The organism is Kushneria sinocarnis (assembly GCF_003633775.1).
In the GTDB taxonomy this organism is placed as follows: domain Bacteria; phylum Pseudomonadota; class Gammaproteobacteria; order Pseudomonadales; family Halomonadaceae; genus Kushneria; species Kushneria sinocarnis.
In genome coordinates, this window is record NZ_RBIN01000004.1 from 57,394 (window position 1) to 115,064 (window position 57,671).

The 57,671-nt window shown below is 58.6% G+C and carries 49 protein-coding genes and 1 pseudogene (2 of these 50 only partly in view); 11 read left to right on the forward strand and 39 right to left on the reverse strand.

The window, feature by feature from the left end; translation table 11 throughout:
- Positions 1-474 carry the 5' portion of a transcriptional regulator NrdR gene (nrdR, locus tag C7446_RS07110; protein WP_121172411.1) on the reverse strand. 30 nt of this gene lie to the left of the window's left edge, so 474 of the gene's 504 nt are visible here — the first part of the coding sequence; the start codon lies at positions 472-474; the stop codon falls past the left edge of the window.
- Between the two features lie 276 nt (positions 475-750).
- On the opposite strand from nrdR, the gene C7446_RS07115 reads away from it, so the two are divergent.
- The 4 genes from C7446_RS07115 (at position 751) to C7446_RS07130 (ending at position 3,766) form a co-directional block, all read left to right on the forward strand.
- On the forward strand, positions 751-1,023 hold the full coding sequence (locus tag C7446_RS07115; RefSeq protein WP_121172412.1) for a GlsB/YeaQ/YmgE family stress response membrane protein: 273 nt from the start codon (positions 751-753) through the stop codon (positions 1,021-1,023).
- Between the two features lie 129 nt (positions 1,024-1,152).
- Positions 1,153-1,401: a GlsB/YeaQ/YmgE family stress response membrane protein gene (locus C7446_RS07120; RefSeq protein ID WP_121172413.1), complete on the forward strand. Its 249-nt coding sequence runs from the start codon at positions 1,153-1,155 to the stop codon at positions 1,399-1,401.
- Between the two features lie 291 nt (positions 1,402-1,692).
- Positions 1,693-2,637: an ABC transporter substrate-binding protein gene (locus C7446_RS07125; RefSeq protein ID WP_121172414.1), complete on the forward strand. Its 945-nt coding sequence runs from the start codon at positions 1,693-1,695 to the stop codon at positions 2,635-2,637.
- 139 nt (positions 2,638-2,776) lie between these two features.
- A complete protein-coding gene (locus tag C7446_RS07130) occupies positions 2,777-3,766 on the forward strand; it encodes a GlxA family transcriptional regulator (protein WP_121172415.1) in 990 nt (329 codons plus the stop codon).
- Positions 3,767-3,795: 29 nt separating this feature from the next.
- Here the strand turns inward: C7446_RS07130 and C7446_RS07135 are convergent, their stop codons facing one another.
- Genes C7446_RS07135 through C7446_RS07145 form a run of 3 tightly spaced genes read right to left on the reverse strand, consistent with a single transcriptional unit; the run spans position 3,796 to position 6,139 of the window.
- Complete coding sequence (locus C7446_RS07135; protein WP_121172416.1) at positions 3,796-4,257, reverse strand: thioesterase family protein; 462 nt, start codon at positions 4,255-4,257, stop codon at positions 3,796-3,798.
- Positions 4,257-5,210, reverse strand: coding sequence for an L-carnitine dehydrogenase (locus C7446_RS07140; RefSeq protein WP_121172692.1), 954 nt, complete (start codon positions 5,208-5,210; stop codon positions 4,257-4,259). The genes C7446_RS07135 and C7446_RS07140 overlap by 1 nt, the downstream gene beginning before the upstream one ends.
- A gap of 23 nt (positions 5,211-5,233) precedes the next feature.
- The gene (locus C7446_RS07145; protein WP_121172417.1) at positions 5,234-6,139 is read right to left on the reverse strand and encodes a beta-keto acid cleavage family enzyme; all 906 of its coding nucleotides are present in this window, start codon (positions 6,137-6,139) and stop codon (positions 5,234-5,236) included.
- Between the two features lie 127 nt (positions 6,140-6,266).
- On the opposite strand from C7446_RS07145, the gene C7446_RS16900 reads away from it, so the two are divergent.
- Positions 6,267-6,566 (forward strand): hypothetical protein, encoded by a 300-nt coding sequence (locus C7446_RS16900; protein WP_425454108.1) that lies wholly within the window; start codon positions 6,267-6,269, stop codon positions 6,564-6,566.
- A 30-nt stretch (positions 6,567-6,596) separates the two neighbouring features.
- Here the strand turns inward: C7446_RS16900 and C7446_RS07155 are convergent, their stop codons facing one another.
- Positions 6,597-7,595 (reverse strand): TerC family protein, encoded by a 999-nt coding sequence (locus C7446_RS07155; RefSeq protein ID WP_121172418.1) that lies wholly within the window; start codon positions 7,593-7,595, stop codon positions 6,597-6,599.
- A gap of 369 nt (positions 7,596-7,964) precedes the next feature.
- Here C7446_RS07155 and C7446_RS07160 point away from each other — a divergent pair, with 369 nt between their 5' ends.
- Positions 7,965-9,710 (forward strand): sugar phosphorylase, encoded by a 1,746-nt coding sequence (locus C7446_RS07160; RefSeq protein WP_121172419.1) that lies wholly within the window; start codon positions 7,965-7,967, stop codon positions 9,708-9,710.
- A gap of 794 nt (positions 9,711-10,504) precedes the next feature.
- Here the strand turns inward: C7446_RS07160 and C7446_RS07165 are convergent.
- The 23 genes and pseudogenes from C7446_RS07165 to C7446_RS07270 all read right to left on the reverse strand — a co-directional run.
- The gene (locus C7446_RS07165) at positions 10,505-10,969 is read right to left on the reverse strand and encodes an REP-associated tyrosine transposase (RefSeq protein ID WP_121172420.1); all 465 of its coding nucleotides are present in this window, start codon (positions 10,967-10,969) and stop codon (positions 10,505-10,507) included.
- A 226-nt stretch (positions 10,970-11,195) separates the two neighbouring features.
- On the reverse strand, positions 11,196-12,416 hold the full coding sequence (locus tag C7446_RS07170; RefSeq protein ID WP_121172421.1) for a glycosyltransferase family protein: 1,221 nt from the start codon (positions 12,414-12,416) through the stop codon (positions 11,196-11,198).
- 825 nt (positions 12,417-13,241) lie between these two features.
- Positions 13,242-14,063: an HAD-IIB family hydrolase gene (locus C7446_RS07175; protein ID WP_121172422.1), complete on the reverse strand. Its 822-nt coding sequence runs from the start codon at positions 14,061-14,063 to the stop codon at positions 13,242-13,244.
- Positions 14,064-15,262: 1,199 nt separating this feature from the next.
- Complete coding sequence (locus tag C7446_RS16765) at positions 15,263-15,385, reverse strand: hypothetical protein (RefSeq protein ID WP_281272344.1); 123 nt, start codon at positions 15,383-15,385, stop codon at positions 15,263-15,265.
- A gap of 300 nt (positions 15,386-15,685) precedes the next feature.
- Complete coding sequence (locus tag C7446_RS07180; protein ID WP_121172423.1) at positions 15,686-16,774, reverse strand: mannosyltransferase family protein; 1,089 nt, start codon at positions 16,772-16,774, stop codon at positions 15,686-15,688.
- A 6-nt stretch (positions 16,775-16,780) separates the two neighbouring features.
- Entirely contained in the window at positions 16,781-18,268 is a 1,488-nt protein-coding gene (locus C7446_RS07185; protein ID WP_121172424.1) for a mannose-1-phosphate guanylyltransferase/mannose-6-phosphate isomerase, read from the reverse strand.
- A gap of 85 nt (positions 18,269-18,353) precedes the next feature.
- Positions 18,354-19,745, reverse strand: a complete 1,392-nt coding sequence (locus C7446_RS07190) for an undecaprenyl-phosphate glucose phosphotransferase (RefSeq protein ID WP_121172425.1) — start codon at positions 19,743-19,745, stop codon at positions 18,354-18,356.
- Positions 19,742-21,007 (reverse strand): capsular polysaccharide export protein, LipB/KpsS family, encoded by a 1,266-nt coding sequence (locus C7446_RS07195; RefSeq protein ID WP_121172426.1) that lies wholly within the window; start codon positions 21,005-21,007, stop codon positions 19,742-19,744. Before C7446_RS07195 ends, C7446_RS07190 begins: the two co-directional genes overlap by 4 nt.
- The gene (locus tag C7446_RS07200; RefSeq protein ID WP_121172427.1) at positions 21,004-21,822 is read right to left on the reverse strand and encodes a hypothetical protein; all 819 of its coding nucleotides are present in this window, start codon (positions 21,820-21,822) and stop codon (positions 21,004-21,006) included. Before C7446_RS07200 ends, C7446_RS07195 begins: the two co-directional genes overlap by 4 nt.
- 4 nt (positions 21,823-21,826) lie before the next feature.
- On the reverse strand, positions 21,827-23,749 hold the full coding sequence (locus C7446_RS07205; protein WP_121172428.1) for a capsular polysaccharide export protein, LipB/KpsS family: 1,923 nt from the start codon (positions 23,747-23,749) through the stop codon (positions 21,827-21,829).
- Positions 23,746-25,026, reverse strand: coding sequence for a 3-deoxy-manno-octulosonate cytidylyltransferase (kdsB, locus tag C7446_RS07210; RefSeq protein ID WP_121172429.1), 1,281 nt, complete (start codon positions 25,024-25,026; stop codon positions 23,746-23,748). Before kdsB ends, C7446_RS07205 begins: the two co-directional genes overlap by 4 nt.
- A 14-nt stretch (positions 25,027-25,040) precedes the next feature.
- Positions 25,041-25,883, reverse strand: a complete 843-nt coding sequence (gene kdsA, locus C7446_RS07215; protein WP_121172430.1) for a 3-deoxy-8-phosphooctulonate synthase — start codon at positions 25,881-25,883, stop codon at positions 25,041-25,043.
- Between the two features lies 1 nt (position 25,884).
- Positions 25,885-26,796, reverse strand: coding sequence for a polysaccharide pyruvyl transferase family protein (locus tag C7446_RS07220; RefSeq protein ID WP_121172431.1), 912 nt, complete (start codon positions 26,794-26,796; stop codon positions 25,885-25,887).
- Between the two features lie 33 nt (positions 26,797-26,829).
- Positions 26,830-30,444: an HAD-IA family hydrolase gene (locus tag C7446_RS07225; protein ID WP_121172694.1), complete on the reverse strand. Its 3,615-nt coding sequence runs from the start codon at positions 30,442-30,444 to the stop codon at positions 26,830-26,832.
- Positions 30,444-31,505, reverse strand: coding sequence for a capsular polysaccharide export protein, LipB/KpsS family (locus C7446_RS07230; RefSeq protein ID WP_121172432.1), 1,062 nt, complete (start codon positions 31,503-31,505; stop codon positions 30,444-30,446). The genes C7446_RS07225 and C7446_RS07230 overlap by 1 nt, the downstream gene beginning before the upstream one ends.
- Positions 31,506-31,518: 13 nt before the next feature.
- Positions 31,519-32,463, reverse strand: coding sequence for a KpsF/GutQ family sugar-phosphate isomerase (locus tag C7446_RS07235; protein ID WP_245977750.1), 945 nt, complete (start codon positions 32,461-32,463; stop codon positions 31,519-31,521).
- 26 nt (positions 32,464-32,489) lie between these two features.
- On the reverse strand, positions 32,490-32,774 hold the full coding sequence (locus tag C7446_RS07240; protein WP_147408739.1) for an LbetaH domain-containing protein: 285 nt from the start codon (positions 32,772-32,774) through the stop codon (positions 32,490-32,492).
- Positions 32,775-33,740: 966 nt separating this feature from the next.
- Positions 33,741-34,850, reverse strand: a complete 1,110-nt coding sequence (locus tag C7446_RS07245) for a glycosyltransferase family 4 protein (RefSeq protein ID WP_170150021.1) — start codon at positions 34,848-34,850, stop codon at positions 33,741-33,743.
- Positions 34,851-35,286: 436 nt separating this feature from the next.
- A complete protein-coding gene (glyA, locus tag C7446_RS07250) occupies positions 35,287-36,549 on the reverse strand; it encodes a serine hydroxymethyltransferase (protein WP_121172435.1) in 1,263 nt (420 codons plus the stop codon).
- A 616-nt stretch (positions 36,550-37,165) separates the two neighbouring features.
- Positions 37,166-37,900, reverse strand: a complete 735-nt coding sequence (locus C7446_RS07255) for a hypothetical protein (protein WP_121172436.1) — start codon at positions 37,898-37,900, stop codon at positions 37,166-37,168.
- 496 nt (positions 37,901-38,396) lie between these two features.
- Positions 38,397-39,872 carry a sodium:proton antiporter NhaD gene (gene nhaD, locus C7446_RS07260; protein ID WP_211327891.1) on the reverse strand — a complete coding sequence of 492 codons (1,476 nt, stop codon included), beginning with the start codon at positions 39,870-39,872 and terminating at the stop codon, positions 38,397-38,399.
- 149 nt (positions 39,873-40,021) lie between these two features.
- Positions 40,022-42,505 (reverse strand): ABC transporter permease, encoded by a 2,484-nt coding sequence (locus tag C7446_RS07265; protein WP_121172437.1) that lies wholly within the window; start codon positions 42,503-42,505, stop codon positions 40,022-40,024.
- A pseudogene (locus C7446_RS07270) lies at positions 42,502-42,843 on the reverse strand (ATP-binding cassette domain-containing protein); the annotation flags it as partial. The pseudogene C7446_RS07270 and the gene C7446_RS07265, both read right to left, overlap by 4 nt.
- On the opposite strand from C7446_RS07270, the gene C7446_RS07275 reads away from it, so the two are divergent.
- Together C7446_RS07275 and C7446_RS07280 are read left to right on the forward strand one after the other, a co-directional pair.
- A complete protein-coding gene (locus C7446_RS07275) occupies positions 42,799-43,380 on the forward strand; it encodes an arylesterase (RefSeq protein WP_425454109.1) in 582 nt (193 codons plus the stop codon). The pseudogene C7446_RS07270 and the gene C7446_RS07275 sit on opposite strands and share 45 nt — an antisense overlap.
- 660 nt (positions 43,381-44,040) lie before the next feature.
- Positions 44,041-45,012, forward strand: coding sequence for a zinc transporter ZntB (locus C7446_RS07280; protein ID WP_121172439.1), 972 nt, complete (start codon positions 44,041-44,043; stop codon positions 45,010-45,012).
- A gap of 13 nt (positions 45,013-45,025) precedes the next feature.
- On the opposite strand, the gene C7446_RS07285 is transcribed toward C7446_RS07280, so the two are convergent.
- Positions 45,026-45,295 carry an Rdx family protein gene (locus tag C7446_RS07285; protein ID WP_121172440.1) on the reverse strand — a complete coding sequence of 90 codons (270 nt, stop codon included), beginning with the start codon at positions 45,293-45,295 and terminating at the stop codon, positions 45,026-45,028.
- Positions 45,296-45,327: 32 nt separating this feature from the next.
- A complete protein-coding gene (locus tag C7446_RS16445; RefSeq protein ID WP_170150022.1) occupies positions 45,328-45,501 on the reverse strand; it encodes a hypothetical protein in 174 nt (57 codons plus the stop codon).
- On the opposite strand from C7446_RS16445, the gene C7446_RS07290 reads away from it, so the two are divergent.
- The 3 genes from C7446_RS07290 (at position 45,500) to ettA (ending at position 48,528) form a co-directional block, all read left to right on the forward strand.
- Positions 45,500-45,937: a PAS domain S-box protein gene (locus tag C7446_RS07290; RefSeq protein WP_121172441.1), complete on the forward strand. Its 438-nt coding sequence runs from the start codon at positions 45,500-45,502 to the stop codon at positions 45,935-45,937. The genes C7446_RS16445 and C7446_RS07290 overlap by 2 nt on opposite strands.
- Positions 45,938-46,538: 601 nt before the next feature.
- Entirely contained in the window at positions 46,539-46,715 is a 177-nt protein-coding gene (locus C7446_RS16450; RefSeq protein WP_170150023.1) for a PA3496 family putative envelope integrity protein, read from the forward strand.
- Between the two features lie 151 nt (positions 46,716-46,866).
- Positions 46,867-48,528: an energy-dependent translational throttle protein EttA gene (gene ettA, locus C7446_RS07295; protein ID WP_121172442.1), complete on the forward strand. Its 1,662-nt coding sequence runs from the start codon at positions 46,867-46,869 to the stop codon at positions 48,526-48,528.
- 248 nt (positions 48,529-48,776) lie between these two features.
- Here ettA and lpxL read toward each other — a convergent pair whose 3' ends face one another.
- From lpxL to truD, 9 genes are all read right to left on the reverse strand, one after another.
- The gene (gene lpxL / locus C7446_RS07300; protein WP_121172443.1) at positions 48,777-49,697 is read right to left on the reverse strand and encodes an LpxL/LpxP family Kdo(2)-lipid IV(A) lauroyl/palmitoleoyl acyltransferase; all 921 of its coding nucleotides are present in this window, start codon (positions 49,695-49,697) and stop codon (positions 48,777-48,779) included.
- A gap of 67 nt (positions 49,698-49,764) precedes the next feature.
- Entirely contained in the window at positions 49,765-50,871 is a 1,107-nt protein-coding gene (gene alr, locus C7446_RS07305; RefSeq protein WP_121172444.1) for an alanine racemase, read from the reverse strand.
- Between the two features lie 11 nt (positions 50,872-50,882).
- Positions 50,883-52,427, reverse strand: a complete 1,545-nt coding sequence (locus C7446_RS07310; RefSeq protein ID WP_121172445.1) for a TolC family outer membrane protein — start codon at positions 52,425-52,427, stop codon at positions 50,883-50,885.
- A gap of 304 nt (positions 52,428-52,731) precedes the next feature.
- A complete protein-coding gene (rpoS, locus tag C7446_RS07315) occupies positions 52,732-53,712 on the reverse strand; it encodes an RNA polymerase sigma factor RpoS (RefSeq protein WP_121172446.1) in 981 nt (326 codons plus the stop codon).
- 107 nt (positions 53,713-53,819) lie between these two features.
- Entirely contained in the window at positions 53,820-54,983 is a 1,164-nt protein-coding gene (locus C7446_RS07320; protein WP_245977753.1) for a peptidoglycan DD-metalloendopeptidase family protein, read from the reverse strand.
- Positions 54,976-55,941 carry a DUF368 domain-containing protein gene (locus tag C7446_RS07325; protein ID WP_121172447.1) on the reverse strand — a complete coding sequence of 322 codons (966 nt, stop codon included), beginning with the start codon at positions 55,939-55,941 and terminating at the stop codon, positions 54,976-54,978. Before C7446_RS07325 ends, C7446_RS07320 begins: the two co-directional genes overlap by 8 nt.
- Positions 55,938-56,570: a protein-L-isoaspartate(D-aspartate) O-methyltransferase gene (locus C7446_RS07330; RefSeq protein WP_121172448.1), complete on the reverse strand. Its 633-nt coding sequence runs from the start codon at positions 56,568-56,570 to the stop codon at positions 55,938-55,940. Before C7446_RS07330 ends, C7446_RS07325 begins: the two co-directional genes overlap by 4 nt.
- 33 nt (positions 56,571-56,603) lie before the next feature.
- Positions 56,604-57,359, reverse strand: a complete 756-nt coding sequence (gene surE / locus C7446_RS07335; protein ID WP_121172449.1) for a 5'/3'-nucleotidase SurE — start codon at positions 57,357-57,359, stop codon at positions 56,604-56,606.
- A gap of 52 nt (positions 57,360-57,411) precedes the next feature.
- Positions 57,412-57,671, reverse strand: the 3' portion of a protein-coding gene (gene truD / locus C7446_RS07340) for a tRNA pseudouridine(13) synthase TruD (RefSeq protein WP_121172450.1). It continues 790 nt past the right edge of the window; 260 of the gene's 1,050 nt are visible here — the last part of the coding sequence; its start codon lies beyond the right edge, outside the window; the stop codon is at positions 57,412-57,414.

A 57,671-nucleotide genomic window follows, 5' to 3' on the forward strand; every position in this document is an offset into this window, starting at 1 on the left:
ATCGTCCACGCTCGGGGTGGCGGGCTCCCGGGTCAGCCGATCGATCTCGGCGCGGAATTCGTCGAGGTCCTGAAAGCGGCGATAGACCGAAGCGAAGCGGATATAGGCGACCTGATCGAGCCGCTGAAGCTGGGCCATGACCTCTTCACCGATCAGGCGGGCGTTGATCTCGCGCTCCCCGCGCGCCCGCAGCCGCTGGCGAATCCGCTCGAGTGCGCCCTCGATGCGCTCGCTGGAGACCGGGCGCTTTTCCAATGAGCGCAGCATGCCCGCCCGCAGCTTGGCCGCATCGAAGCTTTCCCGCGAACCGTCGGCCTTGACGACCCGCGGCATGATCAGCTCGGCGGTTTCATAGGTCGTGAAGCGTTCGCCACAATGACCACACTGACGGCGCCGTCTGACCTGATCGCCTTCGGCGACCAGCCGCGAATCCGTGACCCGGGTTTCCTGTGCGCCACAAAATGGACACTGCATGATAGTGATCGCCGCTGCCGGTTGAAGGATGCCCGCCATGCGCGGGCATCTTCGCTACAGTGTAACGCCCGCCGCCGGTAGCCGAAAATGCAGGACGAGGCGTGCCTTGCGAATCCCGGTGACGCCGGGTGCGCGCATTTGTCGCACGGCACGGGTTGCCCTGCCGGGTCGCGTGGCACGGATAATGGGGCATGGACACGCTCGTCCCGGCTGCCCGCGGTGCACCCGCCGGGCACGGGGGGCGACCGGTTTACCCGTCTTCAAGGGAGGGCTTGCATGAATCTCATTTCCTGGCTGTTCGCCAGCCTGCTGGTCGGCGTCATTCTCAGCTTCCTGACGCCCTCACGCTACAACGCCGGAGCGCTGGGTTCGATGGGCATCTGCGCCATGGGCGGCGTGACGTTCGGCTTCATCTCGACCCTGTTCGGGCTGGCCGCCGAGCTGCACTTCGACCTTCGCAGTCTGGTGGCCGCACTCATCGGCGCGGTCCTGGCCTGGGCGGCGCTGGTGGCCTATATCGTCATCGCGCAGCCGCGCCTGCATGACTGATTCGAGCGGATTTTCTGCCGGGGCGGGCGGCCCGCTTGCCCCGTTCCCGATCGGCGTCTAGTTTCACATCAGGAGGGCGTGTTTCAACGCTCAAACCAGGTGTTACAACGTACGATCAGGGAGGATTACATGGGTATCATTGCGTGGATCATCTTCGGGCTGATAGCCGGGGCCATTGCCAAGTTCCTGATGCCCGGCAAGGATCCGGGCGGCATCATCGTCACCATCATCATCGGCATCGTCGGTGCCCTGCTTGGCGGCTGGATCGGTACGGCGCTGGGCTTTGGCGGAGTGTCGGGCTTCAACTTCGGCAGCTTCGTCATCGCGATTCTCGGGGCGATCATCCTGCTGTTCCTCTATCGGGTCGTGCGTCGCTGACGCCGATTCCGCGTGTCATGATGACCCGGCAGTCCGGCTGCCGGGTTTTTCATGTCCGGCACATGGCTGCCTCCGGCACCCGCCCCGGCGATAAGGCCGTGTTCTGATCCTGCCCTTCTTTCATCACTTCCCATCATCGTTCAGACGCACAATGTCGCCCCGGGTCATGAAAACGTCGCCTCACGCCAACCGAGAGCCCGGCGATCACGCAAGCTGAAAAGGGCCGTGCGCGCATCTCCGTCCGCCGTCGCCTTTTGATAACACCTTTCATAATAAAGCCAGGGGATTTTCATGACGCTCTCCCGACCGTTGCTGTCTGCCGCGACGCTTGCCACCCTGCTGACCGGACCTCTGCTTTCGCTGCCCGCCCACGCCGCGCTGGATCAGGTGCGCTTCGGGGTGCCGCCCTGGCCGGGCGTGACCGTCAAGACCGAGGTGGCCAGTCAGCTGCTCGGCGAGCTGGGCTACCGGCCGCAGGCACAGGAGCTGGCCGTGAGCGTGGTGATCAACGGGCTGGCCAGCGGCAACCTCGACGCCTACCTGGCCGGCTGGTATCCCACCGAGCAGCCGCTGATCGAGCCACTGGTCGAAGAGGGCCGGCTCGAGAAGGTGGTGGCCAACGTCAGCGATGCGGTCAACGGCCTTGCCGTGCCGGATCATGTCTGGAACGCCGGCGTGCACACGATCAGCGACCTCGACCGCCATGCCGACCGCTTCAACTCGACCATCTACGGCATTGAAGCCGGTGCGTCGATGAGCGAGGTGATCGACAACCAGATCAAAGACGATTACGCCGGGCTGGGCGACTGGACCCAGAAAAACAGCAGCACCGCCGCAATGCTGGCCCAGGTGGGCCAGGAGATCGACAACGACCAGTGGGTGGTGTTCAACGCCTGGAAGCCGCACTGGATGAACCTGACCTACAAGCTGCACTATCTCACCGATGACCGGCCGGACTCGCCCATCGCCAACGTCAGCTCGACGGTATGGACCGTGGTCCCGTCAGGGCTGAAGCAGGACGACCCCAACCTTTACCGCTTCTTCCACCAGTTCGTGGTCGACAGCCGCATTCAGAGCCAGTGGATCTACGACTACAGCCATGAAAGGAACGATCCCGAACAGGTCGCCCATGACTGGATCGCGGCCAACCTGGAGACCGTGCAGGAATGGCTGGACGGCGTGAAGACGAAGGACGGCCGGGATGCCTTCGAGGTCGTCAGCGCCGACTTCCGCTAGCCACCGGCCCGGCGCCTGACAGGGCCTGCCCGGCGCAGGCCCCTGCGGACAGGACCTGGACGTCATCGGCCTCGGGCGCCATGCTGGAGTGTGCCAGACGACTGCCCTGCCTTCACGGCCATCCTGACCCGGCGATTTCATGCGACTCGACTACCACGGCCCCGAACCGGAACCGATCGGCTATCTGCTGATCGATCAGTTCTCGATGATGGCGTTCTTTTCCGCTACCGAGCCGCTGCGCATTGCCAACCGGATTGCCGGGCGGGAGCTGTTCCGCTGGCTGCTGATCAGCGAGGACGGGGAAGCCGTGACGGCCTCCAACGGCATGCGGCTGATGGTCGATCATGCCATCGGCGAACTCCATCACCTGCCCAGTCTGGCCATCTGCAGCGGCTTCGGGACCGTGCGCGGCAGCAACCGCGCGCTGCTCGCCTGGCTGCACCGGCTCGCCCAGAGCGGCTGCGCGCTGGGAGGCATCGACACCGGCTGCTTCGTGCTGGCCGAGGCCGGGCTTTTGGCCGACGACCGGGTCACCCTGCACTGGGAGAGCCTGCCGGCCTTTCGCGAACGCTTTCCCGATGTGGCCACCACGGAGTCGCTGTTCGAACTCGGCCGCCGGCGCTTCTCCTGTGCCGGCGGTACCGCCGCCATGGACATGACGCTGGAAATGATCGCCCACCGCCATGGCGACGGGCTGGCCCATGCGGTGGCCGAGCAGCTGATTCATGCCCGCATGCGCTCGCGCGACGACCATCAGCGCCAGTCGCTGGCCCACCGCCTCAACGTGCATCACCGGCCACTGCTGAAGGCGATCGCGCTGATGGAGACGCATCTGGAAGCCCCGCTGTCGCCCGGCGAGCTGGCGGCCCAGGTGGGCCTGTCGGCCCGTCAGCTGCAGCGGCTGTTTGCCCGCCAGCTCGAGACCACCCCGGCGCAGTGGTATCTGGAGCTGCGCCTGGCGCGCGCCCGCTCTTTGCTGCAGGAGACCGACATGACGGTCATCGCCGTGGCGCTGGGCTGCGGGTTCAGCTCCAGTTCGAGCTTTTCCCGCGCCTATCGCCGCCACTTCGGCCATCCCCCGCGGCAGGAGCGCCTGCCCCGCGACAGCCGCCAGCAGCCCCTGCTGTAGCCCCGCCACGGGCGGCGCAGCGCCCGCACTCAGTGCCGCCGGATACCGATCCGCCGCCCGGCCTGTTCCGGCCACTGCTCCGGGACGGTCTGCCCGAAGCCCTCCAGTGTCGCGTTCACGCCCGCCGGCAGTGCGGTCGGCCGGCCGCCGCCGAGTGCCATTGCCATCAGCATCTGCTCGCTGGTCGCCAGCAGCTGGCCGTGCTCATCGCGCAGCCGGAAGAAGACGTGCAGCCGCTTGCTGTCGCGATCCAGCACCTCCAGCGTCACCGAGAGCTCCTGCCCTTCGTAGGCCTGGCCGAGATAGCACAGGTGCGTCTCCAGGGTATACACGGTCACCCCATTCTCGCGACGCCCGACCTCGTCCAGGCCGACATGATCGAGCAGCGCCTCGACCGCCAGCGAAAACAGGCGGGCGTATTCGGCATCGTTCAGATGGCCGTTGTAATCGACCCACTCCGGCAGCACCCGGGTCTTCATCAGCGCCTTCATCAGATGCGCCCCTCCAGCCCTTCGGCCTCGGGCCAGTAGCGCTCGACCACTTCCAGAAGCTCGGTCAGGAAGGCGTCGCGGCGCGACTCCAACTCGGTGATCGAACGGCCAGCGGCCTGATGCTCGCTGCCCTCGACCACGCGATCGATCAGCTCATCGGTCAGTTCCGGCGCCTCGAGCTTCGTCCACGGCAGCTTCAGCGCCGGGCCGAACTGTTCGAGCATGTGACGCATGCCGGCCTCGCCTCCGGCGAGATGGAAGGTCAGGAAGGTGCCCATCAGCGACCAGCGCAGCCCCGCGCCGTAGACCACGGCAGCATCGATCTCCTCGGTGGTGGCCACGCCGTCGTTGACCAGATGCAGCGCCTCGCGCCACAGCGCCTCCATCAGCCGGTCGGCGATATGGCCCTCGATCTCGCGGCGCACCACCAGCGGCCGCATGGCCAGCTGTCGGTACGCCTGCTGCCCCTGTTCGAGCCGCGCCGGAGGGGTCGCCTCGCCCCCCACCAGCTCGACCAGCGGCAGCAGATAGACCGGATTGAAGGGATGCGCGACGATCACGCGTCCCGGCGCCCTGGTGCAGCGGGCCTGCAGCTCGGTCGGCTTGATGCCCGAGGTCGAGGAGCCGATGATGACGTGCTCCGGAGCCAGCGCATCGAGCTGCGCCAGCACATTCTGCTTGAGCTCGGTACGCTCGGGGGCGTTCTCCTGGATCAGCTCGGCGCCGTCGACCGCGGTCGCCACATCGGTGGTGAACTGCCAGCGATCACGCCGCGCGCCGGGTGCCAGCCCGCGCTTCTCCAGCGCAGGCCAGGCGGTGTCGATCGCCGCCTTCAGGCGGGCCTCGGCCGCCGGATCGGGATCACAGGCGATCACCTCACAGCCGCTCGCCAGTGCCCGGGCGGCCCAGCCGTTGCCGATCACGCCGCAACCGATGACGGCGACCGTGCGCATGGTCTGTCGGGTCATGTCGGTCATTACTGGCCTCCCGGAGTACGCAGATTGAGCTGTTCGCGGGTTTCGGCGGGCGACATCACCCGTGCCCCCAGCGCCTCGATAATGCCCGCGGCCTTTTCCACCAGGCCGGCGTTGTCGGCCTTCACGCCCTTCGACAGATAGAGGTTGTCCTCCAGCCCGACGCGCACATGGCCGCCCAGCAGCACTGCCTGCGCCACCATCGGCATCTGCATCCGGCCGATGCCGAACGCCGCCCACTGCGCATTGGCCGGCAGCCGATCGCGCATGGTCAGCATCGTCCGGGTCTCCGCTTCCGCCCCCCAGGGAATCCCCAGACAGAGCTGGAACAGCGGGTCGCCGTCGATCAGCCCCTCCTCGATCAGCTGCCGGGCAAACCAGACATGGCCCAGATCGAAGCACTCCAGCTCCGGCTTGACCCCGGCCTCGCGGACCAGCCGGGCATGCTCGCGCAACCAGTCGGCGCTGTTGAGATAGACCATGTCACCGAAATTGAGACTGCCGCAGTCGAGTGTGCAGATCTCCGGCAGCAGCTCACCGATCGGGGCATGGCGCTCCGACGGCGTCTGCAGGTCAGAGCCGGCGGCGGCACGGATCTGGCGCGCCTCGCCCTCGGCGCCGGTGAGCTCCGGAAACAGATCGCCCCCGCCACCGGCGGTGAAGTTGAGCACCACGTCGGTGTCCGAGTCGCGCACCCGATCGACGATCTCGCGGAAATACTCGGTCCTGTGGCTGTGCGCGGCGGTTTCGGGATCACGCACATGGACATGGGCGATCGAGGCCCCGGCCTTCGCGGCGGCAATGGCCGATTCGGCAATGGCCTGCGGCGTCACCGGCACATTGGGGTTCTTCGCGGTGGTATCCCCCGCGCCGGTAACGGCACAGGTGAGCATGACGTTGCGGTTCATGGCTGAACTCCTCGCTGAACAGTCACCTGATTGTCGCCGCCGCCCTGCCGCGATATTTGACGCCGCGCGCCGGCACCTTGACCACAGCCGACGGATCATTGCGTCAGCCGCCATCCGCTACTGCTGGATGCGTTTCGAACCTGCCGATGAAGGCAAGGAAGATCTGGAGTTCATTAGCGCAGTGGCCGGAGGGGTCATATCGAAGGAGTCTCTGCCGACCATCCACCGGGGCATCGAAGAAGAGATGACCAATGGCGAAGTATTCGACTATTCCACCCGGGGCGCGCCAGCTACCTGGAACCGGCACGCTACAGCGAGGTGCCGCCCGCCCTGGCGCGCGAGATCATCGCCCGCACCCGCCGCTGAACGGTGTCACTCGCTTCCGGGCGAAATCGGGGTCCGGAACAGAAAGGGCCCGCGCCGGTAGCGCGGGCCCTTCGTCGCAGGCGAGCCCCCTTCAGTGCTCGGACGCCCGGCGAGTGTGGCGGCTTTTGAGAAGGCTGGCCACGGTGGTCACGAACAGCACGCCGATGATGACCGACAGCGACAGCACCGTGGAGATGTGCGGCACCCAGGCGATGGGCTCGCCGCCGTTGAGAAACGGCAGGGTGTTCTCCGACATCGCATGGAAGACCAGCTTGACCCCGATGAAGGCCAGCACCACCGACAGCCCGATGCCCAGATAGACCAGCCGATCCAGCAGCCCGCCCAGCAGGAAGTAGAGCTGCAACAGCCCCAGCAGCGCAAAGGCGTTGGTGGTGAACACGATATAGGGCTCCTGGGTCAGCCCGTAGATGGCCGGGATCGAGTCCAGCGCGAACAGCAGATCGGTCACGCCCAGCGCGATGATCACGATCATCATCGGCGTCACCACGCGTTTGCCATTCTCGACGGCCAGCAGCTTCTGAGCATGGAAGTTTTCCGTTGCCGGCAGATGGCGCTGGGCAAACTTCACCAGCGCATTGGGCTCGAACTCATCGTCGTTCTGCTGACCGTGCGACATGCTTTCGATCGCCAGCTTGACCGCGGTGTAGAGCAGGAACACGCCGAAGATGTAGAACACCCAGCTGAACTGATTGATCGCCGCGGCGCCCACCGCAATGAAGATGCCGCGCATGATCAGCGCCATGAGGATGCCGATCAGCAGCGCCTTCTGCTGAAACTCCCGGGGCACGGCGAATTTCGCCATGATGATGACGAACACGAACAGGTTATCGACCGACAGGCTCTTCTCGGTGATGAAACCGGCGAAGAACTCCACGCCGTGCTGGTGCCCCCAGACCCACCAGAGGCCGGCACCGAAGATGACCGCCAGCACGACATAGAAGGTCGACCACAGCGCGGCTTCCTTCATCGAAGGCGCATGGGGCTGGCGAACATGGGCGAAGAAATCGAAGACAAACAGGGCTGCGATGACGGCGAGGGTCGCCGCCCAGATCCACAGTGGGACATGCATGAGACAGACTCCGGCTCGTTGCGAGTAACCGGAGGTCTCTTCCGTCACGGGTCAGACCCGTGACCGACAGCACCGGATGCGGACAGCGCCGAACCGTGATGACGATGCTGTCATCGGTGATGCGCAGGGCATCACCGGGGAATACTCCCCTCCATTGACCACCGCGCAAGTCTCCATGAAAGTCGCGCGCACTGCAATCCTTCATGAGCCACACCGCCCCGGCTTCAAGGCCGGGTTCAGCCGCGACCGCCGGCGCGTTCACGGCGGCTCGCGATCCGGACAAAGCGGGTGACATCGTGCATCAGGCTGACCAGGATAAGAGAGGCATGGCCGGTCACGCCGGTGCGTACACAACAAAAGGAGCCATCGATGTCTGACGCCACTGCCACGGTAACGCCGCTCTCCGAAGCCGAATTCATCGAATGGGCGCAGTGCGAGCTGGCCTTCGTTTACGGAGAGCGCAGCGAGGAGATCCTCAGACGTCTGCGCCAGCTTGTAAGCCATCGGGAAGAGGAGATCGACACGCCGGCAAGACCGCTGTGGACCGAACGCAGCCAGCTTTTGATCACCTACGGCGACAGCATCCTCGAGGAGCGCGACACCCTGCCGCTGGCGGCACTGGAGCGCTTTCTGCAGGAGCGCCTGCCGGAGACCTTCAGCTCGGTCCACATCCTGCCCTTCTTTCCGTGGAGTTCGGATGACGGCTTCGCCGTGATCCACTACGGCGAGGTCGATCCCAAACTGGGCGACTGGCCGCAGATTCGCCGCGTGGCAGAAGACCACAACCTGATGGTCGATCTGGTCATCAACCATGTCTCCCGCGAATCACTGTGGTTCGCCGACTACATTGCCGGCTCGCGGCCCGGACGCGACTACTTCATCGAGCTGGACCCGAACACCGATGTCTCCGGCGTGACCCGCCCCCGCAACACGCCGCTGCTGGTACCGGTCTCGACCCGGCGCGGCACCCGCCATGTCTGGGCGACCTTCTCCGAGGATCAGATCGACCTCAACTACGCCAATCCGGACGTGCTGCTCGAAATGATTGGGGTGATGCTGCACTACCTCAGTCAGGGCGCCCGCCTGATCCGGCTTGATGCCATCGCCTATCTCTGGAAGGAGCTCGGCACCCGCTGCATTCACCTGCCGCAGACGCATGCCATCGTGCGGCTGCTGCGCGCCATCATGGAGTACGTGGCCCCCGGTGCCCTGCTGATCACCGAAACCAACGTGCCCCACCACGAGAACCTGAGCTACTTCGGCGACGGCGACGAGGCGCATGTCATCTACCAGTTCACCCTGCCGCCGCTGCTGCTGCACACGCTCACCTCGGGCAGCGCCGAGACGCTGACCGAATGGGCCGCCACCCTGCCCCCGCTGGCATCGGGCTGCACCTATCTCAACTTCACCGCCAGCCATGACGGCGTCGGCGTGCGGGCGCTGGAGGGGCTGCTGCCCGAGCACGAGATCGGCGCCCTGCTGGAGCTGATGCAGCGCTTCGGCGGTTTCGTCAGCATGAAGACCGACGCCGACGGCAACGACTCGCCCTACGAGATCAACATCTCCTGGTTCGATGCGCTCAAGGGCACCCGGCGCGGTGCCGACCCCTGGCAGATCGCCCGCTTCATCTGCTCGCAGACCATCATGCTGGGGCTGCAGGGCATCCCGGCGGTCTACATCCACAGCCTGCTGGCCACGCTCAACGACCACGAAGGCGTGACCCGCACCGGCCATCTGCGCGCCATCAACCGCAAGCGCTGGCAGCGCGCCAACCTGGAGCAGCTGCTGGACTCCTACAGCACGCCCACCCGGATCGTCTTCGATGCCCTGGTCGGCCGGCTGCGCATCCGCCGCGAGGAGCCCTGCTTCCACCCGGAGGCCCCCCAGAAGATCCTCCACCTGGGGCCGCAGTTCTTCGCCTTCGTGCGCGGGCCGCTGGCCGATGGCCGGCGACTGCTGGCACTGCACAACGTCACCGACCAGCCCCAGCCGGTCCACCTGCCGGAAGCCTTCAGGGAGGAAAAATGGCGCGACATCATCGGCAACACCTCGCTCGACGTGGAGACGGTGGTGCTGGCGCCCTACCGCAGCGCCTGGCTGGTCAATGACGGGTAAGCGCCCGGCCGGGTGGTAAAGGTACGGATTTCGCGACTGAAGTCGCTCCTACAAAACCCACCGGGTTGCCGAGTGCAGCAGCAATGTCAGTCGCGGCCGGCCAGGCCACCACGGCCGGCAACAGGCTCCCTGTAGGAGCGACTTCGGTCGCGATTGGCCAGGATCACCACGGCCGGCAACCTGCACCCTGTAGGAGCGACTTCAGTCGCGATTGGCCAGGCCACTATGGCCGGCAACCTGCACCTGTAGGAGCGACTTTAGTCGCGATCGGTCAGGCCACCACGGCCGGCAACAGGCTCCCTGCAGGAGCGACTTCAGGCGCGATTGGCCAGGCCACCATGGCCGGCAACACGCTCCCTGCAGGCGCGACTTCAGGCGCGATCGGCCAGGCACACCACGGCCGGCAACCTGCTCCCTGTAGGAGCGACTTCAGTCGCGATTGGCCAGGCCACCACGGCCGGCAACATGCTCTCTTGTAGGAGCGACTTCAGGCGCGATCGGCCAGGCCCGCCACGGCCGGCAACACGCTCCCTGCAGGAGCGACTTCAGGCGCGATCGACCAGGCCCACCACGGCCGGCAACCTGCTCCCTGTAGGAGCGACTTCAGTCGCGATTGGCCAGGCAACCATGGCCGGCAACCTGCACCTGTAGGAGCGACTTCAGTCGCGATTGGCCAGGATCACCACGGCCGGCAACCTGCTCCCTGCAGGAGCGACTTCAGTCGCGATTGGCCAGGCCACCACGGCCGGCAACACGCTCCCTGCAGGAGCGACTTCAGTCGCGAAGAAGTTTGCTCACAGCCATATGGCATCCCAGTGAGGGTACTGCCCGATCTCTTGCACCAGCCCTGCCCGCAGGGGGTTGGCCACAATATAACGTGCTGTCTGCTTCAGATCCCGTTCTCCGCGAATGGCCCTGTCATGATAGCCCGGCTGCCAGATGGTGCCGTGATGGCCAAGACTTTCATTCAGACTTCGGGCACTGCGCCCCTTGAATCTTCGAACAACCCCGGCCAGCTCATCCCCTTCACGAAGCTGAATCAGCCAGTGCAGATGATCGGGCATAACCACAAAACTCAGGGAAGTGACACACCTTTCTTCGTGCAGGTGCCTCATGGCATGGATGACCTGCCGAGCCTGAACCCACTCCCGCAAAAGCGGCTGCCGATCATGGATACAGGTCGTGATCAGATAATATCCGCCAGCCAACGAAGACCGGCCGCGCCGCAGCGCCTGTTGTCCTGCATCGATTCGTTTCATGTTGATTTTATCGACGACAGGACATCGCGACTGAAGTCGCTCCTACAAAACCCGCCGGGTTGCCGAGTACAGTGGCAATTTCAGGCGCGATCGGCCAGGCCACCATGGCCGGCAACAGGCTCCCTGCAGGCGCGACTTCAGTCGCGATCGGCCAGGATCACCACGGCCGGCAACACGCTCTCTTGTAGGAGCGACTTCAGTCGCGAAGGTTTTTTCGGCCAAGGCCTCACACTTCGCCGCGATTATCGGCTTCCACTGCCTCGTACATGCGTTCGAGCATATCCGGAAAGGCCGACTGCACCCGCCCCCAGCTGGGGATGAAGGGCTTGTCGCGCGGGCTTTCGAGAAAGGCCGTGCCCGCTTCCATGATCGTCTGCGCGAACAGCTCGACGGCCTGCTCCTCACTGTGCCGATCCACCTCGAGGCCGTTCATCATGGCGTCGTGATAGTAATTCTCGATCATGTCGAGCGCGGTGCGGTAGTAGGTGGCCTTGAGCGTACGAAAGGTCTCCTCGGAAAGCGTCACGCCCAGGGTCGCCAGCTTGCGATAGAGCGCCTTGGCGATATCGAGACTCATGCGGTAGAGCCCCGTGGAAGCATCCTCCGGCGACAGCGGCTGATGCTTGTGGTCGTAGTGATCGGCGATATCGACCTGGCAGAGCTGCTTGAAGGAGTGGTTGCGATACACCTCGGAGAGCACGCCGATCTCCAGCCCCCAGTCGTTGGGAATGCGGATGCCGTTCAGCACATCGGTGCGCATCGCGAACTCGCCGGAGAGCGGGTAGCGATAGCTGTCGAGGTAGTTGAGGTAATCCAGCGGCCCGCAGATCTTCTTCAGCGCCCGCAGCATCGGCGTCACCATCAATCGACCGACCCGGCCGTTGAGCCGCCCCTCCGCGATCCGGGCGTAATAGCCCTTGCAGAACTGGTAGCTGAAGTGGGGATTGGCCACCGGATAGAGCAGGCGCGCCAGCAGGGTGCGGTTGTAGGTGGTGATGTCGCAGTCATGCAGCGCCACCGCCTCGGTACGCCCCGAGGCCAGCACGTAGCCCGAACAGAACCAGACATTGCGCCCCTTGCCGGCATCCTGGGGGGCCAGCCCCTCGGCCGCCAGTTCGGCATCGAGCGCCTGCAGGCGCGGGCCATCGTTCCAGAGGATGCGGTGCCGCTGCGGCAGGCGGGAGAAGAAGTCACGGGCCCGCAGGAACTGGTCGCGATCGGCCTGATCGAGCCCGATGACCACTTCCGTGAGGTAATCGACCTGTGAGAGATGATCGACGATCTTCGTCAGCGCGGGCCCATCCAGCTCGGAATACAGCGACGGCAGCACCAGTCCCATGGGGCGCCGCCGGCTGAAGCTCTTCAGATCCTGCTCCAGCGCCTCGCAGGGGCGGTCGGTCAGATTGTGAAAGTTGGTGATGATGCCGTTCTGGTAGAAATCGCTCATACCTGCTCTCCCTGAGCGGCCCCACGCCGCCCCGCAGCGGGCCTGGCGCGGGTGCCGGGTTGGGATGATGACTCGATCATCCGGTGGTTTGTCGCCTTTTCTTGTTGTCTGCAACAGACATGGCAACCCAACACGCCGGGGCCCGCGGCCGCCTCGAGACGCCAATCGGCGCAGACGTTTCCACAGGCCCCTGGACCTTTGTAGGGTTTATACAGCAGAACGGCAAGCAGGAATCCGCTGGCCGGACAGGGTCAGGCCCGCCACGGCAAGGGAGAGCACCCTGATAGGAGCGACTTCAGTCGCGATCGGCCAGGCCCGCCACGGCAGGAAAAAGCACACTGTAGGAGCGACTTCAGTCGCGATTGGACAAGCCCGCCATGGCAAACGGGAATACACCTGCAGCGGCAAATTCCATCGTATCTGCTTTTTCGCGGCTGAAGCCGCTCCTACAAAAAACCGCTGGATTACCGGATGCCAGAGGACATCACCTGCAACCCAACGGATTTCAGCCGCGATCAGGCAGACCCGCCACGACAGGAAAAAGCGCCCTGTAGGAGCGACTTCAGTCGCGATTGGACAAGCCCGCCATGGCAAACGGGAATACACCTGCAGCGGCAAATCCCGTTGCACTTGCTTTTTTCGCGGCTGAAGCCGCTCCTACAAAAAACCGCTGGATTACCGGATGCCAGAGGACATCACCTGCAACCCAGCGGATTTCAGCCGCGATCGGACAAGCCCGCCATGGCAAGAAAAAGCACCCTGTAGGAGCGACTTCAGTCGCGATGGTGTCTTACTGACCCGCCCCATCGCCAGTGCACCTTCTCATCACTCGTCATCAAGCCAGTGCGCCAGCCCTTCGGCCCAGCCCTGCGGCCCCTCTGCACGGGTCCGATAGGCCCGCGACTCATCGCGCACCTCGATGGGCTGCTCATGGCGGCCACGAATGATCACGGCGGCATCCACCGTATCGAACATGGGAATATCATTGGGGCCATCGCCCAGCCCGATACTGGCCACTCCGGCCCCGTGAAGCTGCTCGAAGCGGCTGATCAGCCAGCCGCAGGCGCGCCCCTTGTTGCAGGTCTCCCCCATCACATGATGAAAGCGCCCGCCGCGGGTCAGCTCCAGCCCGGCCCCGATCAGCTCCAGCCGGAAATGCTCCAGCGCCGATGCGCTGTCCTTCCAGACCAGCGGCTCGGAGGCCTCGCGCTGGCGCGCCCGTTCGGCTCCCGCTGCATCCAGCCCGGTCAGGCTAATGATCTCCTCGACCGTCATGTCGGCAAAGCCGCGAAAGCGCAGCGACTCGGTTTCACGCACGGCTTCCAGTACCGTCAGGATACGCTGGCGCGAGGCGCCCAGTACCACGCGTGCCCAGCCGTCATCATCGGCAGGCTCATCCCCCGCCCAGTCCGGCGGCAGATGCACACAGCCGCCATTCTCGGCAATGAACGGCGCCGTCAGCCCCAGCTCGCGATACAGTGGCCATACTTCGGCAGCGGTCTTGCTGGTATTGAAGATGACCGGCACCCTGGCGGTGGCGAGGCGTTCCAGCCACTCCCGGGCGGGCTTGTGATCATAGGTATCATGATCGAGTAACGAGCCATCCAGATCGGTAAAGATCAACAACGGTTGAGCAAGCGAAAACATACCGAATTCCCGGAGAGCATGGTGATGAGATTGTCATCGGCCGCGTATTGAAAAACCATAGGCCGGGAGGGTAAATAATATAGCCAAAAGTATTAAATGAGTTTTAGCTAAAAAATACTATTACGGATATCAGCCGTCAGCCGAATCCACCACGACAACTCGACCGTCATCCTGCAGGAGCGGCTTCAGTCGCGATCGCCCGAAATCCGCCACGACAACCCGAACGTCATCCTGCAGGAGCGGCTTCAATCGCCATCGCCCGAAATCCGCCACGACAACTCGACCGTTACCCTGCAGGAGCGACTTCAGTCGCGATCGCCCGAAATTCGCCACGACAAACCGACCGTTACCCTGTAGGAGCGACTTCAGTCGCGATCGGGTGTTTTTCTCGCGGCCTGCCTTACACTCAGCCCGGCTCGCACATGGCGGGACTGGAAGAAGAATGATCGGAATCGTGATCGCCATCGGCAATGACAGCGACACCACCCCCAATCAAGAGATAAATCAGTACAGTAAGTCCGATTCTGGCCATGATGATCCCTGCAATACGTTAAGACGTTGCTTGTTACGAACGATTGCAGAGTCATGCATAAAAGCCTTTCAGGTTGTGCCACTTTGATGAATCATCGCCAGAAACATGAAAACCTATCAGTGCCAGGCAGATTAAATGACTTCGCGATCAGCACTGAAAAGGGATATTTCATGAAATGAAAAAGTATCTCCATAGCAAACTTCAAAATGACTTGCTGCACGGCGCAATCGGCATATATCGGACGGCCATAACGTTACAGGGCATGTCATGCCGTGTTTGACCCCGGGCATGAAATCCTCCCCATAAGCCATCAGCCGGACTGACATCCTTTATGGCGGGTTCTGCATAACACGGCTGCCTGCAATACCTGATGACTGACAGCCCAACTTGCGCAGAGCGGGCGCTGAGGAAAACCGCGCCATGGCTATTTCAGCACGATTCATTCATCCCGCATCACTGCATGGCGAGGCCCTGCAGCATGCTCATGATGCTGTGGGCAGCACCGGGCAGAGAGGGATCAGGTATCAGTCAGCAGGTGGGGAAACGAAGCCATCGCTGAACTCACGAAAGCCAGCCAGGCCATATCGAGGGAGAGCGAGTAACCAATAAAAAACGGCACCCGCGAGGGGTGCCGTTATATCGAGCTGATGGTAAAGCCGGAAGTCTGTCAGACGGGCTGGCAGATCTCCGTGCTGTCCGAGTCAAAATCGAAGGCATCACCATCCGTGGCTGCTGCAACGCCTCCTCCGGTCAGAAGAAGCACCAGCGCGCCAATTCCAATCCTGTACATGAAATCTCCCTGCGTTGCGTCTCGTCTTGATCGAACGCTTACAGGGTCTTACAAAAATTAAACGTCCACTATGCAATTTTGATCAGCAATCACAAAAATGGTCAAAATGAAGCATGATCGTTTTAAGTGATGGTGCTTTTGACCATTCTTTGAAACGAGCTGTTTTAAGATATCAAAAACCTGACGTTTTAATTATTCATTACTGACCCAATGCCATCTCTTTCAAACAATGAAAGCAGCCTCATTGGCACGGACCAGCACAGTTTTCTGATCGTATCTCACCCGCCTCTGTCATCCCGGCTACTTGAGCCAGCCGGCCCCGGCTGTCCAGCCTGGCAGCAACAGCAGCAGATTCAGCGCTACCAGCCCCCCGGCGGCGCCCCAGCGATAGCAGCCCGGAAGGCGCATCAGCCCATCGTGCACCGCCAGCAGCATGAACGGGATGCCCACCAGATAGCGCGGCAGCGACTCCAGCCCGGTCGCCATGGGAATCAGCAGCATCACCCCGGCCGCCATGCCCTCACCGATGTGCCCGCGCAGCAGCAGTGACAGGGCAAGGCCCAGTCCGAGTGCTCCGGCCAGCACCTCGTAGAGGGCGATTTCGCCGCTGTGCTGCCAGGGCGTAGCCAGCCAGAAGTGCACCCCGCTGGCCAGCGTTTCGATCGGCCACTGCAGGGTACGCCCCCAGGCCGCCTGCACATGCATGAAGGCCAGCGGATCGCCGACATGCCCCCAGAGGTAGAGCATGTACGCCACCAGCCCCAGCGGGCAGAGCAGCAGCGCCCCCAGCACCGGGAAGCGCCAGATCGAACGATGCTGATGGCGACACTGCCACAGCCACTGCGCCAGCAGCCCCGCCCCCCAGGCAACACCGACGATACGCGTGGCGGAGAGCAGCAGCCCCAGCCCGCCGGCGGTGAAATGCCGTTCACGGCGCCAGGCCAGGGCACTGCCCAGCAACAGCAGCGCGAACAGCGCCTCGGAATAGCCCGATGCCAGATAGAAGCTATAGGGGCCGAGGCAGAACAGCACCGCCACCAGCCAGGGCGAGACCCGCGAGCGGGTCAGGCGCAGATAGTGCAGCAGCAGCAGTAGCGCTCCCAGCGCCGCCGCATTGGCCACCAGCCACAGCGAGTGGAAGGCGGAAAGGCCGGTCAGCATACTCAGGCCGTGGGCCAGCAGCGGATAGAGCGGAAAGTACGCCCAGTTGCTGCGGCCATCGGCGAGCACCTCATCCGGGGTGAAATACCCCTGCCGGACGATGCCGATATACCAGCGGCAGTCCCACTGGCAGAACGCGCTTGCGGGATCGCCCTGCCACCACCCGCTCAGCAGGGCGAACAGAACACGGGAGAAGACAAAAAGCAGCAGTACGGCAGTTACAGGCACCGACCATTACCCCTGGCGCTGATAGCGATCCTCGAAGCGCACGATATCCGCTTCATCCAGGTGGCGGCCGGTCTGAACCTCGATCAGCCGCAGCGGAATGCGCCCCGGGTTCTCCAGCCGGTGCACCGTCGCCAGCGGAATATAGGTCGATTCATCCTCGGTGATCAGCCGGGTTTCCAGATGCTGCGTATCACCGCGCTGCTCGCCCTGGGTAATCTGCGCGGTGCCCTGCACCACCACCCAGTGCTCGGCCCGGTGATGATGCATCTGCAGCGACAGCGCCGCGCCGGGATGCACCATGATCTCCTTCACCTGAAAGCCCGGCTCGCACACCATGGTGCGGTAGTACCCCCAGGGGCGATAGACCCGGCGGTGAGCGCGCAGCTCACTGCGCCCCTGGGACCCGAGCCGCTCGACCAGTGCGCCGAGCTCCTGCATGCGATGCCGATTCGCCAGCAGCACGGCATCCTCGGTTTCAACCGCGATGATGTCGGAAAGCCCCAGGGTGGCCACCAACCGCGAATGGCTGGCGATGAAGCTGTTGCGGGTCTCGTGCAGCAGCACATCGCCCTGGACGACGTTACCGGCCTCATCCTGCTGCCCGGCCTGCGCCTCGAAGACCGCATCCCAGGCGCCGATATCGCTCCAGCCGGCCTCCAGCGCCACCATCACCGCCCGATTGGTCCGCTCCATCACGGCATAATCAATGGAGATGTTCGGCGCCGCCTCGAAGGCCGGGCACGCCACCCGGGTAAAGTCCAGATCCGCCCGGCGCTCGGCCCAGGCGGACTCGGCGGCGGCCAGCACCTCCGGGGCATGGCGAGCAAGCTCCTCGATCAGGGTACGCGCCCGCATCAGGAACATGCCGCTGTTCCAGTAGTAGTCTCCGGCGGCCAGATACTGCTCGGCCGTGGCCTGATCGGGCTTTTCGGTAAAGGTCTCGACCCGATACCCCGAACCCGCCGCCTCGCCGGCGCGGATATAGCCATAGCCGGTATGCGCGCGCGTGGGCACCACCCCGAAGGTGACCAGCCGGCCCTGCCCGGCCAGCGCCCTGCCCTCTTCGACGGCGACCCGAAAGGCCGCCGTATCCTCCAGCTGATGATCGGCCGGCATGATCAGCAGCATGGCCTCTTCTTCCCCCTCCAGCGCGCTCAGTGCCGCCAGGGCCAGCGCCGGGGCGGTATTGCGCGCAGCAGGCTCGAGCACGATGGCGCCGGGCGTGATGCCCTGATCGCGCAGCTGCTCGGCGACCAGAAAGCGGTGCGCCTCGTTACAGATCATCAGTGGCGCCCCGATGCCGGGCACGCCCTCAAGGCGCGACAGGGTCTGCTGCAGCAGCGAAAGGTGAGGATCGAGCAGCGGCAGGAACTGCTTGGGATACGACTGGCGCGACAGCGGCCAGAGGCGGGTACCGGCGCCGCCGGAGAGGATGACGGGGGTCAGCGGGGGAGAAACATCAGCAGCATCATGCGGTGCCTGAAGGGGGGCCATGCGTTCTCTCCCTGAACTCGAAGATGGAGTGACATCAGCTTACAAGGCTGAACGAACAGGACAAACAGCAATGGTTCATGTGCAGCTAGCAGGCATTACGGTGCACGAATCCCTTCCAGAAGGTCAGAAAGAAGATTTTCATGTCGAGCCAGAAGGACCAGTTCTCGATATACCAGAGATCCATCTCGATCCGCTTGGAGAGCGAGGTATCTCCACGCCAGCCATGCACCTGCGCCCAGCCGGTCATGCCGGCCTTGACCATGTGCTTTTGCATGTACCCCGGAATCTCGTGCTTGAAGCGCTCGACGAACTGTACCCGCTCGGGGCGCGGCCCCACCAGCGACATATCACCCCTGAGAACGTTAATCAGCTGAGGCAGCTCATCAAGGCTTGTGGCACGCAGAAAGCGCCCGATCGGTGTCATGCGCTTGGTGGCAGCACTGCCCCAGATCACTCCGGCCTTCTCGGCATCCGGTGGCATGGTCCGGAATTTGAGCATATTAAAGGCGTGACCGTTCCATCCCATCCGCTGCTGTTTGTAAAGAACCGGCCCTTTCGAGGTCAGCTTGATCAGCAGAGCCAACAGCAACATGACAGGCAGCGCAGGCAATAGCAGTAACAGGGTTAAAGCCTTGTCCTCGATTTCCTTGATCAGTCTGGCCGTCCCACTCATCGGGCTGCATGACATGTCCAGCAGATACATGCCAGCGACAGTGGAAACATCATGATTGATCAGCAGGAACTCGCGCAGATCCGGCATGTACCTGATATTAGCAAAAGAGGTTTTAAAAGCATTCAGAACATCTTCTATTTGTTTTCCATGACTCAATGGCAAGCAAACCCATACTTCGTCGACAGCTGCCATACTATCGCGTTCCGGATCAAAAATATCACAATCTATTTTCTTGAAATAATTGCTTTGCTTTTCATCAAGAACACGAACAGCAACAACATCCAAACCAACTGAGCCGACTTTTTTCAACCGAGCAACTGCTGGTAAACAGGATTCAGCGTGACCAACCAGCATGACCTTTTTACGATTGGCTCCATGTTTTCTTATTTTATTAAGAAAAGGATAGGCAATTGTCCTGGACCCCACGCAAAATAAAAAAGAAAATGCCAACCAATATCCCAGCCACAACCTGGAAAAATCCTCACCAGTCTGAGTAAAAAACAGGTAGGCAGCAATAACAGCTACCAACATCAGGTAAGCACGGGCAAACAAAGTCACCAGCATTACTCGAACCGAACCGCGCCATGAGCGATAAATACCATTAGATGAAAAAATAATACTACCCAGCAAGGCACCAGAAAGCATCATCCACTGGTATCGCTCAGTCATATCATGAACAGACCCAAAACGCACAATGTAAGCAAGAAAACCGGCCAACAGAATGCAAAGCAGATCCGTCATACGAGCAAAAGCATTTGCATACCCATCAAACCCGGATATGTTATTAACAGTATCTCTTTTCATCTCGATGGGTTACCGCAAATATTAAGTATTTTAGCAGCACACATATCAATATCTAAAGAATCGTATCTATACATGGAGCCAGAAACTTGATAGTGAACCAGTACATTAGCCATAACACTATCACCGCTTACCTTACTGCCGTAAAGCATAGCTTTATTTATAGCAGAAGAAACAGCATCTACTGTCATTGAAAATGGCTTATACACATACTCGCCTTTAGTGTAAAAACTTTCACCCAAACACACAACAGGAATATTTTCGACGAGAGACTCAAAGCCAACCGTCGAATTGTAATTCAGCACCACAGAAGAGTTTTTTATCAAACTCAGGGAGCTCTTGTGATGCAGTTCAATACACCCGTGAAAGTCATAAGCATCTATATCATAAGGGTGTTGTTTGAAAACAATATCAACTTCAGGCATTACCTTGCGAACGCTCTCGACGACCAGGTCGATAAATTCTTGCATTCCGGGAAAATCATTAGAAAACGTCAGCTGTGTATCCCCGGGTCTTTGTAACGGTACAAAAACGTATTTTTTAGGCAATTTTTTTTCTTCGGAACTCTTACTTGAAAAAGATGGAAAAACTTTTTTATTCAAAAACCCCAAGGAAACTCTTGCGTATTCAAGTATGGAAAATTTTTTGTGTTGGAGATAGCGCTTGCCAGGAAATAAAAAATTCTCAAAAGTAATAATCAACAGAAAAAAGCCGAAGCGGGTATAAATTGCCTTCTCAGCTGATCTTTTGAAATCTAAGCGATATTGCTTTTTCAGAGGTTCAATCTGTATTTTTGGATCGTGCTCAATTTGACGAAACCTAGCGTTGGCATTAGTACCTTGAAGATCGCAAGTAGTAGTAAATGGTCTAAAAGCCCCTCTCTCTAAAACCACATAAGGAATCTGATATTCCTCACAAAGCTCAATCGCCAAAGTGCACAGTAAAAATTTTTCGTTATGAAAGATGCACAATTCGGGGTGTTGGCCTTTGAACACAGCCTTAAGCCAGCCGAAATAGCTGGCTCGATATTTACTCACCACATCTTTACCCCAGACAATATCACTAGATGTTAAATTATCTGTTTTTGGCTCCCCCTTCCATTGAATACGCGAATAGTAAACATGACACTTCAGATCATAACAATAAACTCTGTATGCATTTGAAGACAGCACGGCTTCACATGATGTCTTTTTTAATTTGGCGAGTCGCTTACCTAGCTTGATCATATAACGACTATATGCCGGGTCAAAAACGAGTATACTCATACTTTAACAACCTCATCCAGCATCAGCACTCTGCCCACACGCTCTTTCATCAACATTAAACGTATAATTCTTTTAAAAAACTTTTCAGATGCCATTGTTAACCGTCGCCCTAGCACAAGACTGATAATTGCAGAAAGTGCATCTATTGGCGAAAAATACATATAATCAAAAATCATAAAAATGAATACAATGAAAAAGGACATCGAGAACATGACATGGATGATAATAGGGTACTTTTTCTGAAGAATTTCAGCATGCTTGACCCGATCCAAAGACTCAAAGAAACACAGAATCAGGAAGAATGTCACCACCGCAGCCAAAAAAACAAAAGCCACTTTTTGATTAAAAAAAGCCAAAGCTGTCAGGCATAAAAACAGGAGGGCAAAATCAGCCAGAGATTCACAGGACGTCTTATACAAATTTGTTATCTCTCGGCTTTTCTTGACATTCCATTTTTTTTCTTTTTCCTGCCTCATACTTTTTATGGCATCGGCTCCATACTTTGTATTCTTTCGAAAAATAAAAGCACAACCAACTGATAAGAGATACGTCACGACGGTCATTCCTGCCAGAAACAATATCCATTCGTTCAATGTACCCACCACCATATATGCCGTCAGCTTGTCCGGAATACTGCTGGCAGAAAGCAATAAAATAATTTTAATGGGGATTATAAAGGACAGAATTTTTAAAATCTCGGAGAGCAGGTTAAATATCACTGCCATGGACGTACATTTTTTTACTGTCCAAAAAAGCCTTGTCATAAACACAAAGTATACCGACAGGCTTGAAGAGTACCGTTTGATCAGTTGCATGCGGCTACCGTTTTAAGTAATCCAGTATTTTCCTTCTGGCTTTGACCATTATCCTTTGAAGAGTACTCGGGTTATAGGTGCCATTTTTTTTCCAATCCAGCAGTTGCTCCAGTCCATCCTCTGCGGTCATGTAAAACCCTGTCCCAAGGCTTACATAGGTGGGGTAATGAAGCAGTGTGCCGGCCACCAGCTCATCCAGCGAAAGCCTGCGCTCACGTCTTGGCAGTGGGGCGTGATCAATTGTTAGCCCCCAGGAGGCGTAAAAGGGTTGTCCGTAGGTAACGACTTTTTTACCTCTTAACAGGCCTTCAAACCCTGCCAGCGATGTCATGACGTGCACCTCATCTACCACATCAAGCAGCTCTGCCATCGGTGCGTCGGTCACCAGTTCATCACAATGATGAATGGCCGCTTCTTCGTCCATGCCCTGCGCTCTTAACTGGGCCAGTACGTCGGGATGAGGCTTATAGAGAATATAACCCTGCGGATGGGCAGCTCTGACGCTTTTCAGTAGATCCATATTACGGCTGATCGTCTGCGCCCCAAAACGTATGGAAGCATCCGACTCAACCTGACCCGGCACCAGAATAATGGGGGACACACGGTCGGGGGCACGCCATACACGGGAGCCCACATTGTACTTGGTAATATTGGTTTCAATCAGACGCTGACGCAGCTGCGCCGCTCTGCGGATATCGGATTCACTGAAAACATGATGCTGAAGAATATTCTCAAGCGCCGAAGGCGTTCTCGCATCGTAGTAAAGCCCCTTTTCATCCAGCACCCACGATATGGGCCTGATCAGATGGGCCCCAAGGCCCACCGATCTGATGAAGGCATCTTCCAGCCTGACAATCTGATAGCTGTTCTTTTGATGCAGTTTCTCAGCGCCCGGATAGTCATCAAGTGCCCGGCTTCCCCAGACCACCAGACAAGCGTCATCCGGGACAGTATCGATATCCGTGATCCGATGAATCTGACTGCCCTGAAAATAGTCCTTGAGTACAGGGAGTTTCCATCGGGAAAAGCCCAGCGCATAAAGCGTTGCGGGAAAACGATCCAGATGACACCGCTGCAGGGCAAGCCACTCAAGCAGTGCTTCAGGCGTGGTCGGGCAATCATGCTCGGGGTGTCTTAATAATGTGCGCTCAAAAAGCAGCGTGTGCAGCAGAACCGTCAGCGATGGCTGATCATGGTAAGGCGGACGACCGGCAACGTGTACCTGAAGTAAGCGCATGCGGGCATCAAGGCCGACCCATGAATTCACCACGTGGGTCTGCTCAGCCGCTATCAGAAGATCATGTACGTGACAGGGCGTATTGATGATGATGACACGGCGCCGCTGACGCAATGGAGCCACTTCCTGCTCAATGCAGCGTGTTTCCATGATGGCGTTACAGCTGACCACCACATCGACCTCATCATCACCATGTTCAGCAATGCTTTCCATCAGCTGATGCAGAGCTTCCCTGCCCTGAGCTTTACCGGCGGATACATCATCGTGATCCAGCCAACCAAGAATAAAACGCTCGGGTAGCTTTTGCTGACACCGGGGATGCCCATTGCGCCATGACACCCGGCTGGCACGCCACTGTTCAATGAAGCGCTCGATGCGCTGATGTTGATCACTGGAGGGCTCGCACCAGTCGCTGTCATCAATACCGGCTTTCACTTTAAAAAAAGAAAGGGGCGTTTCATGCTTTTGAGAAAGCGTTTGATAGGGCGCAAAAGGCCCCTCCTTCAAAAACCAGCATTGTTCCGGCCATTGCGCCATGACCTTTCGATAGGCTCGACTCCCCTGCTCTTCGACCGAAAAAAATACCGCCTGAACGGTGCCGATAGCCTGGGTAGAGACAACCGTGTCATTCTCAAAAAAGCCGGTAATACCCTGAATACGGCTCAATGCGGGACTAATCGCAACCGTCATTGTGCCTTGTTGCCTGCCAGCTGTTCATAGCCACGGGCCGTAGCAACGGCGTCTTCGTTACCCTGTGCCTTGAGAATTATGTCCGCAAGCTCACGGAAAGCACCCTCACCTCCCTTGCAGGTCAACACAATACTCGAAGCCTTCCTGATGTAATCCGCGGCATCTGCCGGACAGGCTGACAGTGCGCACTCTTCAAAGGCAGGCAGATCCAGCGTGTCATCGCCGATAAAAAGAGTTTCTTCGGGGGAGACGCCAGCTGCCTCAATCAACACCTGACATGCCTGACGCTTTTCCTTTTTGCCCAGCTGGAAAAGCGTGATATGCAGATCATCCAGCCGCTTGCGCAGCACTTTGGAATCTCTGCCAGACAGACCAGCGACCTGTACGCCACAGTTTTGAAGGATACTGGTCCCCAGGCCATCGCGCGCATTGAACATTTTTAGCGCCTCGCCGTTTTCGCCATAGGCCAGCTGGCCAGTGGTTAGTACCCCATCAACATCGGTAATCACCAGACGAATGTTGGCAAGGGAGGGCCCGGCTACAGGCTTCTCCCCTCTGAAAATGGCACGTACCCTTTCCAAACATTCCGGCGTGTCGACACCGGCCGGAGCTTCAATCGCCTCGATTGCCCGAATACGATAGCCCTCATGCAACAGGCGCAGCTGTTCAAGCTTTTCACTGCGCTCCAGCATCGGCTGTGAAAGATCGCTGTAGTGTTCAAGCACGCGCTTTCGATAAGCGTAGATGCCAATGTGCTTTTTATATGTCGCGATATTTTCTCCATCACGATCATACGGAATGGGGGAACGGCTGAAATACAGCGCGTCCCCCAGAGCATTGGTGGCAACCTTGACCGAATTGGGGTTACCAGCCTCGGTGGCATCAATGGCGTGATACAGCGTGGCCACATCAATACTTTCATCAGCCACAATGGCGTCAATGAGCCTTGACACATCCTCGATATGAAACAAGGGTTCATCCCCTTGCACGTTGACGAAGATATCGGCCGGCCAGTGGCGTGATACCTCAACGATTCGATCCGTGCCGGACTCATGATCAGATGAGGTCATGGCAGCCTTGCCACCGAAAGCTTCGACGGCCGCCATGACCCGCTCATCGTCCGTTGCCACAACCACCCCGGATGCTCCTCGTATGCTCAAGGCGCGCTCATAGACATGCTGGATCATAGGCTTACCTGCAATATCCAGCAGGGGCTTGCCCGGTAAACGGCTGGATCCAAAACGCGCCGGGATGACGATCTTGACATCTGCACTCATTGACACATGCTCTATTAGGCTGAGGTATCAACTTCCGGGAAGGATTTTACCAGATCATCCAGCGCCTTGATCTGCGCCAGGAAAGGTTCCAGCTTTGAAAGCGGCAGTGCACTCGGGCCATCACACATGGCGTTGTCTGGATCAGGGTGTGCTTCCAGGAAAAGCCCAGCCAGCCCGGTAGCCATACCCGCTTTTGCCAGTGACAGGACCTGCTTACGGCGACCGCCGGAAGCAGCGCCAAACGGATCTCGACACTGCAGTGAGTGCGTAACATCAAAAATGATGGGCGTATTGTTGGTCGCTTCTTTCATGACATCAAAGCCCAGCATATCCACGACAAGATTGTCATAGCCGAAATTAGCACCGCGCTCGCAGATAATCACCTGATCGTTGCCACCCTCCCGAAACTTATCGATAACGTTTTTCATTTGCCCTGGGCTGACAAACTGCGGTTTTTTAACATTGATCGGTTTGCCAGTGGCGGCTAGAGCCATAACCAGATCAGTTTGGCGGGCGAGAAAGGCAGGTAGCTGCAGTACATCCAGCACTTCTGCTGCGGGTTTGACCTGCGCGATCTCATGAACATCGGAAATGACCGGCACATCAAACTGCTCTTTGACCTCTTGTAGTATACGCAATCCTTCTTCCAAACCTGGCCCACGAAAGGAATGCACTGAAGAACGATTGGCCTTGTCAAAAGATGCCTTAAAAATATAAGGGATATTGAGCCTCTGCGTTACTTCGCAGTATTCCTCACAAGCAGACATGACAAAATCGCGATTCTCTATGACGTTCACACCGCCAAATAGAACAAATTTTTCCCAATTATCAACTGAAACAGCTTTGTTTAAAATCATATCAACTCACAGATAAATCATGTATATTTTTCCCCAATTCTCTAAATTGGAAAAAGGCTCTTTTCTTATAGCTGATAATGCACTCATTCTCATGCTTATCAAAAGCTGGCAGCGCATCAATAGCTATCCCTATAACATCCACCTCATTCAAGACTCTTTTTTTGAGATATTTATCGCCAAAGACATCCTTCATCAAAAAAGATATTTTTGGCGTATTAGATTCTAAAAAGGCAAACGGTACACCTATATTAAGACAAAAACAAACAGCATGAAACCTTCCTGTTATAACTACACTTGCGTCAGCAAGAGTAGAAATATAAGATTCTAAACTTAAGCCTGAATTTGTCATAGGAAACCAATTAACGTTTTTATCAGAACAAAAATTTTCCAATTTACTACTAATATCGGAAAAAACAGAATCTGTTGTAAAAAAACTTGTTTGGTTTCTCTCCTTACCGATTGCACCCAAATTTTTATAAAAGGTCATGTCCGGTGAAAACTTGGCATCAACACCTTTTTTTGTTAAATTATTCAAAGAGTACATATCTCTTGAATACACTAAATCAAAACATGATATATTTTTATATACAAGATCATTATTATTGTAATAAGTTCCATTCAAAATCACAGATTTTTTGTTATTCTCTTTGCAAAAAGAACCTAGCTCAGATAACACTATCGCCCTACCATTAGAACTGTGTATTGAGCCTTCAGCGTTTAATATTACCACATCCGCTTCATTAAAAGCAGATAAAAAATCATCTGACTCATCCCATCTTTTGGTTACCGGGTGATAATAAATTATTTCTATCCCCCAAGAGGCAAGCAAGTCTGTGATATTGTTAATGACAGAAATGCAGCCAACATGCATCTCTGCTCGAGTATCATTAACCAGAATCGCTTTTATCAGCATAAAACACCTTTTAGGGGATAGTTAAATCTTTGTTTATTTCAGTTTAAGAGAAAAACGCTTAAAAAACAAAGAAAACTTATCAAGTATGTTTAATTCGCTTCTCATGATACCACCATTTCTTTTTGCTAACTCATAAAAAGCATAATACTTCCCAAACTTATTTATATTTGAATTGTCTACTCTTGAAATATTTACATCCCTCCCGGGAAAGGCTATTTGTGAAAATGCTTGTAAGGAACTGGAACTGTGCAAAGCCCTTGCAACGTATACTCTTTTTGGAAAATTAACGCCATTTATATTTAGATGATTATTTAATATGCGCCAACTTTGATTCGGTTTTTTAACGCTATCGTTTATGCTTCCCCCCTGCTTTTTATTTTTGCTCCTTTGAATTACTTCTTTACCTTCTTTCCAGAGATCATTAACACCATTATTAGTTACGATGTATTTTGAGTCAGCACCGGCATAAGTATTATCGAACTTAAGACCTATGAAATTTTTTGCTTCAGCCAAACTCGGCGAGCACAAAACTTTCTCTAGAAAATAGATTGAAGAGTTTATCTCAAAACTTGGGTTTGGGTATAAAGGTTCAATATCGCTTATCCAATCATCCGCAAACATAGTAGCGCCTTCGTGCACTTGTTTTATGCCATTCTCATGACTTAAAGTTATTCCACTTTCCAAACTCAGCCCGCTTGGGTCATAACTAATCAAACTACCAACCGGTTCATTAAACAAGGTTTCAACGAACAAGTTGTGTGAAAGCAAGAAGCTAAATTCTTTTTGTTTCGAATTTAAATTTTTAAAAAGAAAGCAATGTGCATTCTCTATCGGATCGTCCGCATTCTCATTGATATAAGACATGAAAAACAAAGGTATAAATTTTTCCTCAAAGAAAAATCTTAACGCTTTATGAGTTGAACCTTTGTATCCAAAGTCTACTGCAGAAGTATTTAAACTTGCATCAATATCAAGACTTTCCAAATATTTTTTGAGCGATTCTTTATTCTTGGAATTCCCATTATCCCAAGAATTCCAATTCTTAACAAGATAGTCGTATACTAAGCCGTAGATAGCAGCATAATTAACATCTTTTACTAAAACACTTGTGTCTTTTATATTCCACTTCTCTAACAAAAAACCTTCAATTTCTTCTAGGTCGATTTTGAATCTATTTGTCAGCAGCGATGCTAATGAATTAGCCCTAGAATAATCATCAATTCTTATATCAAAACAATCGATCGGATTATCGATATTCAAAGCTGTTAAAGCTTGACGAGAAACACGAACATACTTCAAATCAATATCTTGGTACTCATTTTTTTGCTCAACTAATAAAGATGCTACTTTATATGCCATATAGCAATCCCGAGAAAAAAACAGTACCTGCTTTACTCCCATTTCTTTTGATTTATTTAAAATCCATTTAGAAAACTCCAGCACAACAGGTCCAAGCGCTAAATACCCAAATTTATATGGAGAATTCATTAACTCGTCAGTAGCAAACTTATATTCTTTATCTTTATACATAAAATCAGGACTAAAAAATCTTTCACAGTAAAGCCCTGCACTTGTTCTCAGCACAAAACTGTTATCAATGACCTTTTTATCAAATGGACGTTTTTTTATTTCTTTATAAAACCTTTCTCTAGACGAGGGTAAATTAATGGCTTGCAAACCAGATTGATTAGCTTTTTCATAATCACCTACTAGGTTATCACCTACATGGACAATACTGCCCTTTGCAATACCTGCGTTTTCTATAATTTTTTCAAAAAGAGATCCGGAATGTTTTTTATGTCCTTCTCTTGAAGATACATAGAGCTCATCAAAACGATAGCCGTTTGTAATTAAAACTTTTTTAACAAACTCATACGAGTGTATAAAATCAGAGGTAATAATTATCTTTTTATTTTTTTCGCAAGCTTTCTTGAACAAAGCATTGCCGATTTTTCGTGGCTTTAAAGTCTGGAGCTCGATATCTTGCTCTAACTGTACCAAAGTCTCAGAATAACTTGATTCAAGCCCTAACTCATTTAAAAAAAGCTTGTATACATCTTCTATCCTTATCTCTTCTGGCAAATCAGGATTTTGGGTGAGAGCAATATCTTGCTTTTCCCTGAGCTGTCTTTCAAATCCATGTCGAAGGACGGCGAATCTTTCGATTACTTGTCTAGGTAAAAATCCAAATCTTTCTGTATTCTCTTTTATATGTTTTTGCATCAAGAAGAATACATCTTCTGGCCGAAAGACTGTACGTCTTACCAGCGTATCAAAAACATCAAAAGAAATTGCCTCTTTATCTGAGAATATCTCTTCGATTTTTTTGAAATTTTCCAGCTCAAGATTGTACTTAGAGCTATCTAACGCTTTTAATTTTTTATCTGAAGCATTAAAAGAAGAAAGCTCTATATAAGGAAATAAAATGCTATTGATCTCAAAAAAGGTAGAACCTTTCCTTCCTCGAAAAAGGCCATCAATATACTCTTTCAAAAAGTAACTATTATTAAGGAAGTGATCTTCTAATACGAAATTATAGAAAAAAGAAGATGCGAATTCGCGGTCGGAAATCTCATTTCTCGATAGGAAGTTATCGCTCCCTAGACTTGAAAGATGAGATCGGGAGGGTGATATTAACGCTTTCCCAAAAAACTTTGCTTGCAAACCAATTGTACTGGATATGCTTACGGTAGCATCAGCCCACGGCGCAATATACTGCGATATATTATCGAGCTTTTCAAAAGCAGAACTGTATAAGAAATTTGGAAATCTTTCTCTCAAGAAATCTATATTTTTGTCATTAACCGCTCTTTCTGAAACAAATCCGCTAACGTATTGAGTAACTATTACACCAACATGGTCAGGGGCATTGCTTAATACATCTACAAGAAATTCAAATTGGTTTTTATAACTACAATTTTCATAAAACCCAAAGTAGCTAGATATTTGAAGAGGTACTAGCCAAAATTCTTCAAAATTCTCTGCTCCTGTAAGTTGTGAAAGTATGATCTCTTTTACATTCCTGCTCTCGAAATAATTTTTATACCAACTCCTTAACTCGTAAAACTCTGATAACTTTTCTTCCCTTACTAAGCAATCACTTGGAAAGCAAGCATTTTTATTAAAAGAAGAATCTTTATACAGGCCATTAATATCTACTGACAAAGTCCTTGGAAAAGGCGGGCGCATAAAAGGCCCCGGCATTAAATCAACGACTAAAGCTTCAGGATAAATTTTTCTTAAGAAATTTACAGGGTATTCCCAACTGAATATGATGTCTGGACACCAATCACCAAGCATATTCAAAATAAGATTTTTAGCTTGGTCGAAATATACGTCTTTTTTATTATAATCTCCCACTAAAAAATAATCGCTTTTTAAAAAAGAATTGCCTTCTTCATGGATATCAACCAATTCTACTCTGTTGAATTTTACCAATCTCTCTTTGGCTTCTTTACCCAATGCTTTAAAAGCATGTTCACTAATAATAAAAGCACTATCTTTACACTCAACACCGTAAGCTTTTTTGATATTTTCTGACAAAGGCATTAAAAACTTTTCATAAGCTCCCGCTCTAAATGAAGGAATCCCCATATCTACGGATAGATTAGTGATAAAAACTGCTTTCTTAATATTAACTTCCGGCATTATGATGTGCTCTTTAATTTGACTTCATTAACAATTTCTTCGATCCTAACTTTTTGCCCTTCCCTCATGTATCTCGGGTACAGTATATATGAGGCTGAGAACACATTTATTATAGTTAAATTCCTATTTCTCCTAGGGCTTTTTTGCTTATCATTTGTAATTCCCCATCCAGCATAGAAGGGACAGCCTACAGTTGTCACCGCCACTCCTCTTAGCAAGCTTTCAAAACCTGCTAAAGAGCTAATAGTATAAACCCGATCTACCCCAGTTAATGCATCATTGAGAGACATTCTTTCAGATATAATATTACATATTCCCATTACATCATCTGGATTTGAAAGTCCTTCTCGCTTCCCTACCAACACGTCCGGATGTATTTTATATATAATCTGTGCCTCAGGATTTTCTTTAGAAGCTAGCCGCACAAGATCATTATTGGTAAAAGGCCTGTCACAACCAAACTGAATGGACTGATCATCTTCGACCTGGCCAATGACCAGCACTCGCTTGCCAAGCTTTGGCCCGTACAGGGTTGCAGCCAAGTTCGTAATGGCCTCATTGTATTTTGTTATGTCATTTTCAACGATTGTTTGAATACATTTTTCTGCACGCTTCAATAATTCGGGATCGCTGTCAAAGTCGTAATTATTTAACAGGTTTTCCAAGTCTGAAGGCTGTGTGGCATCAAAATAGATCCCTGTCTTATCGAAACAAAGCGAGTACGGAGGCACGTGTTGGGCACCCAGCCCGACAGAGCGAATGAACCCGTCTTCGACTCGAACTACTTTAATACCAGGCTCTGCCGCTAAAAAGTCTTTAAACACCTGTGTCTCAAGCTTTCCCCAGATATATATTTTTTTGACTTTTGACCACTTGGCGAGCCGATGTAAAGCTTGCTCGCTAACGGAAAGAGGCACATATGCCACGTGGGCTTCTTCAATAAATTTTTCAAAGTGGGGCCTTTTCCATGCAGCCACATTGACGGCCCACACCTTTTTTTTTCTTGCCTCAAAAACAAATTTCAACTCCTTGGAAAAACGAAGCAATTTTTTCTTAAGCATATCAATACTTATCCTAATTAAAAATTTCCACGACTCCTGCTAAATTATCAATCTTATCTTTTACAAGTAGCGCTTTTATCTTCCTTTCACGCATGATTTCCTCGGCATCTGCAACCAGTCTTGTTTCATCGATGCAATAGGGTGTAGTACTCATCAGGTCTTTGGCGCATTTCGTAACCAGCCCCTCTTCATTCATAAGGCCACGCCTGATATCACCGTCGGTGATGATGCCCTGCAATTCATTCTCCTGCATTACAACGACAAGTCCGATACGACCAATGGTCATAGCCATTAGGCACTCACGTAAAGAAGCGGTCACATCTACTGTTGGCACTTCTTTATGCATCACATCTTTCACTCGGGTCAGCAATTTTCTGCCCAAACTACCACCGGGATGAAAGCGAGCAAAATCCATCGGTTGAAAGCCTTTCGCCTGTATGAGGGCCACTGCCAGCGCATCCCCCATGGCCATGGTGGCTAGTGTTGAGGTAGTTGGCGCAAGATTGTTGGGACAAACCTCCCTTTCAACTTCAACGTTCAGAAAAACATCCGAATTTTTGGCCAGAGTGGAATGCTCATTGCCTGCTATCGTAATAATCTGATTGCCAAAGGATTGCAGACTGGGAATCAGTCTTATCACTTCTTCGGTTTCACCGCTATAGGAAAGCAAAATGACGACATCAAACCCGGTAATAATGCCCAAATCACCATGAAAAGCCTCGGCCGGGTGCATGAAAAAACTGGGTGTGCCTGTTGAAGCAAAAGTGGCGGCCATTTTTTTGCCGATAATACCGGATTTGCCCATGCCTGACACAATGACTCTACCCTTGCATGTCAGAATCATATCGACAGCTTTTTCAAAATTCTCATCAACTCTTTCAGCCAACTGATTGATAGCACGAGCCTGGGCTTGCAAAGCATATCTGGCGATAAAACCATACCGGGTGTCGATAGTCACTTCAACGCTCCCATCTAATATCTTGTTTAACAAAATTGGCAGGGTTTCCGGCGATGATACAGTTTTTCCGTGAAGCTTTTATTTACAAAAGAACAAGCTCCTATAACGCATTCGGCTGGGATAAATACCCCTTCGGAAACAAAAACTCTTGCGCCAATCCAAACCTTGTCTCCAATAACCACATCGGCAGGAAGGTTTAAACGATTATCATTATCCCATTCGTAAATTTTGTTTACATCAGTTGATCTTATTTCAATTTCTCTGGAAAACATACAATCACTGCCAATGGTTACATCTTTTTCTCTAGCCAAGATATAGATACCAGCAGTAGTTGTATTTTCTCCTGTAACAACTTTTTTCCCTTACCAGTTATTAATACATGACCAGATAACCTTACGTTATCACCAATCATAAGCTGGCAGTCGCTACCCTTGAAGTTTATTTTGACATTCTTTAAATGGACATTATCACCAATAATTAATTTATTGTTTTCAAACATCAGCTCTACTTTGCCTTGTGTTCTTACAACACTTCAATACCAAAATAATTATTCCATAATTAAATATTTTACCCCAGCTCTTTTCCAGCTGCCCCTTTTCTTGTATTTCTCCTTTGCATATACCTCCCGATTTTTTATGCAAATTGATCTTGCATTTGGCATATCAATCGTTCCTGTTAATTTTGACCATCCTTACGTTCATTGAAGTCATCTCCATATTATTAAATTCACTTTTCGATTTTGCCCTTATTATCAATCTTTTAGGCACAACATTTACAAGCGTGAAAGCCACATATTACAGATGTTCCCTAATAAGAAAAAGGGATAAAAATAGACTATCACTTACAGCAGGTACTTATGCCCAGGCATGCTCCTGCTTTCCAGCAGCTCTACTATTTCGTGGGGGCTGAATTTTTCATTTTTAACATTATCACACAAGTATGCTACCGCCCGGGAATTAAAACCGGGCAATTTCCAGAACCCTGAGCAATCTATTAGGCGCCATTTCATTATGCCGAGCACAGTGTAAAGGCGACCGTTGGCAGGCATGCAATTCTACGCAAATGCTGTGCTAACGGGCTACTGTTACTGTTGACCAATACGACAGTGGTAGCCCTCTGGTAAGAACTATTAATGAATAGCGATACATTTCCGCCTATAAATATTTACCAAAACCATCAATAACTATCTATCGATAGCTTTATTTCACCACTCTACAAAAAAGCTATGCCGGTAGGAATAGCTTATCAAGCGTGTTCAGGAACAAACCGCCCACCGCTTACAACTTGCCCAAATCCGATCCTATAGCTGAGGCAGACTTTATAAAATCCATCAGCTGATCGCCATAGCGCGTGAGGTTCTGCTCCCGTTCGAGCTGCTCTCTGGCGTGCCGACCGATCCTGCGGCGCTGCTCGGGGTCGTGGGCCCATTCGATCAGCTTTCGGGCAGCCTCTTCGGGATCAAGCACCCGCGCAGTCACAAGGTCATTGTCGCTGGGTGAGAACACTTCATCCGGCCCCTGTACGCAGAGCTCACCGTATCTGGCGAGCGCGCTTCTCGGGCGGGTCGGTTCGAGGATGGCGCCATTCCCGGCATCCTGTAACGCTTCGGGCAGGCCATCCACATTGCTGACGATGGCCGGTACGCCATAGGCGATTGCTTCCTGGGCCACCAGCCCGAAGGGTTCGCGCCACGAGGGGCAGATGAAAGCGTCGAGCCCGGTGTAAAACGCCGACATGTCATTGACCAGCCCGCAGAACCGCACGTTGTCCTGCAGCTGCCACCGATTGACCCAGTCGCGCAGCACGGGCTCAAGCGGCCCCTCCCCTGCAATCCACAGCTCGGCCTCGGGCAGCTCATTGTGTACGGCCCGAAAGGTTTCAAGCGCGACCATCGGTGCCTTCAGCCCTTTCAGCCGCCCGGCAAACCCCAGGCGAAAGCGGCCTTCAGGGTGCTCGGCATGGCACTCTGGCACTTCAATGGCATTGTGAAGGGTCAGGGCCGGCACGCTCTCCGCCAGCCCGCAGCGCAGCTGAAGCATCCGATAGGCCGCGTGGGAGACCGCCACAACCCCGGAGAGGAGCTGCAGATAGTCATCCACCTCGCGTGTTCGGGTCGCCGTCCAGGCGGTGCCGTGCTCGTAATGAAAGACCGGGTGATCATCCAGCATCGCAAGCGGGTTGCCGGCCAGCTTGTTCCAGACAAGAATGGCCTGCGGGTCCACGCGCTCGATCAGCTTCTTCTGATATCGCGCCCGTACCCCGAACAGCTCGGGCAGCTTGAAGGATGAAGGCCCTTTTATGCTGTGGATGGGATGCCCCTTTGAGGTGAGCGCCTCGCGCAGAAACGGGTGTACCTGCTCGGTCTGCAGCAATACATCCAGCGACATGGCGCGTTTGTATTCGGAGACAAACCGAAGAAAATAGCGCTCAACACCCCCGAGGTTTTTCAGGCTGACAAGGTGAGCCATTCTGGGCGGCAATGATGGGTCGTTGCTCATTGGGTGTTTACCGGCCTGGGCCTGAGGCTGATTGGTTCGTCATACTGTATCATGAGGATTGCATGAGACACCTGCCGAAGGCAGTTTTTACCAGCCGGTTATTCGAACGAAAGTGCTTTCGTGCCCGCCGAGCCCTCTCACTGCTGAACACTGCCTACATTCGTTACAACCTGCCCGATTTCGAGCCGCACCCTGATGAGCCTTGTGCTGCTCGCCCCTCTACCCCGCCCCACGCCCTCGAACTGAAAAAGCCGCACGGGGTGCGGCTTTCATGAAGGCGCGTTCGCGGCCGAACGCTCCCTGAGGCTGGCGTGCGGCGGCGCGCTCAGGAATAGACCGGCAGCCGCTTGCAGATCGCCTCGACCTGCTCCTGTACCTGCCGCTCGGCCGCGCTGCTGTCGCCCTGCTGCATGGCATCGAGGATGTCGCAGATCCAGCCGGCAAGATCCCGGCACTCGGCTTCGCTGAAACCGCGCGTGGTCACGGCCGGCGTGCCGATGCGCAGCCCGGAGGTCACGAACGGGCTCTGCGGGTCGCCCGGTACCGCGTTCTTGTTGACGGTGATGTGCGCCCGGCCCAGTGCGGCATCGGCGTCCTTGCCGGTCAGGCCCTGCTTGACCAGCGAAAGCAGAAAGAGGTGATCCTCGGTGCCGCCGGAGACAACGTCGTAGCCGCGTTCGATGAACACGCCTGCCATGGCCTTGGCGTTGTCGACCACCTGCTGCTGATACTCGCGGAAGGCGGGGGCCAGCGCCTCCTTGAAGCAGACGGCCTTGCCGGCAATCACGTGCATCAGCGGGCCGCCCTGCTGCCCCGGGAACACCGCCGAGTTGAGCTTCTTGTAGAGGCTCTCATCGCCGTGATTGGAGAGGATCAGGCCGCCGCGCGGGCCGCGCAGTGTCTTGTGGGTGGTGGTGGTCACCACATGCGCGTGCTGAAGCGGGCTGGGGTAGACCCCGGCGGCAATCAACCCGGCGATGTGGGCCATGTCCACCACGAACCAGGCGCCCACCTCATCAGCAATGCTGCGAAAGCGTGCCCAGTCGATGATCTGTGAATAGGCCGAGAAGCCGGCAATGATCATCTTCGGCTGATGTTCGCGCGCCAGTTGGGCCACTTCGTCATAGTCGATCAGCCCGGCATCGTTGAGGCCGTACTGCACGGCATTGTAGTGCTTCCCGGAGAAGCTGGGTTTGGCACCGTGGGTCAGATGGCCGCCGGCATCGAGGCTCATGCCGAGAATGGTGTCACCGGGGGAGACCAGCGCCTGGAAGACCGAGCTGTTGGCCTGCGAGCCGGAGTGCGGCTGCACGTTGGCATAGTCGCAGCCGAACAGTTCACAGGCGCGATCGATCGCCAGCTTCTCGACCTTGTCGACGTACTGGCAGCCGCCGTAGTAGCGCTTGTCCGGGTAGCCCTCGGCGTACTTGTTGGTCAGCTGCGAGCCCTGCGCCTGAATGACACGCGGGCTGGTGTAGTTCTCGGAGGCGATCAGCTCGATGTGAGCCTCCTGGCGGGCGTTTTCTTCCTCGATGGCCTGCCAGAGCGTGTCATCGAAACCGGCAATGGTCATGTCACGGGTGAACATGGGCTAACCTCGGCAACAGGGGGAGAGTCGGCACGGTATTGCGCGAATTGGCTCGCGCGGCGGAATTGAGCGCCATCATACACAAGGCCCTGCGGGGTTTCACATGCGCATGCGTCATCGGGTTATTCAAAAGCGCTCAAGGGGGGCGGGCGTCCATCGCGACTGAAGTCGCTCCTACAAAACCATTCGGTTTCTGCACCGCTGTGGGGTGTGGCCAGCATGGCTGAAGGGCGGCCTCAGACCATCGCGACTGAAGTCGCTCCTACAAAAACCATCCGGTTTGCTGCACCGCTGTGAAGTGTGGCAGCCAGCGTGGCTGCAGGGCGGCTTCAGACCATCGCGACTGAAGTCGCTCCTACAAAAAACCATTCGGTTTCTGCACCGCTGTGGGGTGTGGCAGCCAGCGCCACTGTAGGAGCGGCTTCAGCCGCGAAGAAACATTCATACCTCAGCAGCGCCATCGCGACTGAAGTCGCTCCTACGAAACCATTCGGTTTCTGCAGCGCTGTGGAGTGTGGCAGCCAGCATGGCTGCAGGGGCAACCTCAGGCATCGCGACTGAGTCGCTCCTGCAAAAACCACCTCGGCGTTCGGCAGGTCCGCCGATACCGTAAGGCTCAGGCAGTCACACGCTGACCGATCATCTGCCCCGCTGCGCCGATATGTTCGCCGGCGGGCGCCGCGTTGCGTTCCAGCGCAAAGCGCAGGGAAAGCGCGACATAGAGCGCCAGGCTCATCGCTACCAGCTCACCGCCATCCTCGAGCAGCACCCAGATCAGATCGCCCGGCAGGGCTTCATGCAGCATGTCCACCCCTACCCCGCACGCGACCAGCACCACTACCGCCATCATCAGGCGATGCACGCCTCCCCGGTTGCTTCGATCCTCGAGCCAGTAGCCCAGCCCGATCAGCGGGAATATGACACCGGCGATCAGCAGCACGGAGAGTATCTCGCCCAGGTCCTGGGCACGCAGCCCGGCAGTTTCAGACAGGGCCAGCGACTGTACCAGCGTGTTGCCGAGATGCTCATGCAGGCTCATCGAGTCATCGAGCAGGAAGTAGGCAAACAGCAGCACCCATCCTGCGTACAGTTTCCAGGAGTGTTTCAGTGCCAGCCAGCCCAGCAGCAGGACGGTCCAGGCCATCTGGATATAGCCGAACAGCTCCGCGTAACTACGATCACGGTCAATCGCCAGCATCGAGAACAGCGCCTTGCGCTCGCCGGGGTTACTGACCGAGAACAGCGAGTCGGGAAAGAACCCTGCCGTATAAAAGACATGCAGCGCGATAAAGCCTGCATCCGTCAGCAGCAGTAGATAGAGAAACGCACGCACGCTTTCCCCGGAAGTCATGACGGCCCCTTTTGGTTCTTGGTTGTATAGACGAATACTCCCTGCAGATTCATGGGGAGCCATTGATTCACATAAGCTTCCCTTTATTGTCATCAAACTGACATATCAGTGTGTGCCGATCCGGATATCGGGGCGGCTGCGAGTCAGTTCGGCACAGTGCGGGAAAGAATGGCAGGCGTTTCAGGGTGAAGAAGGCAGTGATCGAAGGCGTGGAGAGTGGCGTTTCGGTCTGCATCGCGACTGAAGTCGCTCCTACAGAACCATCCGGTTTGCTGCACCGCTGTGGAGTGTGGCAGCCAGCGTGGCTGCAGGGGCGGCTTCAGGCATCGCGACTGAAGTCGCTCCTGCAGAACCATTCGGTTTCTACACCGCTGTGGAGTGTGGCAGCCAGCGGGGCTGCAGGGCGGCTTCAGGCCATCGCGACTGAAGTCGCTCCTGCAAAACCATTCGGTTTCTGCACCGTTGTGGCGTGTGGCAGCCAGCACGGCTGCCAAACTCACCCCCCTACGCTGAACAGGCTGCCGAGTTCGCCGGTGATCAACAGGTGGGTCATGATCGCGAGCACATAGCCCAGCGCGATGGCGGGGGTCCACTTGAGGTGCGAGACGAAGGTGTACTTGCCCTTGGCCTGTCCCATCAGCGCCACGCCGGCGGCCGAGCCGACCGAGAGCAGACTGCCCCCTACCCCGGCGGTCAGGGTGATCAGCAACCACTGCGCCTTGTCCATGTCGGGCTCCATGTGCAGCACGGCGGCCATGATCGGGATGTTGTCCACGATGGCGGAGAGCGCGCCGATCAGCGAGTTGGCAATGGTCGGACCGAGCATGCCGTAGAGGAAGTTCGAGGTCACGCTCAGATAGCCGATGAAGCCGAGCCCGCTGACACACAGGATCACGCCGTAGAAGAACAGCAGCGTATCCCACTCGGCATCGGCAATGTGGCCGAAGATGTTGAAGCGCTCGCGATCCTCGATGCGCCCGGCGCGCTCCTCGATCTTGACCGGGGTATGTTCATCGGTCTGCTTCCACTGCTCGACCTGCGACTCCCAGCGCTCGTTGGTCTTCATCAGGTAGTACATGTAGAACTTGAGATAGCCGAGTCCCAGCATCATGCCGAGGAAGGGCGGCAGGTGCAGCACCTGGTGGACCAGCACGGCGGTGATCACGGTGGCGATGAACAGCGCGATCACCCCCAGCGCGCCGCGGCGCATCGCCATCGACTCGCCGGTCGCCTCGGGCTTGCCGGCAGGCAGGAAGAAGTGCATGCACAGCGCCGGCACGATCACGTCGACCAGCGCCGCCGGGAAGAGCTCGAAGAAGCGGGCGAAGCCGAGCTGACCGGCCTGCCATACCATCAGCGTGGTGATATCGCCGAACGGGCTGAAGGCCCCGCCGGCGTTGGCCGCCACCACGATGTTGACGCAGGAGATCGCCACGAAGCGCGGGCTGTCACGCCCCACTGCCAGCACCACGGCCGAGAGCACCAGCGCGGTGGTGAGGTTGTCGAGAAACGGCGAGAGAAAGAACGCCAGTGCGCCGGTGATCCAGAACAGCTTGCGATAGCTGTATTCGCGGCTGGTCAGCCAGTTGCGCAGGGCCTGAAAGACGTGACGGTCGGTCATGGTATTGACGTAGGTCATCGCCACCAGCAGGAACAGGAAGAGCTCGGTGAACTCTGCCAGACCATCGACCAGCGCCTCCTCCACGGCCGCCTGCTCACCGCCGTGCAGGGTATAGGTAAGCGCCACCAGCGCCCAGATGAGCCCCGCCGTGAACACGATCGGCTTGGACTTGCTCAGGTCGGTGAACTCCTCGGTCGCCACCAGTATATAGGCGATCACGAACAGCACCAGGGCCAGTATCCCTTCCCAGCGGGCGGTCAGATCCATCGGTCCGGCGCTGGCCGCCAGCGCCATGGAAGGCATCAGCGCTGCCAGCAGCAGCACCATCACGGTCTGTATCGTTCGTCTCATCGGTTTGCTCGTCGGAGAGTGGACGTCCTTTCCTGACTGAATAACTGAACCCAGTCTTAAACACCAATCCCCCATGATGGCTCAATCAGGCGCCGAATTCGAACCCGATCGCCCCGCCGAGCCGATCATGCCGCTCGGGCGCCGGGGCTTCAGGCCTCGCCCAGCAGCTGCAGGCTGGCCATCGGCGCCTGACGGCGCAGCGGTCGCGAGAGCAGATAGCCGATGCTCCCGATCAGCAGCGCGCCGCCGGGCGGCAGCACCAGCCACAGCCAGAGGTGCCAGCGCGGCGCAAGATCGAGCCAGCCGGCGTAGAGCACGGCGGCAAGCCCCTCGGTCAGCGCGGCCCCCAGCAGGCCGCTGGCCAGCCCCAGCAGCACGAACTCGCTGGCCTGGGTGCGTGCCAGCTGGCGGTTGCCGGCGCCGAACACCCGCAGCAGCGCCCCCTCGTGCGCCCGGGCCGGCCGGCTGGCCGTCAGCGCGGCATACAAGACGGCAATGCCCGCCAGCAGCACCAGCCCCAGAATCAGCTCGATCGCCTGCGCCACCTGGCCGAGTAGGCTGCGCACCTGACCGAGAATGGCGTCGATATCCAAAAGCGAGACCGACGGGAAGCGCTGGATCACCGAGCCGAGCTGCTGCTGGGCGCGGTCATCCAGATAGAAGGAGGTGATGTAGGTGTGGCTGAACCCCTCCAGCGCCCCGGGCGGGAAGATCACGAAGAAGTTGGGCCTGAACGACTCCCAGTTCACCTCGCGCAGGCTGGCAATGCGGCCGGTCACCTCCCGGCCGGCGACATCGAAGGTCAGGCGATCATCCAGCGCGAGCCCGAGATCCTCGGCAAAACCGCGTTCGACCGAGATCGGCGGCGGCGTGCGCTCGCCGGCTCCATCCCCGAACCATTCGCCGCTGACGATCGGGTTGTCCGCCGGCGGCTCGGCGCTCCAGGTGAGGTTGGTCTCGCGCTGCAGCTTGCCGTCGTTGCGCTCCTTTTCGGGCACCGCGTCACGCGCGGTCTCGCCGTTGATCGTCACCAGCCGGCCCCGCACGATGGGATAGGCCTGCGAGCGCTGATCGGTCAGCCGGTCAATGGCAGTGACGAACCCGTCGCGCTGGCTCGGCTGAATGTTGATCGCAAACTGGTTGGGAGCATCCGCCGGCAGCTGATCCTGCCACTGGGTAATCAGATCGCTGCGCACCAGGGTAATCAGCGCCATCAGCGCGAAGGTGACCGCGAAGGCAAGGATCTGCCCCAGGCTCGAACTGCGCCGCCGGGCCAGCTGCCGCCCGCCGAGACGCACGTTCACCGGCAGGTGCGGGGTCAGCGCCAGCAGTGCGGTGAGCAGCGCCCGGGCGACCCACCACAGCACCGCCAGCGCCACCAGGCCGCCCAGCAGCAGCCCCAGCGAGAGCCGCAGATCGCCACTGTAGAGCCACAGCAGCGCGCCGAATACCAGACTCGCCACGGCCACGAGCAGCCAGCCGGCCGCAGGCAGCGGATCGAGCTCGCGCCGCAGCACCTTGAGCGCGCTCACCTGGCGCAGCCGCAGCAGCGTCGGGCCGGCAAAGCCGATCAGCACCGCCAGCGCCGTGAGTACCCCCAGCAGCAGCGGCACCGGCCCGGGCGGCGGCAGCTCCAGCGGCAGCAGCCGGGTCAGCAGCGCCAGCAGCGCCCACTGGCCGATCAGCCCCAGCACGGCCCCGCCGAGGGCGGCCAGCAGCGCCAGCAGGGCCAGCTGGGTGGCAAACAAACGCGCCAGCTGGCGCTGCCGGGCACCGAAGCAGCGCATCAGCGCGGCGGTGTCCAGATGCCGATCGACGTAGCGCCGGGTCGCCATCGCGACCGCCACCCCGGCCAGCAGGACCGCCGCCAGCCCGGCCAGGCTGAGATATTTCTGCGAGCGCTCCAGCGCCCGGCCGATGCGCGGGCGGTCCTCGCGCACATCCATCACCCGGATGCCGCGATCACGCCACTGCTCGAGCTGGTCATCCAGCGCCGCCAGCTGGGCAGGCGTGCCCCTCGCCAGCATCCGGTAGGTCGCGCGCGAGCCGGGCTGGATCAGATGGGTGGCGGCCAGCTCGTGGCCGCTGAGCATCACCCGCGGATTGAAGTTGGCCAGCCCCACATCCTGATCCGGCTCCTGCACCACCCAGGCCGATACGGTAAAGCGCCGATCCCCCAGCGTGATCCGATCCCCCAGCGAGACATCGAGCGCCTGGCCGAGGCGCTGCTCGATCCAGACACTGCCCTGCTCCGGCAGGCCCTCGGCCGCCGTGCCGCCCTGCCCGCGATCGATCCGAACGGCGCCGTAGAGCGGGTAGCCGGGATTGACCGCCTTGAGGCTGGCGAGCTGAAAGCGGTCGCCGTGGCTCGCCATGGAGGCCGTGGTGAGCTGGGTGGTGACGCGCATGCCGGCCTCTTCGAGCGTCTCGCTGATGCCGGGCTCGAAGGCGCTGCCCTTGACCAGCACCAGATCGCCCCCCAGCAGCTGCCCGGCCTGACGGCTCATGGCATGGTCCACCCGGTCGAGAAAGAAGCCGATCATGGTGGAAGCGGCCACGGCCAGCGTCAGCGCCAGCAGCAGGGCGCGCAGATCACGCCGCAGCCCTCGCCATGCCATCGCCAGGGTATTCATTGCCCACGCTCCGCAGCGGTTTCCGGCTCGATCCGGCGGGGCCGCAGCGTGCCCGCCTCGAGCTCCAGTGCGCGGTCGCAGCGCCCGGCCAGCGCCAGATCATGAGTCACCAGCACCAGGGTGGTACCGGCTTCGCGGTTGAGACCGAACAGCAGCTCGGCGATCCGGCCACCGGTGACGCGATCAAGATTGCCGGTGGGCTCGTCGGCAAAGACCAGCTTCGGCTCGGTGACGAAGGCGCGGGCAATCGCTACCCGCTGCTGTTCGCCACCCGAAAGCTGTTTGGGCAGATGATGCAGCCGCTCGCCCAGTCCGACCCGCTCCAGCCAGTGCCGGGCGGCCGTGGTGTCGAGCGCAGCGAGGGCTGGGTCAGTCTGCTGCGCGAACGGCTGGGCGACGCGCACCAGGTGGTCAATGCCAGCACCAGTGGCGACACCACGGCCGGCGGCCTCTCCCGGCTGCCCGAGGCCCTCGAACGCACCCGGCCGGACATCGTGCTGCTCGAGCTCGGCGGCAATGACGGGCTGCGCGGGCTCTCCCTCGAGCAGATGAAGAGCAACCTGGCACAGATGATCGAGCAGAGCCGCGCGGCCGGGGCACGGGTCGGGCTGCTCGGCATCCGCATTCCGCCGAACTACGGCCAGGCCTATACCGAAGCCTTTCGCGCCATCTATCCCGAGCTGGCCCAGCGCTACGAGATACCGCTGGTGCCCTTCCTGCTGGAAGGGGTAGCCCTGAACGATGAGCTGATGCAGAGTGATGGCATCCACCCCAATGCCGAGGGTCAGCCGATCATCCTCGACAATGTCTGGCCGGTGTTACAAGGATTGCTGCAAACGCCGGATTCCGCCACTGCGCAACGGGCCGGGTCGTAAGCCGGAGCGGCGTGGTTCAGGGCGATTTCAGCTGCGCAGGCCAACTCATCGCGACTGATGAAGAAACGGCTGCAAAACCATTGCAGATCTTCCGGCAGGGGGTGGCCTGGCAGCCAACGTTCCTGCAACCCTGTCGCGGCTTGCCCGGCAAGGGCAGATTGGTAACCAACGCCTCTGTAGGAGCGGCTTCAGCCGCGAACATGTGGTCACATCCCGGGCAACCCCATCGCGACTGAAGTCGCTCCTACAAACCCCTGATGGTTGCAGATACGCCAGTGGCTCCTCATCGCGACTGAAGTCACGGCTGCAACACCATTGCAGATCTTCCGGCAGGGGTGGTCTGGCAGCCAACGTTCCTGCAACCCTGTCGCGGCTTGCCCGGCAAGGGCAGATTGGCAGCCAACGCCTCTGTAGGAGCGGCTTCAGCCGCGAACATATGGTCACACCCCGGGGAATCCCATCGCGACTGAAGTCGCTCCTGCAAAATCCCGATGGTTGCAGGTACGCCAGTGGCCTCCCTCATCGCGACTGCAGAAACCATTAAAGCCTCCCCGGCCTGCTGCCGTAGGAGCGACTTCAGTCGCGATATCATCCGTCTGGCCTGGTAACCATCCCGACGGGCATAATCGCCCTCATTGATTCGGCTTACGGGAGTCTTGCATGACCGAGGAACGCTCCTCCTTCGTCGCGGCCTATCGACTGGACGGTCAGGGGGGCGGGCAGCTGCTCACCCACGACGAACTGACCGGCGCCTGGGCGAGCGACGACGCCCCGCTCTGGATGCATCTGGACTTCACGCACAACGATGTCGAGCACTATCTGAGCCAGCTCGCCGAACTCGACAAGAACATCGTCGAGGCCCTGCTCGAGGAAGATACCCGCCCCCGGGTGGCGCACTTTCCGGGCGGCATCAATACCACCCTGCGCGGCATCAACCTCAATCCCGGGGCCTCCCCCGAGGACCTGATTTCGCTGCGGGTCTGGCTGACCCCGAATCGCCTGATCACCCTGCGCCGCCGGCCGCTGCAGTCGATCCTGCGCGTGCGGGAGTATCTCGATGCCGGCGAGGGTGCGCGCACGGTGTCGGAACTGTTTGCCGGCATGGCGGATGCGCTGGTCGACCGGGTCGGCGAGCGCACCCACCAGCTCGACGAGTGGCTGGCCGATCTGGAGGAGAAGCAGCTCGAGGATGAACCGGTCGACAGCGATGACATCGCCCGCATCCGCCGCCCGCTGATCACCCTGCGCCGCTTCATGGACCCCCAGTTCCACTGCCTGTCGCAGCTCGCCGAGATCGGCCTGATCGACGAGACCGGCCGGCTCTGGCTGCGCGAGGCTGCCAACCAGCTCTACCGCTACGTCGAGGACTTCCGGGCGATGCAGGAGCGCGCGCTGGTGCTGCAGGAGCAGCTGCGCAACGACCAGGACGAGAAGCTCAACGCCCGCATGTACCTGCTGGCCATCATCACCACCATCTTCCTGCCGCTGGGCTTTCTCACCGGGCTGCTGGGCATCAACGTCGGTGGTATCCCCGGCGCCGACAATCCCTGGGCGTTCACCGTCTTCGTGGTGCTGGTGCTGGCCATCGTGTTCGTGCAGCTGGTCTTTTTCCGCAAGCGGCGCTGGTGGTAATCCGCCGGAGCGATCAGCGGTCGGTATGACCGAGATCGCGTTCGGGATCAAGGCGGTCACGCACCAGCCGCTTGAGCGCCTTGATCTCCGGGAAGCCGCCATCACGCTTGCGCTCCCAGAGCACCTCCCCCTCGTCGGTGACGATTTCGAAATGCCCCCCGTGGCTGGGGGCCAGGGCCACCTGCTCGAGATCCTCGCCGAAGGTCGAGAGCAGCTCCTGGGCGTACCAGCCGGTGCGCAGCAGCCAGTTGCACTGGGTGCAGTAGTGAAGGGTAATGCGCATATCCTCTCTCCTGGTTCCATCAGCACTGTGAATCAGGCTGCGTTTTTTGTCGGCAAGCTTTGATGATTCTGATGCCGGAAGGGCTTGCCGACAGCCGGCGTGTTGGTAAGAATCACCGGCATGACGATTTTCGCCTCCAGCATAAGAAGATCGTGAATAAAACCGACCTTGAGCAAATGATTTAATACAGGGATGTCGTGAGCCATGAGTACACCCCCCATGATCAGCCCGGAGTTGCTTGAACGCGTGGTCAATGCGTCCAGCGACGGCATCGTGGTCGCCGAAAAGGAAGGCAACGAGAACATCCTGATCTATGTCAACCAGGGCTTCGAGCGACTGACGGGCTACAGTGCCGAGGATATCCTCTATCGCGACTGCCGTTTCCTGCAGAACGGTGACAACCAGCAACCGGGGCTGGATCGCATCCGCGACTCCCTGAACGAGGGCCTGCCCTGCCGGGAGGTCATCCGCAACTATCGCAGCGATGGTTCCATGTTCTGGAACGAGCTGTCGATCACGCCGGTTCATGACGAGCAGGATCAGCTGCTCTACTTCGTCGGGGTGCAGAAGGATGTAACCTCGCTGGTGGAGGCGCAGCAGGAGCTCGAACGCCTGCGCGCCCGGATGGAAACCGCCTCCTGACAGCACCGCCGTCACCGGCGCACGACACCCCCGTGCCCGAAATCTCAGGACCTCATCGCGACCACGGCCATATCTGCCACTACCGGGGTTTTGCAGGAGCGACTTCAGTCGCGATGGGGCGACCACGGCCATACCTGCCACTACCGGGGTTTTGTAGGAGCGACTTCAGTCGCGATGCGGCAACCACGGCCATATCTGCCACCATCGGGGTTTTGTAGGAGCGACTTCAGTCGCGATGCGGCGACCACGGCCATATCTGCCACTATCGGGGTTTTTGTAGGAGCGACTTCAGTCGCGATGGGGTTGGGTTGCCGGGGTGTGACCACATTTTCGCGGCTGAAGCCGCTCCTACAGAGGCGTTGGCTGATAATCTGCCCAGGCTGGGAAAGCCGCGACGGGGTTGCAGGAACGTTGGCTGACAGGCCACCCCCGCCGGAAGAGCTGCAATGGTGTTGCAGGCGCGACTTCAGTCGCGATTCACCACCCCCGGCCGCCGTCGCCCGGTCACTCACAATTGCGCCGGAGGTTATTGCCAGCGGCGCGGGTTAACGCTATATAGCCTCCTTATACGGCATGCGTTGTCATCTGGAGGAGTGGGTTGATGAGTGGCGAACTGAATACCGGCGACGACTTCGAAGCCATCAACGACGAGCAGTACTCTCCACCGCGCCCCCGCAAGGGCGAGCTCTGCGCCCGGCGGCGCATCGAGGCGCTGCTGGAGGAGCGCCAGCTGCGCCAGGCCCTGGCAGACAGCTGGGGAAGCGACGAGGAGGAGTAGCCGGCGACTGGCCGCCCCTCCCCCACGGCGGGCGCCACCCGGCGTGCGCTGCTCATTCGCGCGCCGGTGGCCCGATCCGGCTGGCCCCATTTCCGTGAGGGGCTTATCATCGGGACATATTCACCTCTCGACACAACAGAGCCGAATCTCCATGGCGCAATACGTTTACACCATGAATCGGGTGGGCAAGACCGTTCCGCCCAAACGCGAAATCCTCAAGGATATCTCGCTCTCCTTCTTTCCCGGCGCCAAGATCGGCGTGCTGGGGCTGAACGGCGCGGGCAAGTCGTCCCTGCTGCGCATCATGGCGGGCGTCGATCAGGAGTACAGCGGCGAAGCGCGGCCGATGCCGAACCTCAACATCGGCTATCTCCCCCAGGAGCCCGAGCTCGACGATGACAAGACGGTTCGCGAAACCGTCGAGGAGTCCGTGGCCGAGATCAAGCAGGCCCAGCAGCGGCTGGAAGAGGTCTATACCGCCTACGCCGAGCCGGATGCCGACTTCGACGCGCTGGCCGCCGAGCAGGGCCGGCTCGAAAACATCATCGAGGCCAGCGATGCCCACAACCTCGAGCGCAAGCTGGAAGTGGCCGCCGAGGCGCTGCGGCTGCCGCAGTGGGAGGCCCGGGTCGGCAACCTCTCCGGCGGTGAACGCCGCCGCGTGGCGCTCTGCCGCCTGCTGCTCTCCAATCCGGACATGCTGCTGCTCGACGAGCCCACCAACCATCTCGACGCCGAATCGGTCGCCTGGCTGGAGCGCTTCCTGACCGAGTACCAGGGCACCGTGGTTGCCGTCACCCACGATCGCTACTTCCTCGACAACGCCGCCGGCTGGATTCTCGAACTCGACCGCGGCCAGGGCATTCCCTTCGAGGGCAACTACTCCAACTGGCTGGAAGCCAAGGAGAAGCGCCTCGAACAGGAAGCCAAGCAGGAGGCCTCGCGCAAGAAGGCGATCAAGCAGGAGCTGGAGTGGGTCAAGCAGAACCCCAAGGGTCGCCAGGCGAAGAACAAGGCGCGCCTCGATCGCTTCGAGGAGATGCAGTCCACCGAGTTCCAGAAGCGCAACGAGACCAACGAGATCTACATTCCGCCGGGGCCGCGCCTGGGCGACAAGGTCATCGAATTCCACGATGTCACCAAGAGCCAGGACGGCCGGGTGCTGCTGGAGGATCTCTCGTTCCAGATCCCGCCGGGCGCGATCGTGGGCATCGTCGGCGGCAACGGCGCCGGCAAGACCACCACCTTCCGCATGATCACCGGCAAGGAGCAGCCCGACAACGGCCATATCGCGATCGGCGAGACCGTGCAGGTCGCGCACGTCGAGCAGCTGCGTGACGAGCTCGACAACGATCAGACGGTCTGGCAGGCGGTCTCCGACGGTCAGGACATGCTCAACATCAATGGCTACGAGGTATCCTCACGCGCCTATGTCGGCCGCTTCAACTTCAAGGGCACCGATCAGCAGAAGCGCCTGAGCGAACTCTCCGGGGGCGAGCGGGGCCGCCTGCAGCTGGCCCAGACCCTCAAGCAGGGCGCCAACGTGCTGCTGCTCGACGAGCCCTCCAACGACCTGGACATCGAGACGCTGCGCGCGCTCGAGGAAGCGCTGCTGGCCTTCCCCGGCTGCGCCCTGGTGATCAGCCACGACCGCTGGTTCCTCGACCGGGTGGCGACTCACATCCTCGCCTTCGAGGGCGACTCCCACGTCGAGTTTTTCGAGGGCAACTACACCGATTACGAAGCGGACTACCACAAGCGCGTCGGCAACGACACGCCCCAGCGCATGAAGTACAAGCGCATCGACGCCTGACGATCCGCCTCGAAGCCGGGCTTCGGGCCTCCGCCGATTCCGTCGGCGGAGGCCTTTTGCTACCCCTCCCTCACCCGACCCGGAATGCCCCATCCCCATGTCCCAATGGTTGAGCTATCCCGTTGATCTGGCTCGGCGCTTCTTTCACAGCATTGCCTACTACCCGTTGTAGGAGCGACTTCAGTCGCGATGGGGTTCGCCGTGATGTGCAAGCCGAGACCACGTCTGCAGCTGCCCGGCAGCAGATATCAATAAAACCCGCTCTCCCCTTCCGGGCGGGTCTTGAAGCGCCGATGCAGCCAGAGATACTGCTCGGGATGGCGACGGATGGCTGCCTCGATGAAGGCGTTGACCTGGGCGGCATCGGCCACGTCATCGCCGCTGGGGAAGTTCTCCAGCGCCGGCAGATACTCCAGCGTGTAGGTGTAATCATCGGGGTTGCGATGAAACACCAGCGGCATCACCGGCGCCCCGGTCATCCGGGCAATGCGAGCGGTCAGGGTGATCGAGGCGGCGTCGATGCCGAAGAACGGGGCAAAGACGCTCGATTCGCGCCCGAAATCCTGGTCCGGCGAATACCACACCGCATGGCCGCTGCGGATGCGGCGCACCACCCCGCGCAGATCGTGACGATCGATCGCCGCGCCGAAGATGCGTCGCCGGGCATGGGTCATGAAACGCTCGAACAGCGGATTGTCATGCGGGCGATAGACCACGTCGGCATCGAAGAAGAGCGAGTGCAGCGCCCCGCCCAGATCGAGCGTCGAGAAGTGGATGCCGATGATCAGCACCCCCTTGCCCTGCGCGCGCGCCGCGGCCATGTGCTCGGTGCCCAGAAAGGTGACGCGGTGGCGCATGTGCTCGGGATCGCGACACCAGCCGGTAGCGGTCTCGAAGATGCCGATGCCGTTGGAGTGAAAGGTCCGCCGCACCAGCCGCTGCTGCTCGCGTTCGCTCAGTTCAGGGAAGCACAGGCGCAGGTTGGTTTCGGTGATGTGCCGGCGACGGCGGGCAAACCGCCACGCCAGTTCGCCGATCAGGCGCCCCAGCCAGAGCCGCAGCCGCCAGGGCAGCCAGGCGCCGAGGCGCATCAGGGCGATCATGGCCCACATGGGCCAGTAGCGCGGATGGGCAAAGCTTGCGGGATAGGGCTTGCGTTTACGGGCCATGAAGGCGTAATGACTCGGGTCGCTTGAAGCAGCCGCCATTGTAGGCACCCCGGGCGGCGACGTCACGTCAGGACGACGAGCGTAACCACGGGCGCCGGGGCACCCGGGCCGTGACCCCGGTCAGCAGGGTGTAGCTGATGGTATCGCAGCAGGCCGCGACCTCATTGACCGGCAGCACCGTACCGTCGGGCGCGCGCCCCCACAGGGTGACCCGCGAGCCGACGCCGGCCGCGGGCAGCCCGGTAATATCGACGATCAGCATGTCCATCGACACCCGCCCGGCCAGCGCTGCCCGCTGCCCGTCGACCAGCACCGGGGTGCCATCGACGGCGTGCCGGTCATAGCCATCGCCATAGCCGCAGGCGACCACGCCGAGCCGGGTGCGGCGTTCGGTCACGAAACGGCTGCCATAGCCGACCGGCTCGCCGGCGGCCAGTTCACGCACCGCAATCAGCCGGCTTTCCAGCGTCATGACCGGCTGCAGGGCGCTGCTCAGGTCATTGGCATGGGTCAGCGGATCGGCCCCGTAGAGCATGATGCCGGGGCGCACCCAGTCACCGTGCGCCGTGGGCCGGGAGAGCGTGGCCGGCGAGTTCGCCCAGCAGACCGGCGGCTCGCCCAGCGCCTGACGCAGCCCGGCAACCGCCGTCAGCTGACGATCGAAGAGTGCACACGCCGGCTGATCGGCAGTGGCGAAATGGGTCATCAGTCCGCACTCGCCCACCGCCGGCAGGGCGTTCAGACGCCGCCAGACATCGGGCACCGCCTCCGGGGTGAAGCCCAGCCGGTGCATGCCGCTATCACACTTCAGCCACACTGCGATCGGCGCGCTGACCCGGGCCTCGGCGAGGGCCTCGAGCTGCCACTCGCTGTGCACCACGCAGACCAGCTGCTGCGCAGCGATGAGCTCGAGCTCGCCGGGTTCGAAGAAGCCTTCCAGCAGCACGATGGGCTGCGTGATCCCGCCTTCGCGCAGCGCCAGCGCCTCTTCGATCGCGGCCACCCCGAAGGCCGGGGCCAGGTCGCTCAGGGCCCGGGCGCACTCGAGCGCCCCATGGCCGTAGGCATTCGCCTTGAGCACGGCCAGTGCCCGGCTGCCGGGCGCTGCCCGGCATGCCAGTCGATAGTTGTGGCGAAGCGCCTCGGTATCAATCAGAGCCTGGAGCGGACGCATGGCAATCGATGTCAGGGAGTCTGCGAAGCACCGGGCATCGAGGCCTGCCGCACCCGCGAGGCCTGGTTGCCGCCGCCACTGCCCTGATTCACGCCGGGCAGGCCCGAAAGCGGCTGGTCGTCATCACTGCCGGCACTGTCGAGTGTCCCGTCTCCCCTGCCGGACTGCTGATACTGCGACAGGAAATCGAGACGCACGGCCTTGTTCTCGCGCAGCCAGTCGTTGAGGGTGCTGATCGTGCCGACATCGAGAATGCCAGCGGACTGGCGCAGGCTCAGCAGATCGGTGATGTAGTTGTAGCGGGCATCGGCATAGTCATAGATGGCCGAATAGAGGTTCTGCTGGGCGTCGAGTACGTCGACGATGTTGCGCGTCCCCACTTCATAGCCGCTGCGGGTCGCTTCCAACGAGGCGCGGTTGGACTCGATCGAGCGCTGGCGGGCCTGAACGGTCAGCACGTCGTTGACTACCGAGGCAAAGTAGGAGCGCACGTTCTGCACGGCGCTGCGCAGACTCGATTCGGCCTGATACTGCGACTGCTCCAGCGAGTAGGTGCTCTGGCGCACCTGGGCGCTGGTCGAACCGCCGGAGTAGATGGGCACGTTGGCCTGCAGGCCGATCTGACTCTGGCGATCGTCATCCCCGTCCAGCCGCTCGTTCGAGCTGTCGCCCCACTGATAGTTGGCAAAGGCCGAGAGCGTCGGCAGGTGCCCCGCCCGGGAGGTATCCAGATTGGAGCGTGCCACCTCAATGCCGGCCCGTGCGGCCTTGAGATCCAGATTCCGGGTGGACGCCATGTCGACCCAGGCATCCCGCGAGGAGGGTTCGGGATTGCGGATCGGCAGGTCGTCGGCCAGTCCGTCGATGCTGGCGTACTGCTGACCGGTCAGCTGTTCGAGCCGCTCGAAGTTGACCTGCAGGGTGCTCTCCTGGGCGATGCGCTCGGAGCGGGTCTGATCGTAGGTCGCCTGCGCCTCGTAGACATCGGTCGCGGCCACCGTACCTACATCGAACTGCTGCCGTGCCTGACGCAGCTCGCTGGCCACGGCCCGCTCCTCGGCGCGCAGCGTGTCGAGCTGCTCCTTGGCGCGCAGCACCTCGAAGTAGGCCTCGGCCACGTTGTAGAGCAGCTGCTGACGATCACTGGCCAGCGACAGCGCTTCCTGGGCGGTTTCGCGCTTGGCCGCCTCGAGCTGATACCAGTTGGTGGCATCGAACAGCGCCTGGGTGGCCTCGACCTGAACGCTGCGCGAGCTGTAGTGGTTGTCGCTGCCGCCAGCGCCACCACCACCAATACCGTCGAGCCCGTCGGCGCCGCCCGACTGCTGCGAATCGATGTTGTAGCGGGTGATGCTGCCCGATGCGGTCACCTGTGGCAGCAGGTCACCACGGGCGATCGCCTCCCCTTCCCGGGTACTGCTGTAGCCCGCCCGTGATGCCGCCAGATCCGCATTGTTGACCAGGGCGTCACGCGCGACGGTCATGAGATCCGCCGCTTGCGCCTGACCGGCCACGGAAATGGCGATTACCAGTGGCAGCACTCTGAACTTCGGCATCGGACTTTTCCTGTAACAGGGGACGAGCACAGCCGCCCATGGAGTTCGGTAATTCTGGATGTATCATCGCACGACCTGCCGCCGTGGTGATCTGCTGGCGAAAGCGGCCGCCAGCCGTGGCGGCCCCTTCCGTAACTTACATACATTCCAGCATGTTTAAGTGCGCACATTCTAGCGCGACATGGCGCAAATAATAAGCATCCGGCCGAAAGGCGGCATCCGCATACGCGACAGGCGGCACTGCGCAAGCAGTGCCGCCTGTCGATTCCGGCAGGGCCGGATCGGCTGAACCGATCCGGTCCGATCAGGCCTCGAAGATGGCGTCCAGGGAGAGGCCCTGCTTCTCGAGCATGCGGCGCAGCTTCTTGAGCGCCTCGACCTGGATCTGGCGGACCCGCTCGCGGGTCAGCCCGATCTCTTCACCCACTTCCTCGAGTGTGGCCGCCTCGTGACCGCGCAGCCCGAAGCGGCGAATCACCACCTCCATCTGCTTTTCGGTCAGCTCGGCCAGCCAGCCATCGACATGCGCCCGCACGTCGAAATCGACCAGATTGGACTCGGGGCCGGTCTCGTTCTCGTCGGCGATGGTATCGATCAGCGGCTTGTCGCTCTCGTTGCCGAGCGGATAGTCAACCGACGAGATGCGCTCGTTGAGTCCCATCATCTTCTTCACCGACTCGACCGGCTTGTCGAGATGATCGGCAATCTCTTCGGCGGTGGCCTCGTGATCGAGCTTCTGGGTCAGTTCGCGCGATGCCCGCAGGTAGACATTGAGCTCCTTGACCACGTGAATCGGCAGGCGAATGGTACGGGTCTGATTCATCAGCGCCCGCTCGATCGTCTGGCGAATCCACCAGGTGGCATAGGTCGAAAAACGGAAGCCGCGCTCGGGATCGAACTTCTCCACCGCCCGGATCAGACCGAGATTGCCCTCCTCGATCAGGTCCAGCAGCGACAGCCCGCGATTGAGATAGCGTCGGGCAATCTTCACCACCAGGCGCAGGTTGGACTCGATCATGCGCTGGCGGCCGGCCGGATCCCCCTGGCGGGCCAGACGCCCGTAATGGACCTCTTCCTCGGGGGTCAGCAGCGGTGAAAAGCCGATTTCATTGAGATAGATCTGGGTGGCATCAAGACTCTGATGATACTGACGCTCTTCACGGTTCAGCGCCTTTTCAAAGGCCTCTTCACTTTCGACGGCCTCCTTGTCGTCATTGAGCTCGAGTTCAGACTCGTTGTTTTCTTCAAGATCGACGTCCTGCAAATCCTGTTCCACTACGCTCATGTCGATATCCCCTTATCGTCTGAAGCGTCAAACCGGCAGGAATCCGATACCGGCCGCATCGTCCCCGTGGACCGTCGCAACAGTGGGCACGACGGCCTGACACGGCATCAGCGGTTCGGCAGGAATGTCATCGGATCCTTCGGCTGGCCATCCTGGCGTATCTCGAAGTGCAGCTCGGTACGATCGGCATCACTGGAGCCCATGGTGGCAATCACATCCCCGGCGCTGACCACGTCGTTTTCCTCGACCCTGAGGGTCTGATTGTGTGCGTAGGCACTCAGGAACTGATCGTTGTGCTTGAGGATGATGAGCTTGCCGTAGCCGTGGACACCGCTTCCGGCGTAGACCACGATACCTGGACCGGCTGTCATGACAGGTTGCCCCTTTTGCCCGGCAATATCAATGCCCGGGGTCAGATCGGTCTTGTCCTTGAAGGTACCTACCACCTGGCCATCGGTCGGCCACTGCCAGTCGATGTTCTTCGCCGGCGTATAGGTCTGCTGGCTGCCGGAATCACTGCTCGACTTGCCGGCCACGGCCGTGCCACCGGTGTCGTCACCACCGCCTTGATCGCCACCGTCGGCAGTGTCCGAGCCGGCACCGCCGGACTGCGCAGCGCTGCTGCCCTGCCCGCTGCCGGCACGCTCGCCATCGCCTGCGCGATCATCGCTCGTCTGACCCTGCCCGGCCGAAGCGGATCCGCTGTCGGTGCGCTGCTGGCCGCCGGATGCTGCTACCGTACCGGCCACGCCGGCATCAACCGTGGTGCCGCCACCACCGCTACTGCTACCGCTGGTCCGGTTGTTGCGCATCGCCTCCTCGTCGGGGGCCAGCCAGCTGTCGTCACCACTTGAGGCACCACCGGTGCCACCACTGTCGCTGCCGTCCAGCGCGATGGCCCGCGTGCCCGTGCTGTCGCCACTGCCACTGCTGCCGGGCGAGCTGTCCTGGGGCACGCTGGCGCCGCTGTTGAGCCGCAGGGTCTGCCCCGGCGTCAGATTGTAGGGCGGCTGGATATCGTTGAGTCGGGCCAGCTGGTGATAATCGACCCCGGTGCGCCAGGCGATCGAATAGATGGTATCGCCACGCTGTACCCGGTAGAGCCCGTGGGCAATGGAGGACTGATTGAAGGACGCCTCCTGCACCTCGGGCGCGCCATTCATCGACTGGCACCCGGCGAGCGCCAGTACCAGTGCAGCGGCCCCCGCCAGACCCCGGTGGCGCATCACCGCCCCCGTGGCGCGTGCGAACGTGTTGCCCATGTCACTCATTCTTCCCCGACTCCTTCGACAGCATTCCGTTTCCACCGGCCGGCGACTGCTGCGATGTCGAACGTTCGCCCACCAGCAGGATGACCATCACACCGACCACCATCAGTCCCGCAGCGCCCAGCAGATGCGCGGGCTCACCGGTGATGGCAGTGAACTCGTTCGGCCACAGCAGCTGATGATGCAGGGGCACGATATCGCCATTGTCACCCATCCGATAGCGGGTCAGCTGCTGCCACGGCCACAGGGTCGGCAGCGAGCCGATGATGAACCCGATCAGCAGGTTGAGAGTCGGGTCGTGGTGATGACGAAACAGCCAGGACAGTACCCGCGAAAAGGTGAACAGTCCCACCAGACAGCCGGCAGCGAACAACCCCAGGGTGCCGAGTTCAAATCCCTTTATGGCGCCCATTACCGTGCCATACAACCCCATGCTCAACAGCAGGAAGCTGCCGGAAACCCCCGGCAGCAGCATCGCACTGATGGCGATCGCGCCGCCGAAGAAGAGCATCGCCGTGCTCTGGCTGGCCGGCAGCAGGCTGGGCAGGGTCCAGGCCAGCAACCCGCCCAGCAGCAGCGGCAGCAGATGCGCCGGCCGCCAGTGCCCGAGGCGCCGGAAGACCACCACGGCGGACGCCAGCACCAGGCCGAAGAAGAAGGCATTGAGCAGCAGCGGATAGCGGTCCATCAGCCAGGTCACCAGATGCGCCACGCTCAGCACACTGGTACCGATGCCCAGCACCAGCGGAATCAGGAACATCAGGTTGAGGTGGGCAAGCAGCGCGCGAAAGCCGTCACGCCGCCACACGCCGATGGCTTCCGGACCGAAGCTGCGCACGCTATGAATCAGTTCCTCATAGATACCGGTCACAAAGGCAATGGTCCCCCCGGAGACCCCGGGCACCGCATCGGCGGCCCCCATGCCCATGCCCTTGAAAAACAGTGACAGCGACCTTTTCAATCGGAAACTCCTTGTCTGAGGGGGACAAAACGCACGGGCTCCAGACGCTGACGCTGCCACTCATCGCCCTGCCGGACCAGTCGGGTGAGCCACTGCACGCCGTGCTCGTCTTCAAGCGGAGCGATAATGATACCGCCTTCGCGTATCTGACCACCCAGCACCTCACCGGGTTCACGGGTGCCGGCAGTAATGATGGCAGCATCAAAGGGCGCCGCTTCGGGCCAGCCTGCAGCCCCATCGCCGTGACGCAGCTGTACACGGGTATAGCCGAGTTCGGTCAGCACCCCGGCGGCACGCTCGTGCAGTGCCCGGATGCGTTCGATGGAATGGACCTCCTCGACCAGCTCGGCAAGGATGGCCGCCTGATACCCCGAGCCGGTGCCGACTTCCAGCACCCGGCGGGGGCCGGCCGCGAGCACGCACTCGGTCATGTGCGCCACGATCACCGGCTGTGAAATGGTCTGCTCATGCCCGATCGCCATCGCGGCATTCTGCCATGCACGCGCCTGATCCTCCTCGGCCACGAAGCGATCACGCGGCACCCGGGCCATGGCTTCCAGTACGCGCTCGTCGGTAATGCCCGACGCGCGCAGCTCCTCGATCAGTCTGTGGGCAGTATGACCATCCATCTTCACTCACCTCCCTGTTCGCTCGTGCCGGTTTCAGGCGTGATCGGTCAGCGCATCCAGCCAGGCCTGCACATCCTCCAGCGCCGAGTGCCGGGTGAGGTCGGTGTGCAGCGGCGTGATCGAGACATACCCCGCCTCGATGGCGGCGAAATCGGTGTCATTGCCGTCGTCGGTACTCGCCCCGGCCGGGGCGATCCAGTAGCGCGTGCGACCGCGCGGGTCCTCGATCGGCAGCGGCTGCCGGCCCGGACCGCGATGCCCCTGACGGGTGACCCGGAAACCGCGCAGTTCCTGCCACGGCACATCGGGCACATTGACATTGAGCAGACTGCGCGGCGGCAGGGCCAGCCGCTCCACGGCGCCCACCAGTGATGCCGCCACCCGGCCCGCGGTGTCAAAGTGGTGATGGCCACACAGCGAGACGGCTATCGCCGACAGGCCCAGCGAACGCCCTTCCATGGCAGCCGCCACCGTGCCGGAATAGAGCACGTCATCGCCCAGGTTGCCGCCATGATTGATGCCGGATACCACCAGATCGACGGTCTCCTCGAAGATCCCGCTGACTCCCAGGTAGACACAGTCCGCGGGAGTACCATCGACGCTGTAGAACCCGCTCTCCAGCGGCGTCAGGGCCAGCGGGCGGGTCAGGGTCAGCGAATTGCTGGCACCGCTGCGGTCCCGATCGGGGGCGATCACCCGCACCTTCGCGTGGGGCTCGAGCGCCTCGTAAAGGGCGCGCAGGCCCGGAGCATGAACGCCATCATCGTTGGACAGCAGCAGTTTGCGCATCACCTTGCCTCCCTCATCCGCGATCTGCACCGACGGGCTTGTTCCCCGGTGCTCAGAGTTGCTCATGGGCTATCAGCTCACGCAGCACCGCCGTGGCAAAACCGCCGCGGGCCAGCGTGAACTCCAGTATCATACCGTCGCTTCCGGCGGCCATGCTGGCCGCTTCCGGCATCAGCCGCAGCGGCCGGCGTGCCGGTGTGGCGCCGGCCTGCTCGATGCCGTCGCGCAGCTGCGGGTGATGATCGACCACCTGACGCTCGAACTCGGCGGCATCTGCCTGCACCGGCGTACTGCCCCGGCCCCACAGCGGCC

Coding starts and splice junctions, on each gene's coding strand:
- C7446_RS07145 (WP_121172417.1), bottom strand. CDS start 6,139: ATGAACCGCAACGTCATGCTCACCTGTGCCGTTACCGGCGCGGGGGAT.
- rpoS (WP_121172446.1), bottom strand. CDS start 53,712: ATGAGCGTAGTGGAACAGGATTTGCAGGACGTCGATCTTGAAGAAAAC.
- C7446_RS07255 (WP_121172436.1), bottom strand. CDS start 37,900: ATGACTTCCGGGGAAAGCGTGCGTGCGTTTCTCTATCTACTGCTGCTG.
- C7446_RS07265 (WP_121172437.1), bottom strand. CDS start 42,505: ATGAATACCCTGGCGATGGCATGGCGAGGGCTGCGGCGTGATCTGCGC.
- surE (WP_121172449.1), bottom strand. CDS start 57,359: ATGCGCAAACTGCTGCTGTCCAACGATGATGGCGTTCATGCTCCGGGC.
- C7446_RS07155 (WP_121172418.1), bottom strand. CDS start 7,595: ATGCATGTCCCACTGTGGATCTGGGCGGCGACCCTCGCCGTCATCGCA.
- C7446_RS07175 (WP_121172422.1), bottom strand. CDS start 14,063: ATGTTTTCGCTTGCTCAACCGTTGTTGATCTTTACCGATCTGGATGGC.
- C7446_RS07115 (WP_121172412.1), top strand. CDS start 751: ATGAATCTCATTTCCTGGCTGTTCGCCAGCCTGCTGGTCGGCGTCATT.
- C7446_RS16900 (WP_425454108.1), top strand. CDS start 6,267: ATGCGTTTCGAACCTGCCGATGAAGGCAAGGAAGATCTGGAGTTCATT.
- C7446_RS07190 (WP_121172425.1), bottom strand. CDS start 19,745: ATGAAAAGAGATACTGTTAATAACATATCCGGGTTTGATGGGTATGCA.
- C7446_RS07140 (WP_121172692.1), bottom strand. CDS start 5,210: ATGCGCACGGTCGCCGTCATCGGTTGCGGCGTGATCGGCAACGGCTGG.
- lpxL (WP_121172443.1), bottom strand. CDS start 49,697: ATGGCCCGTAAACGCAAGCCCTATCCCGCAAGCTTTGCCCATCCGCGC.
- C7446_RS07225 (WP_121172694.1), bottom strand. CDS start 30,444: ATGCCGGAAGTTAATATTAAGAAAGCAGTTTTTATCACTAATCTATCC.
- C7446_RS07220 (WP_121172431.1), bottom strand. CDS start 26,796: ATGCTGATAAAAGCGATTCTGGTTAATGATACTCGAGCAGAGATGCAT.
- C7446_RS07135 (WP_121172416.1), bottom strand. CDS start 4,257: ATGAAGGCGCTGATGAAGACCCGGGTGCTGCCGGAGTGGGTCGATTAC.
- C7446_RS07285 (WP_121172440.1), bottom strand. CDS start 45,295: ATGCGCATTACCCTTCACTACTGCACCCAGTGCAACTGGCTGCTGCGC.
- glyA (WP_121172435.1), bottom strand. CDS start 36,549: ATGTTCACCCGTGACATGACCATTGCCGGTTTCGATGACACGCTCTGG.
- ettA (WP_121172442.1), top strand. CDS start 46,867: ATGGCGCAATACGTTTACACCATGAATCGGGTGGGCAAGACCGTTCCG.
- C7446_RS07165 (WP_121172420.1), bottom strand. CDS start 10,969: ATGAAACGAATCGATGCAGGACAACAGGCGCTGCGGCGCGGCCGGTCT.
- C7446_RS07245 (WP_170150021.1), bottom strand. CDS start 34,850: ATGTCGCTGGATGTATTGCTGCAGACCGAGCAGGTACACCCGTTTCTG.
- C7446_RS07200 (WP_121172427.1), bottom strand. CDS start 21,822: ATGCAACTGATCAAACGGTACTCTTCAAGCCTGTCGGTATACTTTGTG.
- C7446_RS07160 (WP_121172419.1), top strand. CDS start 7,965: ATGTCTGACGCCACTGCCACGGTAACGCCGCTCTCCGAAGCCGAATTC.
- C7446_RS07120 (WP_121172413.1), top strand. CDS start 1,153: ATGGGTATCATTGCGTGGATCATCTTCGGGCTGATAGCCGGGGCCATT.
- nhaD (WP_211327891.1), bottom strand. CDS start 39,872: ATGAGACGAACGATACAGACCGTGATGGTGCTGCTGCTGGCAGCGCTG.
- C7446_RS16450 (WP_170150023.1), top strand. CDS start 46,539: ATGAGTGGCGAACTGAATACCGGCGACGACTTCGAAGCCATCAACGAC.
- C7446_RS07320 (WP_245977753.1), bottom strand. CDS start 54,983: ATGAGTGACATGGGCAACACGTTCGCACGCGCCACGGGGGCGGTGATG.
- alr (WP_121172444.1), bottom strand. CDS start 50,871: ATGCGTCCGCTCCAGGCTCTGATTGATACCGAGGCGCTTCGCCACAAC.
- C7446_RS07275 (WP_425454109.1), top strand. CDS start 42,799: ATGCAGCCGCTCGCCCAGTCCGACCCGCTCCAGCCAGTGCCGGGCGGC.
- C7446_RS16445 (WP_170150022.1), bottom strand. CDS start 45,501: ATGGCTCACGACATCCCTGTATTAAATCATTTGCTCAAGGTCGGTTTT.
- C7446_RS07125 (WP_121172414.1), top strand. CDS start 1,693: ATGACGCTCTCCCGACCGTTGCTGTCTGCCGCGACGCTTGCCACCCTG.
- C7446_RS07185 (WP_121172424.1), bottom strand. CDS start 18,268: ATGGCCCCCCTTCAGGCACCGCATGATGCTGCTGATGTTTCTCCCCCG.
- C7446_RS07230 (WP_121172432.1), bottom strand. CDS start 31,505: ATGCTTAAGAAAAAATTGCTTCGTTTTTCCAAGGAGTTGAAATTTGTT.
- kdsB (WP_121172429.1), bottom strand. CDS start 25,026: ATGAGTGCAGATGTCAAGATCGTCATCCCGGCGCGTTTTGGATCCAGC.
- C7446_RS07310 (WP_121172445.1), bottom strand. CDS start 52,427: ATGCCGAAGTTCAGAGTGCTGCCACTGGTAATCGCCATTTCCGTGGCC.
- C7446_RS07130 (WP_121172415.1), top strand. CDS start 2,777: ATGCGACTCGACTACCACGGCCCCGAACCGGAACCGATCGGCTATCTG.
- C7446_RS07170 (WP_121172421.1), bottom strand. CDS start 12,416: ATGAGCGATTTCTACCAGAACGGCATCATCACCAACTTTCACAATCTG.
- C7446_RS16765 (WP_281272344.1), bottom strand. CDS start 15,385: ATGTACAGGATTGGAATTGGCGCGCTGGTGCTTCTTCTGACCGGAGGA.
- C7446_RS07205 (WP_121172428.1), bottom strand. CDS start 23,749: ATGACGGTTGCGATTAGTCCCGCATTGAGCCGTATTCAGGGTATTACC.
- C7446_RS07290 (WP_121172441.1), top strand. CDS start 45,500: ATGAGTACACCCCCCATGATCAGCCCGGAGTTGCTTGAACGCGTGGTC.
- C7446_RS07195 (WP_121172426.1), bottom strand. CDS start 21,007: ATGAGTATACTCGTTTTTGACCCGGCATATAGTCGTTATATGATCAAG.
- C7446_RS07280 (WP_121172439.1), top strand. CDS start 44,041: ATGACCGAGGAACGCTCCTCCTTCGTCGCGGCCTATCGACTGGACGGT.
- C7446_RS07330 (WP_121172448.1), bottom strand. CDS start 56,570: ATGGATGGTCATACTGCCCACAGACTGATCGAGGAGCTGCGCGCGTCG.
- kdsA (WP_121172430.1), bottom strand. CDS start 25,883: ATGATTTTAAACAAAGCTGTTTCAGTTGATAATTGGGAAAAATTTGTT.